The sequence below is a fragment of the Comamonas sp. CAH-2 genome (assembly GCF_009668305.1).
GTDB classification, from domain to species: Bacteria; Pseudomonadota; Gammaproteobacteria; order Burkholderiales; family Burkholderiaceae_C; genus Comamonas; species Comamonas aquatica.
Genome location: NZ_VSWF01000022.1, coordinates 1 through 55,323, shown reverse-complemented (window position 1 = coordinate 55,323; position 55,323 = coordinate 1). Strand labels below are relative to the sequence as shown.

Here is a 55,323-nt window from a genome sequence, read left to right as displayed (position 1 = left end):
GTCTATGGAAGCGATGCTTGGAAGATGTGTCAAGATATATTCCGGAAGGAATATTTGAAGATAAAGAGTATGAAATACTCAAATTGGAATTTTTTTCTTATAGATTACTTGACGAAAAAAATGATATTTTACATATTGATCGTTTAATAAGAAAAGCACGAATTTGCTTTGAGCAAAGAATAAATGATAACTTTGATGTTAAATGGGCTCAGAAAATAGAAGGTGAAGATGTTAAATTAAAGATTAGTGTAGCAAACAATTTCCTTTTAAAATACCGATCTAATCCGATTAGTGATCTTTCAGAGCTTGTACTCAGAATGGATGTTATTTTTATAGAAGAAGGTGATTGCTATAGATATTTTAAAAGAATTGTTGATAGCTATAGAACAAAAAAATCAAAAAACAAAGTTGGTCTAGCCAAGTTCAATATGACAATTAAGTCATCTAATGCTGAATGGTTGCAGAATGTATCTGATTTTTATGGAATAAGTAGGTCTGATGTGATAAACCTGATAATAAGTCACCGCAAGGAGTTGAAGTTGGAGTCGTTCTTTGAGGAAAGAAAAAAAATGATGTTCCCAGAGTGAAGTGCTTCTTGGATGTCGGATCCCGGATGATTGGTTGCTGAAAAAAGCATCTGCTGCTTGCGCCAGGTGACAGGCTACATGTTTGGCGTTGCAGCAAGCTGGTGGTATGTGTATCAAGGTGCTGCAATGGTGCAGGTGTGAACTCTGTGCGTAAATAGTCTTGCCGCACATCGAAGCATGGCCATATACCAACATAGTTGGTGCTGCGATAGAGGTCGAACGAGCTGGGGGAAAACAGTAGGGGTTCGAGATGGTCAAGCACTCAAATGCAACCTAGTGGCGAAGCTACTGCCGTCATAAAGCACAAGCTTGCAGCAGGCGTGGGTATGAGTACGCGCTGGGTTGCTGTATTGGTGCAGCTTATGCTTGTGCGCTTGGGCCGCCTTCGGTCGGTAGTCGTGGTATCGGCGTGCTTTGATGTTGGGAGACTGGTCTTGACTTCGATTTGTGCAATAGCACATGGCTTCCTGCTTCGAAGACTTTGAGTACGTTCTAAAGAAAAAAGGCTGCACCTGTGAGGGTGCAGCCTTTGTTTTAAGTGGTACCTTATGTGGTACAGAAATCAAAAACTATTGTAAGTTGCTGATTTCATTATGAAGGTGGCGGAGGCTGTGAGATTCGAACTCACGGAAGGATCACTCCTTCGGCAGTTTTCAAGACTGCTGGTTTAAACCACTCACCCAAACCTCCGCAAGCTGACTATTTTACACATGGATTGGTACCTGCCACGGTGATATGGGGCTCTATGGGCGAGCGTTTGCCGGGGTGTTGGCGGGATTAGAAGCTCCTGATTAGAGAGCGTTGTACGCCTGTTGGTGCTTGCGTTGCAGTGGATTTGTTCGAACACCTCAATGACTGCATGCGCCAGCAGCTACTCTAATGCGAGCGCGCATAAAAAAACGCCTTCGCAAGGAAGGCGTTGGCAGGGGTCCGGTGAGGGCTTAGTCGGCGGTGGCGCCGGAGGCCTTGACGGCGTCGCCCCACTTCTTGATGTCGGCGTCGACCAGGGCGGTGAACTCCGCGGTGCTCAGGCCATAGGCTTCTGCGCCCAGGTCGGAGATCTTCTTCTTCACGCTGTCCTGGGCCAGGATGTCACGCACATAGCCGTTCATGCGTTCGGCCAGTTCCTTGGGCAGGTTCTTGGAGCCGATCATGCCGTACCAGGGTTCCACGTCGAAGTTGGTGTAGCCCAGCTCGTGCAGGCTCTTGACACCGGGGAACTTGGGCGAGGCGTGCTTGCTGGTGATGGCCAGGGCCTTGAGCTTGCCGCCGTCGATCTGGGGCTTGAGGGGCACTGGGTTGTCGATGCCGTACTGCACTTCGTTGGCCATCAGCGCAATGATCAGCGGTGCCGAGCCCTTGTAGGGGATGTGGGGCGACTTGGCCTTGATCTGCATGTGGAACATTTCCGCAATCATGTGCTGGGGCGAGCCGGCGCCGGCGGAGCCGAAGTTCAGCTTGTCCTGCTTGATCTGGGCGACCAGCTCGTCCACGCTGTTGATGCCGGAGGTGGCACCGGTGACCAGCAGGAAGGGCGCCTTGGCGATCGGGGTGATGGGCGTCAGGTCGGTGCGGGGGTTGTAGGGCACGCTCTTGTACAGCGAGGGCGAGATCACCACGGGGCTGCTGGAGCCGACCAGGAAGGTGCCGCCATCGGGCTTGGCGCGGCTGACGTAGGCCGTGGCGATGTTGCCGTTGGCACCGGGCTTGCTTTCCACGATGACGCTGGCTTGAATGCGCTTTTCCAATTCGAGGGCCACGATGCGGGCCAGCATGTCGCTGGTGCCGCCGGGTGCGTAGGGCTGCACCAGGGTGATGGTCTTGACGGGCCATGCGTCTTTGGCGTGGGCCACGGCAGGCAGCCCTGCGGCAACGGTCATTGCGGCGGTCGCAGCCAAAACGGTTCTTCTGAACATATCCACTCCTTGTAAGCCGGGCGCGTAAGGTTGGCGCCCCATCGTGATCACGGGGATGACCCAAAACAGTGCATTTGCACGTTTGTGAATCAGATTTAACCCGTACATGCTAACCCGCAGTCTTGTAGAAGACAGGCCCGTCTTGTGGCTAATTGCAAATATCGGATGTGGATATTACGTAGAAATCCTTGGATTTTTCAGACGACGGTTTTCTGTTTTGCAATGTAAAAAATGTTGCGTTGCAGCATGATTTATAAGGATTTTTTCCACCACGCCGATCTGGTCGGCGGGTCACAGGGCGGTATCAACCGGTGGTTCGGGCGATGAAGAACACCTTTTTCACGCGCTCGTCCACCTCCCAGTGGCCGGCAAAACCTTCGGGCAGCACGAAGCTGTCCCCGGCCGCGAAGCTGTGGCGGGTGCCGTCCGGATCGACCACGCGGCAACTGCCTTCGACGATGTGGCAGAACTCGACGTAGCCCGCGCAATGGGAGCGGAAGGCGCCGGCCGTGGCCTCCCAGACGCCGCTGCTGAGCTGGCCGTGCTGCGCGCTGAAGCTCTCCAGCGTCAGATAGTTGGTGTCGCCATGGATGGGGCGGCTGGGCCGGCCGGGCGTGGCCTGGCGCAGGTCGCGGGTTTCGATGCGGACAAGGGTGGCTGGGGTGGTCATGGTGGCGTGCTATTGAAAAAAGGAGCGTGTGGCGCAGGCAGCGAAAAAGCTTGGTGCGGATTCGTGCTGAAAACCCAGCGTTGGCGAGCGCGGCATGCTCTGATTTTGAAGGCATGCAAAAAGGCCTGCGTTGCCGCAGGCCCTGTCATACACGATCACTGCCGGGCGAGCCGCTCAGCGTTTGGGCAGCACGTCCAATTCTGCCGCGCTGGGCAGAAAGCTGCCGTTCCACACGGCCTGGACGGGGATGGGGCGCTTGGTGGCGTAGGCCTTGGCGACCTGTTCGGCCATCAGCTGCAGGCGTGCGGGGTTGAGCTGGCCAAAGCCTTCCTTGCGCGCGCCTTCGCTGTCGATGGCGGTTTCGATGGTCAGCTTCAGGCGCTTGACTTCCTGCGGCACGTTGACCAGGCCGTCCTTGGCCTTCATGGAGGCGATGGCCGCCTCGGGGTGGGCGATGCCTTCCTTGGCCCCCTTGGCGAAGGCCTTGAGGAAGGCGCGCACGGCCTCGGGCTTTTCGGCAATCAGCTTGGGGCTGGCGATGATGACGTTGCCGTACAGCTGCACGCCGTGCGTGGCATAGGGCAGGACCACCACGTCCTCGCGCTTGACGCCGCGGGCCTCCAGGTTCAGCAGGCTGGTGAAGGTGTAGCCGGTCACGGCGTCCAGGTCGCCGCGCACCAGCATGGTCTCGCGCAGCGGCGGGTCCATGGTGGTCCATTGCACCTCGCCCACGCCGTTGGCCTGCGCAAAGATGGGGAAGGTGCGGCGGCCGGCATCAAAGATGGGCGCGCCCAGCTTCTTGCCGGTCAGATCGGCGGCCTTGGTGATGCCGGATTTCTTCAGCGCCATGACCGAGGCCGGCGTGGTGTTGTAGATCACCATGATGGCCACGGGCTTGATGGGTGCGTCCGGGTTGTTGGCGTGGAATTCCATCAGCGCGGCCAGGTCGGCAAAGCCCAGATCGTGCGTGCCCGAGGCCACGCGCTGGATGGCGCCGGCGCCGCTGGCGGCTTCCACATTCACATCCAGACCTACGTCCTTGAAGTAGCCCTTTTGCTCCGGGTGCACGAACAGGGCGGCCGGGCCTTCGAAACGCCAGTCGAGCTGGAACTTCAAGGGTGTGGCCTGTGCGTGGGCGCTGGTCAGGGCCGAGGTGGCCAGCAAGGCGGCGGCAGCGGTCTGCAGGAATTGGCGTTTGCGCATGGTTCAACACAATCAGAGGGTGGAAGGAGCACGGGTTGAGCAAGATCAATGCCCGGATTGCATACACAATTGGCATGCAAGTTGCGGCGGTCCGGGGCACAGGTCGCCGCATGGCGACAGAAACGGAAAGCTCCATGACCGAAATCGATTTCTCCACCCTGGGTACGTACGAGCGCTACAAGCTCATGGCCAGCCTGATCGTGCCGCGGCCGATTGCCCTGGTGACCACGCTGGCCGAGGACGGCACGGTGAATGCCGCGCCGTTCAGCATGTTCAACATGGTGGGCGAGGACCCGCCGGTGGTCATGCTCAGCGTGAACAAGCTGCAGGACGGCCAGCTCAAGGACACGGCGGCGCACATCCTGCGCACCAAAGAGTTCGTGGTGCACCTGGCCGATGAACCGATTGCGGCCGCCATGCACCGCTGTGGGGACCGCCTGCCCGTGACCGAGAGCGAGCTGGCCTACACCGGCCTGCACACCACGCCGTCCCAGATGGTGCAGGTGCCGCGCATTGCCGAGGCGCCCGTGGCCTTCGAGTGCGTGCTGCACGAGCTGATGGAAACCGACAGCCGCTACGTCTTCATCGGCCGTGTGCAGTGGCTGGCGGTGCGTGACGGCCTGGTGGACACGGCGACGTGGCGCGTGAAGCTGCAGGACTACTTTCCCGTGGGCCGCTTTGGCGCCAGCTTCTACGTCACCTGCCGCGAGCGTTTTGCCATCGAGGCCCACGAAGGCAAGGCCGCGCTGCAGGGCGGCAGTGCCAGCACGGCCATTGATGAAATGTGAGCGGCGGGCGCTGGCTGTGCGTGGATTGCATGTGATTTCTGCTGGAAACCATCGCCAGGTGAGCGCAAGCCGCTACACATACTGAAGCGTTGATGCACAAAGCCCCGGGCCGTGCGGTCCGGGGCTTTGTGCATAGGGCATGCGCGGCGGTGGTGCGGCGGCGCGCCAACGACCACCGCCGGGGTCGGCGCTGTTCCGGCCTGGCGTGGCGGCAGGGCTTGGCTCACCGCCGCCTTGATCGCCTCAGGCCAGCCAGGGCTGCAGCCAGCCCAGGCCGTCGCGGGTGGCGTGCGGTGCCGCGCCCCGGGCGGGCTTGTATTCGCAACCGATCCAGCCGTCATAACCCAGCGTGTCCAGCAACTGGAACAGGTAGGGGTAATTGACCTCGCCCACATCGGGTTCGTGGCGCTCGGGCACGCCGGCGATCTGGAAGTGGCCGACGTTGCCGGTGGGCAGGTACTGGCGGATCTTCATGGCCAGGTCGCCTTCGACGATCTGGCAGTGGTACAGGTCCATCTGCACCTTGACGTTGGTGGCGCCAATCTCGGCCACCAGCGCGTGGGCCTGGTCCTGGCGGCTGAGGAAGAAGCCCGGCATGTCGCGGCCGTTGATGGGCTCCAGCAGGATCTGGATGCCATGGACAGCGGCCTGCTCGGCGGCGTAGCGCACATTCGCCACGTAGGTGGCGCGCACGGTGGCGGGGTCGACATCCTGGGGCACCAGGCCGGCCATCACGTGGATGCGCGGGCACTGCAGGGCCTGGGCGTAGGTGATGGCGCGGGCGATGCCCTCGCGGAACTCGGCCTCGCGGCCGGGCAGGCAGGCGATGCCGCGCTCGCCCGCGTCCCAGTCACCGGGCGGGGCGTTGAACAGCACCTGCTGCAGGCCGTGCTGGCGCAGCAGGGCGGCCAGTTGCTCGGGCGTGTAGGCGTAGGGGAAGAGGTATTCCACGGCCTTGAAGCCATCGCGCGCGGCGGCGGCAAAGCGGTCGAGGAAGTCCACGTCGTTGTAGAGCATGGACAGGTTGGCAGCAAAACGGGGCATGGTTGCTCTCGGGGTTCAGCCTGCGGGCGCCAGGGCCTGCAGACCAGGAATGGATGGGTTCACCACGACGCGCCAAAGGTCTGGCGCAGCTCGTCGATCTGCGCCTCGCTCAGCGGGGCGGGGGGCTGGTGGCGGCACAGCTGGAAGAGCTGGGCGGTTTCTTCCAGCTCTTCCAGCGTGGCCATGGCGGCGGCCGGGCTGTCGTGCCAGACGTTGGGGCCCAGGCGCGCCAGCATCACGGCGCGGATGGGGCGTCCGGCTGCGGCATAGCGCTCGATCGCCTCGACCACGGCCTGCGCCGCCTCGGGGGCCCCAGGGCGGTGGTAGGGAATGTGCGGCACGCGCCCGACCTTCATCACGAAGTAGGGGGTGAGGGCGGGCAGCAGCTCGGCCTGCGGCGTGGCCGCACCGGCCTGCAGCGAACAGGCCACCAGGTGCGTGCTGTGCGTGTGGATCACACAGCCGGCGGGTGCCGCCGTGGTGGCGCTGGCCTCGTAGATGCGGCGGTGCAGCAAGATGGTCTTGCTGGCCCGGTCGCCGCTGAGCTGCTGGCCCTGCAGGTCCAGCTTGGCCAGGCGTTCGGGCTGCAGTGCGCCCAGGCAGGCATCGGTGGGCGTGATCAGGTAGCCATCGGCCAGGCGCACGCTGATGTTGCCAGCCGTGGCGTGCACATAGCCGCGCTCGAACAGCGAGCGCCCCACGCGGCAGATTTCCGCGCGGGCGTGGGCTTCGGTCAGAAAGTCGGTGGGCATGGGGGCTTTCGGGGCCAGGCCAGGGCCGTGAAGGCCTTGGTGAAGAAGTCCGGGGTTCCGAAGTTGCCCGACTTGAGCGTGATATGCAAGCCCTGGCGGGCGGCGGGCGAGGCCGCGTGGCACCATGGCACGCCGGGGTCGATCTGGCCGCCGATGCGCATCTGCTCGATCTCCAGCGCCTGCACGCATGCGCCCGAGGTCTCACCGCCGGCCACGACCAACTGGCGCACGCCCAGTTCCACCAGACCGCGGGCAATGCCGGCAATGGTCTGCTCGACCATGGCGCCGGCCTGCTCCACGCCCAACTGGCTCTGGATGGCCTTGACGGCCGCGGGCTCGGCGGTGGAGTAGATCAGCACCGGGCCGTGGGCGATCTTGCCCTGGGCCCAGGCCAGGGCTTCGGCGCGCACGTCCTGGCCGGCGGCGATGCGCAGCGGGTCGATGGCCAGGGCCGGACGGCCGGACTGGATGAAGTGCAGCACCTGCTGGTTGGTGGCCACCGAGCAGCTGCCCGAGACCACCGCCTGCAGGCCGCTGGCGGCGGGCAGGGCTGCTGCCTGGTCGGTGGGCTGCAGGCCAAAGTTGGCGGGCAGCGCAATCGCCACGCCCGAGCCGGCAGTGACCAGGGCCATGTCGGACAGGGCGGGGCCCATGCGCAGCAGGTCGGCGTTGGACACCGCATCCACGATGGCGATGCGCACGCCTTCGGCCTTCAGCGTCGCGATGCGGGCGCGGATGGCGGCTTCCCCCTGGGCGACCACGTTGTGGTCGATCAGGCCCACCTTGCGCTGGCACTGTGCCTGCAGCACGCGCACCAGGTTGGGGTCGGTCATGGGGGTCAGCGGGTGGTTCTGCATGCCGCTTTCGTTGAGCAGCACATCGCCCGCGAACAGGTAGCCCTTGAACACCGTGCGCTTGTTGTCCGGGAAGGCCGGGGTGGCGATGGTGAAGTCGCAGCCCAGGGCGTCCATCAGTGCCTCGGTCACGGGGCCGATGTTGCCGGCGGGCGTGCTGTCGAAGGTGGAGCAGTACTTGAAATAGATCTGCTGCGCACCCTGGGCCTGCAGCCAGCGCAGGGCGTCCAGCGACTGGGCAATGGCTTCACTGGCCGGGATGGTACGCGACTTCAGGGCCACGACCACGGCGTCGGCCTCGGTATCCAGCGGGGCCTGGGGCACGCCGATGGTCTGCACCACGCGCATGCCGGCGCGCACCAGGTTGTTGGCCAGGTCGGTGGCGCCGGTGAAATCGTCGGCAATGCAGCCGATCTTCAGGCGGGCGGGGCTGCTCATGGCTGGCCTTCGTCGTTGGCTGCCTTGGGCAGGGTGATGCCGGGGAAAATCTTGATCACGGCGCTGTCGTCTTCCTTGGCAAAGCCGGCGGTGGAGGCCTGCATGAACATCTGGTGCGCGGTGGCTGCCAGCGGCAGCGGGAATTTGGTGGCGCGGGCGGTGTCCAGCACCAGGCCCAGGTCCTTGACGAAGATGTCCACGGCCGACAGGGGGGTGTAGTCGCCGGCCAGCACGTGGGCCATGCGGTTTTCGAACATCCAGCTGTTGCCGGCGCTGTGGGTGATCACGTCGTAGATGGCGGCGGCGTCCACGCCTTCACGCAGGCCCAGGGCCATGGCTTCGGCGGCCGCGGCAATGTGCACGCCGGCCAGCAACTGGTTGATGATCTTGACCTTGCTGCCCGCGCCGGCCTTGTCACCCAGGCGGTAGACCTTGCCGGCCATGGCGTCCAGCACGTCGCCGGCGGCCGCGTAGGCGGCGGGCGTGGCCGAGGTCATCATGGTCATCTGGCCCGAGGCGGCCTTGGCCGCGCCGCCGGAGATGGGGCCGTCCACGTACAGGATGCCGCTTTGGGCCAGGCGTGCTTCCAGGGCGATGGACCAGTTGGGGTCGACCGTGGAGCACATGATGAAGGTGTTGCCTGCGCGCATGGCGGCAGCAGCGCCGTGCTCGCCGAACAGCACGGATTCGGTCTGCGCGGCGTTGACCACCACGGACACCACGACATCCACCTGGGCGGCCAGATCGGCCGGCGAAGTGCAGGCCACGCCGCCATCCTTGGCGAAGTCATCGGCCGCGCCGGGGCGCACGTCACAGACATGCACGCTGTAGCCGTTGTTGCGCAGGGTTTTGGCAATGCCCAGGCCCATGGCGCCCAGGCCGATGACGCCGACTTTTTTCTGAGTCATTTGAGAAGTTCCAATCGAAAGAGGATGTTGCGGAAGCAAACGCAAACGCCGGGCAGGCCCGGCGTGGAAGAAGACAAGAGCTGGATCAGGACGCCAGGACCCAGATCAACCAGGTCAGCAGGAAGCCGGCCAGCCCCAGGATGGTGGTCAGCACCGTCCAGCTGCGCAGCCCGTCGGCCACGCTCAGTCCCAGGTAACGGGTGACGATCCAGAAGCCCGAATCGTTCACGTGCGACAGGCCCAGACCACCGAAGCCGATGGCCACCGTGAGGATGGCGACCTGCAGGGCGCTGTAGCCACCGCCGTTGATGCTTTCGGCCAGCAGGCCGCAGGTGGTCAGGATGGCCACGGTGGCCGAGCCTTGGGCGGCACGCAGCGCCAGGGAGATCACAAAGCCCAGCAGGATCAGGGGCAGGCCGGTGCCGGCCAGCGCCTGGGAGAGGGCGGTGCCGATGCCGCTGACGGTCAGCACCTTGGCAAACACGCCGCCGGCGCCGGTCACCAGGATCACGGTCGCAGCCGCAGGCAGAGCCGATTCCATCACCTCATTGGTGCGGGTGCGGGTCCAGCCCAGGGGGCGCACCAGCAGCACAAAGGCCAGGCCGATGGCGACCATCAGGGCGAACACCGGGGCACCGGTGAACGACATCAGGTTGCGCAGGCTGTCGCCCTTGGGCAGCAAGGTGGCGCCGGTGGTGCCCAGCATGATCAGTGCCAGGGGGGCGAGGATCAGCGTCAGCACGGCGGCCACGCTGGGCAGCTTGCTGGACGTGGAGGGGGTCGAGGCGTCGGTGCCGAACTTGTGGAACTGGGCTTCGGCATCGGGCTGCATCGCGTAGTCGCGGCGGTTGAGCTTGCCGCCCACGTACTGGGCCAGGAAGGCCAGGGGAATGCAGGTGGCCAGGCCGATCAGCGTGATCCAGCCCACATCGGCCGACAGCACGGCCGCGCCGCCGACGATGCCGGGGTGCGGGGGCACCACCACGTGGGTGGCCAGCATGATGCCGGCCACGGGCAGGCCGTACTTGACGGGGTTGACGCCCGCGGCCTTGCAGAAGCCGTAAATGATGGGGATCAGGATGATGAAGCCCACGTCGAAGAACACGGGGATGGACAGCACCAGGGCTGCGGCCGTCAGGGCGGCCGGCACGCGGCGCGGGCCCAGGATCTGGGTGAAGCGCTGTGCCAGGGTGTTGGCGCCGCCAGACACCTCGATCATGCGGCCCAGCATGGCGCCCAGCGCCACCAGGATGGCCACTGAGCCCAGGGTGCCGCCCATGCCGGCGATCAGGGTGGGAATGATTTCGGCCACGGGGATGTTGGTGGCCAGGGCCACCAGCAGGCTGACCAGCATCAGCGCTACGAAGGCGTGGACTTGCAGGCGGATGATCAGGACGAGCAGCAGCGCGATGCTGCCCCCGGCAATGCTCAGGAGGGCAAGGGTGGACATGGAAATGTGTCTCGAAGTTTGTAATCAGGGAGGCGCGCAGCACCGCTGCTTTGCCTGCTTATATTGTCATCATACAAATTTTTCGCACCAAGAAACCCCGGGAAAGTGCGTATGCCTGACGACCACGCGTGGGGTGTTGCGCCGGCGCGCCGTTTTACAGCGCGTCCGGCAGCAGCACCTGGGCCAAGCGGCGGCCATCCTGCGCCCAGAAGGCAGGATCGGCCTGGCGGATGCGGGAAATGGCGTTGTTCATGTGCGCGGTGGCGGCGGCGCGGGCCGCGGCGGGGTCGCCGGCCTCGATGGCCTGCACGATGCCGGCGTGCTCCTGCGTCACGGCGGTGGAAAAATCGGTGCGCCGCGCTTCATTGGCCCGGGTCACGCGCGTGGCGCCGGCCAGGATCTGGGACAGGTAGTCCAGGGTGTTGAGCAAAAACGGGTTGCGCGCGGCCTGGGCGATGGCGCGGTGGAAGGCCACGTCCTCGCTGACCCCGTCGCGGCCCTGCTGCACCGCATCGGCCAGGGCCTGCACGGCCGCGTGGATGCGGCGGAGGTCCTCGGGGTTGCGGCGCGCGGCGGCCAACTCGGCCACCTCGGCCTCCAGGGCGCGGCGCACTTCGACGATCTGGATCACCGCCTCCTGCGAGGCGGCCTGGGTCTTGTCCAGGTCCAGTGGCTCGATGCGGGCCGCCTGCACGTAGACGCCGCTGCCCTGCTTGGATTCCACCAGGCCACTGGATTTCAGGCGCGAGATCGCCTCGCGTACCACGGTGCGGCTGACGCCAAACTGCGCGACCATGGCCACTTCGGTGGGCAGGCGGTCGCCCGGGCGCAACTGGCCCTGCCGAATGCTGGATTCGAGGGATTGGGCCACTTGATCGGCAAGCGACGTACCGGCCTTGACGGGCTCAAAGGACACTGGCATGCGGTGGGGGGGGGGTATCGGGGCGGTCAGGGCCGCCTGCAGGGAGAAGTTGCAGTTACTGTACCCCAAGGGGCGCGTGCTTTGGCAGGGTGGCGGTGATGGCACAGCGGCGCGCTTCGGTTCAGCGCGGGCGGGTCGCATGGGGCGGAGCGAATGGATTGTGCTTCAATAAAAAGAGCGTTTTGCGCTCATTGGAAAAGGATTTTGCAATGATGAAGCAATCAATTCATTGCTGCACAAGCGCAAGCTGCTTTCAAAAATGAAGCGGTCATGAAAAAAGCCCTTAGCCACAGGGCCAAGGGCTGGTGCCGGGGGCCGGGCGATCAGGCCTTGCGGGCAATCGCCTGGGCGGCGGCCAGTGCGGTCATGTTGACCACGCGGCGCACGGTGGACGAAGGTGTCAGCACATGGGCCGAGGCGGCGGCGCCCATCAGGATGGGGCCGATGGTGGTGCCGTGGCCGGAGGTGGTCTTGAGCACGTTGAACAGGATGTTCGCGGCGTCCAGGTTGGGGCAGATCAGCACATTGGCTTCACCGGACAGGCTGCTGTCCAGCAGCGTGCGCTCGCGCACCTTGGCGTCCAGCGCGGCGTCGCCGTGCATTTCGCCGTCGCATTCGATGCCGGGGTTGGCGGCGGCAAACAGGTTGCGTGCCGCGCGCATCTTCAGCGCCGACTTGCGGCTGGAGGAGCCGTAGTTGGAGTGCGACAGGAAGGCCACCTTGGGGGGGATGCCAAAACGGGCCACTTCGTCGGCCGCCATCTGAGCGATCTGGGCCAGCTCTTCGGCTGTGGGGTCTTCGTTGATGTAGGTGTCCGCGATGAACAGGGTGCGGTCTTCCAGCATCACGGCGTTCACGGTGGCCAGGCGGTCGGCGCCGGCCTTGTGGCCCAGCACGGTCTCGATGTGGTCCAGGTGGCGGTCGAAACGGCCAACCAGGCCCGACAGCATCGCGTCGGCATCGCCCAGCTTGACCATCAGCGCGGCGATCAGGGTGTTGGAGCGGCGCACGGCCGACTTGGCGGTCTCGGGTGTCACGCCGTCACGGCCCATCAGCTGGTGGTAGGCCTCCCAGTACTGGCGGAAGCGGGGGTCGTCCTCGGGGTTGCAGATTTCCACGTCCACCCCGGGCTGCAGGCGCAGGCCGGCCTTGGCAATGCGCGCTTCGATCACGGCGGGGCGGCCGATCAGGATGGGCTTGGCCAGGCCTTCTTCCACGGCCACTTGCACGGCACGCAGCACGCGCTCGTCTTCACCTTCGGCATAGGCCACGCGCTGCAGCTTGGCCTTGGCGGCGGCAAACACGGGGCGCATGAACATGCTGGTCTGGTAGACGAAGCGGGTCAGGCTTTCGCGGTAGGCGGCAATGTCCTCGATGGGGCGGGTGGCCACGCCGGATTCGGCGGCGGCCTGGGCCACGGCGGGGGCAATGCGCAGGATCAGGCGCGTGTCGAAGGGCGTGGGGATCAGGTAGTCGGGGCCGAACTTCAGTTCCTTGCCCTGGTAGGCGGCGGCCACTTCGTCGCTCACGTCCTGCTTGGCCAGGGCGGCGATTTCGCGCACGCAGGCCAGCTTCATGCTTTCCGTGATCTTGGTGGCGCCGCAGTCCAGCGCGCCACGGAAGATGTAGGGGAAGCACAGCACGTTGTTCACCTGGTTCGGATAGTCCGAACGGCCGGTGGCGATGATGCAGTCGGGGCGCACCGCCTTGGCCAGCTCGGGGCGGATTTCCGGCTCAGGGTTGGCCAGTGCCAGGATGATGGGCTTGTCGGCCATGGTCTTGACCATCTCCGCGGTCAGCACGCCAGGGGCCGAGCACCCCAGGAACACGTCGGCACCGTTGACCGCGTCGGCCAGGGTGCGGGCGTCGGTCTTCTGGGCGTACTGGGCCTTGGAGGCGTCCAGGCCACCGGGGCGGCCTTCGTAGATCACGCCCTTGGAGTCGCACATGAAGACGTTCTCGCGCTTCACGCCCAGGCCCACCATCACGTTCACGCAGGCAATCGCCGCGGCGCCGGCGCCGGAGACGGCGACCTTGACCTGGTCGATCTGCTTGTTCACCAGTTCCAGGCCGTTGAGCAGCGCGGCGCTGGAGATGATGGCGGTGCCGTGCTGGTCGTCATGGAACACGGGAATGTTCATGCGCTTGGAGAGTTCCTGCTCGATGTAGAAGCACTCGGGCGCCTTGATGTCTTCGAGGTTGATGCCGCCCAGCGTGGGTTCCAGCGAGGCAATGATCTCGATCAGCTTGTCGGGATCGCGTTCGGCCAGTTCGATGTCGAACACATCCACGCCGGCGAACTTCTTGAACAGGCAGCCTTTGCCTTCCATCACGGGCTTGCCGGCCAGAGGGCCGATGTCGCCCAGGCCCAGCACGGCCGTGCCGTTGGTGATCACGCCGACCAGGTTGCCGCGGGCGGTGTAGTCAAAAGCCTTGGAGGGATCGGCCTGGATGTCCAGGCAGGGGTAGGCCACGCCTGGCGAGTAGGCCAGCGACAGGTCGCGCTGGTTGGACAGTGGCTTGGTGGGGGTCACCGAAATCTTGCCCTTGTTGGGGCTTGCGTGGTACTCACGCGCAGCATCGCGCAGGGCTTGTTCAGCGGTGGACAGGGTTTGCGTCATACAAAAATATCTCGTGAATCTGGCAGATCAAGCCTGAAGGCTTGCTGACCTAGAGCTTACCCTAGGTCGGGTCTTTCCAATAGATGAACGGTTTGTGCGCTGCAATAAGCGTAGCTCAAGGCGCAAACCCCCTGCGGCGTGGGCAGGGGGCTTCGTGGGGCCCGGGGATGTCCGGGCTACGGGCGAAGGCAGACTGGGTCAGTGCGCGTCGGCCTGGCGTGCGGCATTGATAACAGCTTGGGTATCGCCACGAGCTCCGTTGAAGAAGACATTCAGGAGCACGGCGGCGATCGAGGCCAGAAGGATACCGGATTCGATCAGTGGGTGGATGGCATGGGGCATCCACTGGCGGAAATTGGGCGCCACCAGCGGAATCATGCCGACGCCGATCGAGACCGCCACGATCATGGCGTTGTTGCGGTTGCGGATGAAGTCCACCGTCGACAGGATGCGGATGCCGGTGGCGGCGACCATGCCAAACATCACCAAGCCGGCACCGCCCAGCACCACGGTGGGCAGGGACTCTATCAGCATGGCCATCTTGGGCAGCAGGCCCAGCAGGATCAGGATGGCCCCGCCTGCCACGCAGACCCAGCGGCTCTTGACCCCGGTGACCGCGACCAGGCCCACGTTCTGCGAGAAGCTGGTGTAGGGGAAGGTGTTGAAGATGCCGCCGATCAGCGTGCCCAGGCCGTCCGTGCGCAGGCCGCGCGTCAGCTCATCCTGGTTGATGGGCTTGCCGGTCATGTCGGACAAGGCCAGGAACATGCCGGTGGACTCGATCATCACCACCACCATCACCAGGGTCATGGTCAGGATCAGCACCGGATCGAACACCGGGGCGGCGATCTCGAAGGGCAGCACCAGGTTGAACCACTGGGCATTTGCCACCTTGTGGAAGTCCATCAGGCCCATGGCGGCGGTGATCGCGCCACCCACCACAATCCCCAGCAGCACCGAGATGTTGGCCAGAAAGCCTTTGCCGAAGCGGGCCACGAACAGGATGGTCAGCAGCACGATGGCCGAGATCCCAATGCCGGTCAGGTCGGCGTACTTGGGGTTGGGGATGGTGGGCACCACGGCAAAGCCTTTGGGCACCGGTGGCAGCGAGGTGCCCGGTGCGCCGGCCATGGCCTGTGCCTCGGTCAGCCATTTCAGGTGTTCGGGGTTAGGCACGGATGGGGCGGTCGGCCCCACGGGGTTGCCGAAAATCCAGTTGATGCCCACGCGCATCAGGCTGATGCCGATCACAGTGATGATGGTGCCAGTGACCACGGGCGGAAAGAAACGCAGCAGGCGGCTGACCACCGGCGCGATCAGGATGGAGACCACCCCAGCGCCGATCACCGAGCCGAAGATCAGGCCGGCCCCGGCATGGCCGCCGGTGCTTTGTGCCATGGACACCATGGGGCCTACGGCGGCAAAGGTCACGCCCATCATCACCGGCAGCTTGATGCCGAACCACTGCGTGCAGCCCATGGCCTGGATCAGCGTGACCAGACCGCAGACGAAGAGGTCGGCTGAAATCAGCATGGCCACCTGTTCGGGTGGCAGGTTCAGCGCCCGGCCGACGATGAGCGGCACGGCGACTGCGCCGGCGTACATCACCAGCACATGCTGCAGGCCCAGCGCCGTCACACGGCCTAGAGGGAGCTTTTCATCGACAGGATGCACAGTGGTCTGCATGGGGTCTTCCTTGGAGTCCTTGTAGGGTGGTGTGGTTGTGCTGCATGGCTTGCATGCAGTCATCCATACAAAAAGTGTATACAAAATAGGATGGATTAGGACCTCTAGAAATCCCGGGTGGAGGCCTGATTTCCTAGGGGTTTGCCCCTTGCTGGTGCATGCCCGTGCGCCGTGTCCGGTTTGTGTTTTGAAACACAAAAGGGCTTTTCGACATGTGAAAGCGGGCATGCCCCATGCTGGGGCTCTTTCCTAGAAACAAGCAAGATGCACGCCCGCTGGGCACAGGCATGAAAAAGCCCGGTCGCAACCGGGCTGGAGGGGCGGGGCGTGAAGCGCCGGGGATCAGGCCAGCAGGTCGACCAGGCTGCGCGCCACCACCTTGGTGGCGCGGCGCAGGTCTTCCAGCTCCAGGCGTTCGTCGGCCCGCTTGGCGTGGCTTTCCAGCACGCTGCGGGGGCCGGCGCCGTAGATCACGCCGGGGATGCCGCGCTCCACGTACAGGCGCACGTCGGTGTACAGCGGCGTGCCCACGGCGGGGGGCTTGGTGCCGAACACGGCTTCGCCGTGGGTCTGGATGGCCTCCACCAAGGGCTGGTTGCCGGCCAGCGGGGTCATGGCGTTGGCCAGCAACAGGCGCTTGATGTCCACGCGCACGGCGTCCTCACCGGTGTAGCCCCGCTGGGTGTTGAAGTCGGCGGTGGCGCGGGCAATCACGGCGCGGATGCTGGCTTCCACCTCGGCCGGGTGCTCCTCGGGGATCATGCGGCGGTCCAGCTTGAGCACCACCTTGCCGGGAATCACATTGGTGTTGGTGCCGCCTTCGATGCGGCCGATGTTCAGGTAGGGGTGCTTGATGCCGGGGACCTGTGAAGTCACCTGCTGGTAGCGGGTGTTCTCGGCATACAGCGCGTTCATGATGGCGACGGCGCCCTGCAGCGCGTCCACCCCCGTGTGGGGCACGGCAGCGTGGGCCATCTTGCCGTGCACGGTCACTTCCATCTGCAGGCAGCCGTTGTGGGCGGTCACCACTTCGTAGCTGAAACCCGCGGCCACCATCAGATCGGGCCGGGTCAGGCCTTGCTCGAGCAGCCAGCCGGGGCCGAGCAGGCCGCCAAACTCCTCGTCGTAGGTGAAGTGCAACTCCACCGCGCCCCGGGCGGGCTTGGCCACGGCCTCCAGCGCGCGCACGGCGAAGGTGAAGGTGGAAAAATCGCTCTTGCTCACCGCCGTGGCGCGGCCGTACATCTTGCCGTCCTCAATCTGGGCGCCATACGGGTCCTTGGTCCAGCCTTCACCGGGCGGCACCACGTCGCCGTGGGCGTTCAGGGCAATCGTCTTGCCGCCCGAGCCATAGGGGCGGCGCACGATCAGGTTGGTGATGGACTCCATGCCGTAGTCCTTCACGGCCTGGGCCGGCACCACGTGCTTTTCGGCCTCAAAGCCGAAGGCCTGGATCAGCTCGGCCGTGCGTTCGGCATGCGGGGCATTGTTGCCGGGCGGCGTGTCGGTGGGCACCTGCACCAGGGATTGCAGGAACTGCACCTGCTCGTCAAAGTGCTGGTCGATCCAGGCGTCCAGTGCGGCGTACGTGGCTTGGCGGTCTTGCTTCATGGGGTGTCTCGTGTCGGTGGGTGTTATTGCACGGCCAGTTGCTGCAGCACGTGGCTGAAGGCTTCCACGGCCAGCTGCATGTCGTCGCTGGTGGTGGATTCGCGCGGGTTGTGGCTGATGCCACCATTCAGGCCGCGCGTGAACAGCATGGCCTGGGGCATGATTTCGTGCAGTTTCATCGCGTCGTGGCCGGCGCCGCTGGGCATGCGGAACACGGGCACGCCCAGTGCGGCCACGGCCTTCTCCCAGCGCAGTTGCCAGTCGGGGGCGCTGGGGGCGGCGGCCGCCTGCATCGCCAGCTCGGTCTTGTACTGCAGGCCGCGGCGTCGGGCGATCTCTTCCAGTTTGGCCAGCACATCCTGGACCATGGCGTCGCGCTGGGCGTCGGTGGGGGCCCGCAGGTCCATGCTGAACAGGCAGCGGCCAGGAATCACGTTGATCGAGCCATTGGGCACCTGCAGCATGCCGATGGTGGCCACGCTGTCGCCGTCCTGCCGCGCGCGCTGCTCCAGGTACAGGCCCAGCTCGGCCACGCCCAGGGCGGCGTCGTGGCGGCGGTCCATGGGGGTGGTGCCGGCATGGCTGGCGGTGCCATACATCTCGCACACATAGCGCACGCCGCCGTTGATGGAGGTGACCACGCCCAGGGGCAGGTCCAGTTCGTTGAGCACCGGGCCCTGCTCGATGTGCACTTCGATGAAGCCCAGGTACTGCGCGGCATCGCGCCGGATCTTGGGGATGTCGTCGATGCACAGGCCGGCGTGTTGCATGGCCTCGCGCATGGTGATGCCGTCGGCATCCTTTTGCTCCAGCCACTCGGGCTTGAAGTCGCCGATCAGCGCGCCCGAGCCCAGGAAGGTGGCCTTGTAGCGCTGGCCTTCCTCCTCGGCAAAGCCCACCACCTCAATACCGAAGGGCAGGCGCTTGCCGGCACGGTGCAATTCGCGCACGCAGGCCATGGGCACGAAGATGCCCAGGCGGCCGTCGTACTTGCCGCCGTTGCGCACGGTGTCGTAGTGGCTGCCGGTCAGCAGGTACTTGGCGCCAGCCTGGGCCGGGTGGTAGCGGCCGACCACGTTGCCCACGGCGTCGATCTCGACCTCGTCAAAGCCGCAGTCGCGCATCCAGTGGCTGATGCGCTGGGCGCAGGCGCGGTGGGCGTCGGTCAGGTAGGTGACGGTGAGCTGGCCCTTCTCGGCATAGCCCGGTTCGCTGTGCTGGGCCAGCTTTTCCTGCCAGTCCCAGACATCGTTGCCCAGCGTGGGGGTGTAGCCGAACTTGTCGTTGAGGCGAATCTCTGCAATCCGATGGATGTTGCGCAGAGCTTCGGCCCGCTCGTAGTTCGGGTGGTTGAAGCTGCGGCGCGCAAAGGTGTCGATGATTTCGGCCTTGCTCAGCCCAGTGCCACGCGGGCCGCGCACGGCCAGGATGAAGGGAAAGCCGAAGCGCGCGTTGTAGTCGGCGTTGAGCTGCTGGATGCGCGCGAATTCCTCGGGCGTGCAGGCCGTCAGGCCGGCGGTGTTCTGTTCGTTGGTGGATTCAGCGGTCAGCGACTGGGCCACCATGGCCTTGCCGGCCAGCTCCGGGTGGGCGCGGATCAGGCCCAGTTTCGCCTCGGGCGAGGCCTGGGCCAGCACCTGGACCATGGCGTGCTTGAGGTGGGCCAGCGACTTGAACGGGCGCTGTGCCAGCGCGGCTTCGGCAATCCAGGGCGAATGCTCGTACAGGCCGTCCAGCAGTTGCACGGCGCTGGCGGTGTCAGCGGTGTTGAGTTGTTCCAGGGTCAGGGCCATGGTGCTTCCTGTCAAAAAATAGAGCTGCTGACGCAGGATGGATAAGGGCTGGATGCCAATTTGGCAATCAAGCTGCGTTCACAGCGCAGGCGCCGGGAAGCGCTGGGCCCAGTGGCGCGCCAGATCGATGCGGCGGCACACCCAGACGTGGCTGTGGCGCTGGATGTGGTCCAGAAAGCGCTGCAGTGCGGTGATGCGGCCGGGGCGGCCCAGCAGGCGGCAGTGCATGCCGATGCTCATCATCTTGGGCGCGTTCTCGCCGGCGGGGTCGCCCTCGGCGTACAGCGTGTCGAAGGTGTCTTTCATGTACTGGAAGAACGGATCGGCGTGCGAATAGCCCTGGGGCAGGGCAAAGCGCATGTCGTTCACGTCCAGCGTGTAGGGCACGATGAGCTGATGGTGGTGGCTGCCATCGGTCTTTTCCAGGCGCATCCAGAACGGCAGGTCGTCGCCGTAGTAGTCGCTGTCGTAGGCGAAGCGGCCATCGTCGGCCACCAGGCGATGGCTGTTGGGGCTGTCGCGGCCGGTGTACCAGCCCAGGCCGTGGTCACCCTCGTGGCCGTACAGGTCTTCGAAAATCTCCATGCACTGCGCCATGTGGGCGCGCTCGATCTCCTCGGGCACGTTCTGGTAGTGGATCCACTTCAGGCCGTGGCAGGCCACCTCGTGGCCCAGATCGGCAAAGGCCTGGGCCAGCTCGCGGTGCTTTTGCAGGGCCGTGGCCACGCCGAACACGGTCAGCGGCAGGCCGCGCTTTTCAAACTCGCGCAGGATGCGCCACACGCCGGCGCGGCTGCCGTACTCGTAGATGCCGTCCATGCTCATGTGGCGCGCCGGGTAGGCAGCCGGGTTGAACATTTCGGACAGGAACTGCTCGCTGGCCGGATCGCCGTGCAGCACATGGTTCTCGCCGCCTTCCTCGTAGTTCAGCACGAACTGCACGGCCACGCGTGCCTGGCCGGGCCATTGCGGCTGGGGCAGTTGGCGGCCGTAGCCGATCAGGTCGCGGGGGTAGGGGGCGGTGGCGTTGTAGGTCATACGGGCAGGCGCAAAAAACAGGGGGACAAGGACAGGGGTCAGGCGGCGATGCCGGACAGCGCCATGGACAGGTCGCTGGAGGGCATGTCGCGGTCGAAGGTCAGGCCTTCTTCCACGTGCTGCAGGTGTTCCTGCATCAGGCGTACGGCCAGGGCCTCGTCCTTGGCGGCCAGGGCCGTGACGATGGCTTCGTGCTCTTCGTGCGAGTGTTCGGCGGCGCTGGCGCTCTGGTACATCAGCGTGATCAGGGCGCAGCGCGACAGCAGCTCACCCAGAATCTGCGCCAGCACGTGGTTGCCCATCTGCTCGGCCATGACCACGTGAAAGTCGCCCAGCAGCTCGGTACGCTGACCCACGTCGTTGCGGTCCATGGCCTTCTTCTCGGCCGTGATGTGGGCCTTGAGCGCCTTGATCTGCGCGGGCTTGACCTGGCGCACAAAGGCGCGCGTCATCTCGGTTTCCAGCATGCGGCGCACGGCAAACACCTGCTGGGCTTCCTCGACCGAGGGGGTGGCCACGAACGCACCGCGGGCCGGCGCCAGGGTGACCAGCCGGTTTTGCGACAGCTGGAACAAAGCTTGCCTGACCAGGGTGCGCGACACCCCGAAATGGTCGGCGAGCTTTTGCTCGGCCAGCTTGGTGCCGGGCAGCAGTTTGTGCTCGACGATGGCCCGCGTCAGGGCGTCGGCGATGGCGCTGGTGGAGGATGTTTCCATAGGGATCATCATAGATGCGTTTGAGCAAAAATTGTATACACTTTTGGTAAACAAGCGGCTGCACGGCGGCTGCGTCACATTGAGGAGTTACCCCCATGGGCTTGAGTACCCACGTTCTGGACACCATGCACGGCGGCCCCGCGGCCGGCATGCAGGTACAGCTGTTTGCGCTCGAGGGCGACAAGGTCACGCTGCTGAAAAGCCTGACCCTGAACCACGACGGTCGCACCGATGCTCCACTTTTTGACAACCACAGCCTCAAAGTGGGGACCTACCGCTTGTCCTTTGATGTGGCAGGCTACTTCAAAGCAAAAGGTGTGCAACTTCCCGAGCCCAATTTCCTGAATGTGGTGCACCTGGATTTCGGCGTGGCGCACGCCGACCAGCACTACCACGTGCCGCTGCTGGTCAGTCCCTGGAGCTACTCCACCTACCGCGGCTCCTGAGCGGGCGGCTGGCACCATCAAAAAAAGAGCGCTGGGCGCTCTTTTTTTGATGGCTGGCGCTGGTTAGCCGCCCGGAAGCTGTCCCTCGGTCAGCGTGTCCAGCTGAAAGCGCCCGGAGCGGTCCCACAGCCACGTGTCGGTGTAGATGAGATTGCCAGCCCCGGTGGGCGGAAATGGTGCGGCAGCGCGCACCATGCGCTCAATCTCCCTGACCACTTCTGGTGCATGGCTGGGCAGGCGCATCCAGCTGAGGCGACGGATCTGGCCATTGCCGCTCACATGGATTTCCAGCACGGCCACGGCGTACAGCATCGCGGGCAGCTGTCCGCGGTAAATGCGCGCGGCATAGCGTTGGTACAGGTGGCGTGCGGCCTTTTGCTCGTAGGCCGTGGAGGCGCGCTGCTCGGTGCGTGCGCCTGGCAAGGGCATGGGGATGCCGCAGGCGGTCAGCGCAGCGGCGGCGACGCAGCCCAGGCCTCCCAGCAGCCAGTGGCGGCGTGAGCGTGGCTGCGGCGCAAGGGGCGGGGTGGTCATCATGTGGCCAGCATAGGTCGCAGGGCCGCCGCTGTGGTGTCGCCGGCGACGTGGGTGGCTGTAGGCCGGGGCGCTGCGAAGGCTTTTCAGAGCGCATCCGTCGATCTGCGCTGGATGGATCGGGCCTAGCCTCCGTCGCGCTGGCCTTCGGTCAGGGTGTCCAGCTGGAACATGCCAGTGCGGTCCCACAGCCAGGTGTCGGTCCACACCAGGCGGTCCTGCACGCGCTCGGGCGCCGGGTAAGGGGCGGCGGCGCGCACCGTGCGCTCGATTTCCCGGATGACTTCGGGGGCATGGCGCGGTGCGCGCATCCAGTTCAGGCTGCGCACATTGCCCTTGCGGTCCAGGTTCACCTCCAGCACGCCCACGGCATACAGCATCGGTGGCAGTGGGCCCTTGTAGATGCGCGGGGCATTCTGGGCATACAGGTGGCGGGCCGCGTCCTGGCGGTAGGCGCGGGCCGAGGTGGCGCTGGAGCTGCGGCTGGTGCCGGCACCCGCGCTGCCGGGTGGCGGGGACGAGGGCGCCACGCCGCAGGCTGCCAGGATGGCGGTCATGGCGGCGGCCATGCCGCCCCACAGCCAGTGGCGTTTAGGATGCTCGGAACCGGGTCGGTGCTTGTCAGTCATGGTGCAAGCTTATCGCCATCCCGGGGATGGGACGAAGTGGCAAGACTTGTGCTTGCGATTGTGACGTGCATGAAACAAACAAGGTGGATCTCGTGAATGCTTTGGAACGCCTGCGGGGCGCCGTGCGCCAGGCCCCGGTGTGCCTGGTCGAAGTGGTGGCCACGCAAGGCTCGGCCCCACGCGGCCCGGGTGCGTGGATGGCGGTGCAAGCCGAAGGGCTGATCGGCACCATCGGCGGGGGGCACCTGGAATGGGAGGCCACGCGCCTGGCGCGCGCATGGCTGGCCCAGGGCTTGCCCGGGCCGGTGCGCAGCCTGCGCCTGGCCCTCGGGCCTTCGCTGGGCCAGTGCTGTGGCGGGGCGGTCGATCTGCGCCTGACAGCCGTGGGCGCCGCCGATGGCGCCGTGCTGGACCGCCTGCAGGTACCGCACCAGCCGGTGGCGCTGTTTGGCGCCGGCCATGTGGGCCACGCCCTGGTTCGGGTGCTGCAGCCGCTGCCGTTTGCCGTGCACTGGGTGGACAGCCGGGACGGCATGTTCCCGGCATCGCCGCTGCCGCAGGTGCGCTTCGAGCACTCCGAGCCCGTGCACGCGGCCGTGCGCGACCTGCCCGCGCAGGCCTTGGTGCTGGTGATGAGCTTCAGCCACACCGAGGATCTGGACATCGTCGCTGCCTGCCTGCGGCGCCAGCGCGAGCGGGGTGACCTGCCGTTTGTGGGCCTGATTGGCAGTGCCACCAAGTGGGCGGTGTTCCAGCGCCGGCTGGCGCAGCGAGGCTTCAGCGCGGCCGAGATCGCCCACATCACCTGCCCAATCGGCCTGCCCGGCATTCCGGGCAAGGAGCCCGAAGTGATCGCCATCGCCGTGGCGGCACAGTTATTGCAGCTGCGGGCCCAGCAGCTTGCAGCCGCCTGACGGGGCCGTGCTGGGTCCTTGGTAGTTGCCCGGGGGCAGGCTGAATTTGCAGTTTTTGGCGACAAAAATTGCATACACTTTGACGAAAGACAGGTCGCAGCGGTGCCCACGATGTTGTTACAACCCAGGTGCGCGGCCCATTCTTCTGCTCAGAGCGCCCGCAGTGGTGAGCAGGTTGATCTTCCAGGGCAGCCCTTGTGCTGCCGGAGTTGAGTGCTATGGAAAGCTATATCCTCGACTGGGCCAACCTGCTGTTGCGGTGGCTGCATGTCATTACCGCCATCGCCTGGGTGGGCTCGTCGTTCTACTTCGTGTTCCTCGACAGCAGCCTGACCCCGCCGGTCGATGAAGACCTGAAAAAGCAGGGCGTCAGCGGTGAGCTGTGGGCCTTGCACGGCGGTGGCTTCTACCACCCTGTCAAGTTTGCAGGCGCACCGCCCAAGTTGCCCGACCACCTGCACTGGTTCTACTGGGAAAGCTACACCACCTGGCTGTCCGGCTTTGCGCTGCTGACGGTGTCCTACCTGTGGAATGCCAAGATCTACCTGGTTGATCCCGCCAACCCGCTGATGTCCAGCCAGATGGCCATCGTCGCGGCCCTGGCCTTCCTGGTGGTGTTCTGGTTCCTGTACGACGGCATCTGCCGCGTCTTCGGGCAAAAGGACGGCGGCGATGCCACCGTCGGCGCGCTGGTGCTGGTGCTGGTCTGCGTGGCCGCCTACCTGGCCTGCCACATCTTCCCCGGCCAGGCCGCCTTCCTGCTGATCGGTGCCATGCTGGCCACATCCATGAGCGCCAACGTGTTCTTCTGGATCATCCCTGGCCAAAAGAAGATGGTGGCTTCCATCAAAGCCGGTGAACCCGTTGACCCCATCCACGGCAAGCGCGGCAAGCAGCGCAGCGTGCACAACACCTATTTCACCCTGCCGGTGCTGTTTGCCATGCTGTCCAACCACTATGGCTGGCTGCACAGCCACCCGCAGAACTGGCTGGTGCTGATCCTGATGATGTTTGCCGGCGCTGCCATCCGCCAGTTCTTCGTCATGCGCCACGGCTACAAGCTGAGCCGCAACCCCCACCCCTGGAAGTACGCCGCCGTGGGCGTGGTGGTGCTGCTGGGCGTCATCGCCTGGCTGCGCCCGGCCCCACCCGCGGCGGTGGCCGCCAACCCGGCCGTGATTGCCCCCGTGGGCCAGTCCGTGGTGCAGGGAGAGACCGCCAAACCAGTGGTCGAATCGGCCTCTAGCGCAAGTACAGCAATCGCGGGTAGCTATGAAAAAATGCACGCCATCATGCAGCAGCACTGCGTGGTCTGCCACAGCTCCGCCACGATCGCGCAAAAGAATGTCAAGTTCGACACCCCCGCCGATGTGAAGAGCCATGCCCAGCAGATCTATGCCCAGGTGGTGCAGCTGCGCAAGATGCCCTTCGGCAATCCCGGCGCCCTGAGCGCAGAGGAGCGCGACAGCTTCAAGCAGTGGTTCGAGTCCGGAGCGCCCGTGCCCACCCCCTGAGGTCGTACGCCGGCCGTGCCCATCCCTGCAGGCCCGCAGCCGTGGTTGCGGGCCTTTTTTGCGGGCGCTGCAACCGCTGGCCGGCACGCCGGTCGGGGCCCGTCTGGCGTGGCATTCATTATTGATGTGGCTCAACACCGTCCGGACAGCGCTGCGGCACAGTCCGTGACCATGTTCCACATTCCATCGTTCGATCCATTGGCCCAGGCTGAGGTGGTTTCCGCCGGTCAGCTGCTGCGCCAACGTGGCTCACGTCCCGACTCGGTCCTGTACCTGGACAGCGGTTGCGTGGTGCTGGGTGTGCTCGAAGACGGGCAGATGCGCCACCAGCTCGGCGTGGTGGAAGGCCCGGCGTGGCTGGACGCCGCCTTCGCCCTGACGGGCAGCAGCTGTGGTGTGGATATGGTCACCGACTCGCGGGTGCGCCTGCGCCGCATCTCGCTGGGCGCATTCCAGCACAGCCTGCAGTCCCTGCCGGACACGGTGGCCACCCTGGTGCGCGACATGGCCCAGGGCTACTGCCAGCAGACGGAAATCGCCGTTAGCCGCCTGGCACAGGATGCCGAGGCCCGCTGCGCCCAGTGGCTGCTGCGCCATGCCCAGCATGCCGACAACGGCACCATGTGCGTCACGCTGAACCAGCGCAAGCGCACGATTGCCGCGCAGCTGGGGATCGCACCCGAAACCTTCTCGCGCGTGCTGCGCCACCTGCGCGAACACGGCCTGATCGCCGGCACGGGCAATGTGCTGAACCTGCCCCAGCCCAGCGCACTGCAAAGCGTGGCCGGCATCTGAGCCCACGCGACAGCGCAGCAGGGTGACACAACCAGGAGGCCGCAGGGCCTCCTTGGCGTTTGTAGGGCACAGACTTCAAGGGTTCCACCGGAACAACGCACCGTCCAGTCCTGCCTATAGTGGGGCGTGATCAATTCCAGCAAACCCGCTCCTGCCCCCGTGGCTGACGCAGTGACCGACTGGCGCGGACTGCGTCTGCTGGTGCTGGTGCTGGCGGCCCTGGTGCTCACGGTCGCGGCGTTTGGCGCCTGGTGCCTGGTGCAGGTGGTCGATACTCGCACCCAGGAGCGCCTGGTGGCCCAGCAGAACACCGAGGCCGACCTGTGGGCGCGCATGCTGACGGCGCGCATGGAAGCCCAGCAGCGTCTGCTGGTGTCGATCGCCCAGGGCATGCACACCAGCCTGCTGGACAAGCCGGCCGTGCTGGATGCGCTGATGCAGCAGGAGGGTTCCACGCTGCGGTTGTTCGACAGCCTGCACGTGGCCCTGCCCAGCGGCTCCATCACCCACCATGGCCTGGGTGGCGCGGTGGTCGAGATCGACACCAACGGGGTGGAGGCGCTGCGCCGCACGATTGCCGAGGGCAAGCCGAATGTAGTGCAGATCCAGACGCCGGAAGACGCCAGCCACCTGCGTGTCCTGCTGACCGTGCCCATGCGCCGGGCCGATGGTGCGGTGGCCGGTGCCCTGGCGGCGGTCTCCAAGCTGCCCCTGGCCGCCCTGATCCCCGAACCGCTGGGCGCCGTGCCCGGCCTGCAGTACGTGCTGCTGGATCCGGACGGCGTGGTGCTGGCGCATTCCGATGTCACGCAGCGCTGGAAGAATGCGCGCGAACTGTGGGAGGCCCACTGGGCAGAGTGGCAGTCGCTGTCCAAGCCTTCGGCCGCCAGTGCACAGACCGTGGCCTGGGGGGCGCGGCTGGTGACGCGGGTGGGCCTGCCCCTGCCTCAGTGGCAGGCCGTGATCCTGCGGGACATGTCGGGCGACATGCTGGGCAACCAGGGCCTGCCCGTGCAGACCTGGCTGATGCTGGGCCTGGGGCTGGCCGTCCTGACGGCCCTGGCCGTCTGGGCGCTGTGGGGTTGGCTGGCCCCCTGGCCGCGCCATGTGGGCGCTGCGGTGGCCCCCGGCACGGCCGAGGGGCTGGTGGCCCACCGCCACGGCGAACCCGGCGGCGTGGTGGCCGAGGCCGACACCCCGCCCGTGGCCGGCACGCTGGCCATGCTGGACAACGTGCCGGTGGCCATGCTGCTGGAGCAGGACGGGCGGGTCCAGGTGGCGACGCCGCAGGTGGGCGTGATCCTGGGCTATTTCCCCTCGGAAGGGTCGGTGCTGGCGCTGGACCACCTGTTTGAGAACCCGCAGGCGCTGGCGGCGGTGCGCCATGCGCTGGTCGACCTGGGCGGCTTCGAGGGGCTGGTGCAATTGCGCAAGAAGGACGGCGACTGGGTGTGGGTGGAGGTGCTGGCCTGGACTCCCGATCGCGCCCCGGACAGCACGGTCTGGCGCCTGCGCCTGCCCTGGCGCCAGGGGCGCAGCGTGCCCTCCTGGCCGGTCGAGGCCCATGCCTGGCGCGACGGGCTCACCGGCCTGCCAAACCGCGAGGCCTTCATGTGGAGCCTGCAGTCCTGGGTGACGGACAGCCTGCAGCCGCCCAAAGCCCTGGCCGACAGCGCGGTGGCGCGCGTGCCCACCCAGGGCTGTCTGCTGTTTGTCGATGTGGACCACCTGGGCATGATGAACGAGGTCACCTCGCGCGACATGGGCAACAAGATGCTGCGCCACATCGGCCGTCTGCTGCACAGCCACGTCCAGCCGCTGGGCGATGTCGCGCGGCTGGGCGGGGATGAGTTTGCCGTGCTGCTGCCGGGCCTGAGCCTGGCCCATGCCCAGGGTGTGGCCCAGGCCCTGTGCGATGCCGTGTGGCGCTGGCAGCCCAGCTGGGGGGGCGAGCGCCACTGGATCAGCGTCAGCGTCGGGGTGGTGGCCGTGGATGCCTTGCGCCATGCCCCGCAGGAGGCGGTGCGCGGGGCCGACATGGCCTGCTACGAGGCCAAGCGCCGCGGTCGTTGCCAGGTGGCCGTGGGGCAGGTCAGCACGCTGCAGGCCGTCAGCCGGCCTGCGGCCTGAGGGCCGCGCCCCCTGGCGCATGGCTGGCCGGGGGCACAAGGTTCAACGTTCAGCGCTGCAGGGCCTGCAGCACATGCTCGGCCGTGGCCGGGGCCTGCAGCTGGACCACGCCCCGCTTGCCCTGGCGTTCGCGCGCGCTGGCGATGGCGTGGCGCAGGGCCTCGTAGACGCTGATGGCCAGCATGAACGGCGGCTCGCCCACAGCCTTGCTGCCGCCGACGTTGTCCTCGCGGTTCGGCTCCTGGTAGAGCTGGACCTGGAAGTGCTCTGGAATGTCGCCCGTGGCCGGGATTTTGTAGGTGCTGGGGGCGTGCGTGGTCAGTACGCCCTGGTCGTTCCAGACCAGCTGTTCCGTGGTCAGCCAGCCCATGCCCTGCACAAAGCCGCCTTCGACTTGGCCGATGTCGATGGCCGGGTTGATGCTGCGGCCGGCGTCGTACAGCACGTCGATGGCCAGCACCTTGGATTCGCCGGTCAGCGTGTCGATGGCCACCTCGGAGCAGGCCAGGCCATAGGCGAAGTAATAGAAGGGGCGTCCGGTCAGCGTGGTCTTGTCGTAGTGGATCTTGGGCGTGCGGTAGAAGCCATCGCTCCACAGCTGGATGCGGTTGGCATAGGCCTCCTTGACCACGGCCCGGAAGTCGCGCGTGCCCTGGGGAGTGTGGATCTGGCCGCCCGCAAAGCTGACGGCACCGGCCCCGCAGCCGTCCAGCCCGGCGACGAAGGCCGCCAGGTTGCCGCGCACCTTGCGTGCCGCGTACTGGGCGGCGCGGCCGTTCAGGTCGGTGCCGCTGCTGGCCGCAGTGGCGCTGGCGTTGGGCACCTTGCTGGTGTCGCTGGCGGTGACCTGCACCGCCGACAGGGGCACGCCCAGTTCGTCGGCCACCACCTGGGCCACCTTGGTGTTCAGGCCCTGGCCCATCTCGGTGCCGCCGTGGTTCACCTGCACGCTGCCGTCGGTGTAGACATGCACCAGCGCCCCGGCCTGGTTGAACAGCGTGGCCGTGAAGCTGATGCCGAATTTGACCGGCGTGATGGCGAGGCCGCGCTGCAGCACCGGATTCTGTGCATTCCAGGCAGAAATGGCCTCCAGCCTTTGCTGGTAGCGCGCATCCTGCTCTAGTTTTTTGGTCATCGGGTGCAGGATGTTGTCCTCCACCGTCATCTGGTAGTGGGTGACGGCGCGCGGCGAGCTGGCGTCGGCGTCGTAGTAGTTGCGCTGGCGCACGGCCAGCGGGTCCAGGCCCAGGGTGCGGGCGATGTCACCCAGGATGGTCTCGATGACGATCACGCCCTGCGGTCCGCCAAAGCCGCGGAAGGCCGTGTGGCTCTGGGTGTGCAGCTTGCAGCGGTAGGAACTGATACTCACGTCCGACAGGAAATAGGCGTTGTCGGCGTGGAAGATGGCGCGGTCGGCCACGGGGCCGGACAGGTCGGCGCTGAAACCGCAGTTGGCGGCCATTTGCAGCTTCAGGCCGGTGATCAGGCCCGTATCGTCAAAGCCCACGTCCCAGTGGTAGGCGAACGGGTGGCGCTTGCCGGTGATCATGAAGTCGTCGTCGCGGTCCAGGCGCAGCTTGATCGGGCAACCGAACTTGCGCGCCGCCAGGGCCGACCACACGGCCAGGTGCCCGGCCTGGGTTTCCTTGCCGCCAAAGCCCCCGCCCATGCGGCGGCACTGCACGGTGACGGCGTGGTTGCCGATGCCCAGGGCGTGGGCCACCCACTCCTGCACCTCGCCCGGGTGCTGGGTGCTGGAGTAGACCCACCACTGGTTTTGTTCCATGGGCAGCACGTAGGCGATCTGGCCTTCCAGGTAGAAGTGCTCCTGGCCGCCCACTTCCAACGTGCCCTGCAGGCGGTGGGGGGCACGCGCCAGGCCAGCGGCTGCGTCGCCGCGCGTCACATGCACGGGCGGCAGCACATAGTGCTCGGCCTCCAGCGCCTGCTGCACCGTCAGGATGGCGGGCAGGGGGCTGATGTCCGGCTGGACCTGGCGCGCCGCGCGGCGCGCTGCCATCACGCTGTCGGCCACGACCAGGCCGATCACCTGGCCGACGTACAGCACCTGGTCCAGGGCAAAAATCGGTTCGTCATGGCCGAAGGCGGCCAGGATGGGGTCGCCGGGAATGTCGGCCGCCAGCACCACGCCGCGCACACCGGGCATGGCCAGGGCCGCTCGCGTGTCCACGCCGTGCAGCGTGCCATGGGCCACCCGGGACAGGATGGGGGCGGCATACAGGGTGCCGCGCACCTCGGGCATGTCGTCCAGGTAGGGCGCCTGGCCCAGCACCTGGGCGCGGGCGCTTTCGTGCAGGTGGGACTGGCCGACCGCGCCCTGCGCGGCCGTGTTCAACAGGGTGTCCGGGGCGTTCATGCGCTCACCTCCACGCGAATGTCTTCCAAAGAGGCGCCGGCCTGGCCCTGGCTTTCCAACCAGAAGCGCTGCAGCAGGCTGCCCAGCAGGTGCTTGCGGTAGCTGCCGCTGGCCCGCATGTCCGAGATGGGGCTGAACTCCGCCTGCAGCACGGACGCGGCGGTCTGCACGGTGGCGGCAGTCCAGGGCTGGCCGGTCAGGGCGGCCTCGGTCTGCACGGCGCGCGCGGGCACGGCCGCCACGCCGCCGGCGCCGATGCGGGCGCTGGTCACCGTGCCGTGGTCGACGGTCACCTGCAGCACCAGGCAGACGGCGGAGATGTCATCGTCCTGGCGCTTGCTGACCTTGTAGGCGCGCAGGTGCCGGGTTGCGCTGCCGGCCGGCGGCAGCGGCACGTCGATGCGCACCAGCAGCTCGTCCGGGGCCATGACGTTCTGGCGATAGCCGGTGTACAGGGCTTCCAGGGGCAGGCTGCGGCCCCCGCGCACGCTGGCCAGCACCACCTGGGCACCCAGCGCGATCAGCAGCGGCATGGAGTCGCCGATGGGCGAGCCGTTGGCCACGTTGCCGCCCAGCGTGCCGCTGTTGCGCACGGGCAGGCCGGCAAAGCGCGCGGCAAAGCGGTGCAGCTGCGGCCACTGCGCCTGCAGGGCGGCGAAGGCCTCTTCCAGCGTGGCGGCGGCGCCGATGCGCAGCCAGCCCTCGGTCTGGGTGATGGCCCGCAGCTCGGCGGCGGCGGTCACGTCCAGCACCCGGCTGAAGCGGCGGTGCTGCTTGGTGACCCACAGGCCGACGTCGGTGCAGCCGGCGACGATCTGGGCGTCGGGGTGGTCTGCACGAAGTTGTAGCAGCTCGCGCAGGCTGCTTGGGCGTTGGTAGCTGTTTTCTGCCTCAATCGCAGCATCCTTGAGCGCCAGCAGCTCCAGTTTTTGCAGAACGGCCGGGGCGTCGACCGTGGCCGGGGGCAGTTGCGCCATGTCGCGGGCGGCCTCCAGGATCGGGCGGTAGCCGGTGCAGCGGCACAGGTTGCCGGACAGGGCCTCCTGCGCACCCTGGCGGTCCAGCGCCGCGCCGCGGGCGTGGTTCTGGTACATGCCGAACAGGCTCATCACAAAGCCCGGGGTGCAAAAGCCGCATTGCGTGCCGTGGCATTGGGCCAGGGCCTGTTGCACGGGGTGCAACTGCTGGCCGGCCGGCAGCTGGATGTCCGGGTCCTGGGTCAGGTCCTCCACGGTCCACAGCGCCATGCCGTCGACCGAATGCGCCAGGCGGATGCAGCTGTTGATGGCCTTGTAGTGCAGCCGGGGCTGGCCGTCGGCGTCCAGCATGCGCTCGCCCAGCACCACGGTGCAGGCGCCGCAGTCGCCTTCACCGCAGCCTTCCTTGGTGCCGGTGCAGTGCAGGTCTTCGCGCAGCACTTCCAGCAAGGTGCGGTCCGGCGGGATGTCATGCAGCGTGACGGGCTGGCCGCGACGCAGGAAATGGAGAGGACGTGGAGACATAGTCTTGCAATTTGACGGTGTTTTTGTTCATTAAGCCATCCGGGTCTTGCCGCGACATATAGACTTCCGTATGTAGTCCATGCGATTGCAGCCATAGTGCGCCCGGCCAGGGCCGGTGTACACCGCGGGCCCGATGTGTATACAAAAGTTCCAAGCAATTTCCGTGCAACGAGCTTTGGGCGGCCTGTACACCCTTGCAATTGCTAAACTGCACCACCAATTTTCTGGACCTTTTGCCGCAACATGAATTTTTCTGACTTCTTGCGACGCGCCAAAAGTTCCCTCAAGTTCTGGTCTGCACCTGCACAACCTGAACCTGCCCCCACAGAATTTCACATCGACGAAGTTGCCGAGCGGGTCGCCAAGCTCAAGGTCCCCGAGCCCAAAGAGCCGACGCAGTTCCACTCCTTGGTCAAACTGGCCCCCATTCCTGTGCCCCGCGAGGTGCGCTGGGAGAGCCAGGCGATCTATCTGGGGGCATGGGCAGGCACGGCGGCATTGGCTTGGGGGGGCTTTCAGGTGCCCACCGACTGGCTGCTGTGGTATGGCGCCGCGGCCGTGCTGGCGTTTGCCGTGCTGTTCCGCCTGGAAGGCCCGCGCACCCGTGCCGAGCGCCTGCAGCGCGAGGCCGAGGTGCAGCGCTGCCACGAGGTCTATTTGCAGGCCGAGGCGCACCTGAAGGCCGTGCTCAACGAAGGCTTCAACGAACGCATGGAAGAGTTCACGACCGTGCGCGCCGCCTACGATGAAGCCTGCCGGGTGCTGCGCACCGCCGACACCCCGAAGAACAGCAAGCTGATCGCCGCCCTGGCCAATCCGCTGCGGACCGAGAAGACCGCCGAGGAGGAACTGATGGAGCAGATGTCGCAGATGGAACGCACCATGCTCCAGCTGGTGGATGAGATGGAGGATTACTCCGACACCCACAAGGTGGCCATCGACGCAGCCATCATGGCCCGCCACAACGCCCGGCTGGCGTACTGGCAGGCCAAGCTGGACGAAGCAGCCCTGACCGGCGAGGCCGTGCAGCAGCATTGAACACCACCGAATAATCCCTGCCCCCTGGGTGCCACCGCCTTGGCATACTGGGTCGCTTTCGCGGCCCATCGTTCTTTCATGCGAGAAACCACGCCCTTTGAAAAGATTGACCTGCACCTGATCCGCGTGCTGCATACGGTGATTGCCGAACGCAGCGTATCGCGGGCGGCAGTGCGTCTGGGCATGCACCAGCCGGCGGTGTCCACGGCGCTCAAGCGCCTGCGGGACCTGTCGGGCGATCCCATCCTGGTGCGTTCGGGCGGGGGCATGCAGCCCACCGATGCCGCGCTGCGCATGCTGGAGCCTGCGGCCGCCATCCTGCAGTCGGCGGAGCACCTGTTCACGGATGCGCGGGCCTTCGATCCGCGCAGCTCGGCGCGGACCTTCCGCATCGCCGCCAGCGACTACCTGGACCCGCAGTTCCTGCCCAAGCTGGTGGCCCACCTGAAAAAGCAGGCGCCGCTGTGCGCCGTGGAACTTCAGGCGCTGAGCCAGGGCGTGGACTACAGCGGCCAGCTGGCCCAGGGCGAGGTGGATGTGGTGATCGGCAACTGGCCCCAGCCACCGACCGAGCTGCGCATGGCCCAGCTGTTCTCCGATGAACCCGTGTGCCTGGTCAGCCAGTCGCACCCGGCCGTGCGCCGCGGCTGGACGGCCGAGGAGTGGCTGGACGCCGAACACATCGCTCCGATGCCGACCCACCCCGGGGCCAAGGGCGTGATCGACGAAGCCCTCAACGCCCAGGGGCTGCACCGCAACATCGCGGTGCGCTGCGCCCATTTCGGCCTGATGCCGCAGATGGTGGCATCGAGCTTGCTTGTGCTGACCACCGGGCGCCAGTTCTGCGAGCGCTATGCCGCGCAGCTGCCGCTGGCCATCCTGCCGGTGCCGGTGCCTTTGCCGCAGATGCGCTACTACCAGCTGTGGCACGACCGCACGCACCACTCGAGTGCCGGCACCTGGCTGCGTGAAGCCGTGAAGAATACCGCTCTTTTGCTATGAGATAAATAGCTATCAGCCAACGCCAAATCTGCGGTTACGCAGTATTTGTTATTAGGATTTTTTTGAACTGAGACAATCTCGCGCATGACATCCCCTCAATCCATCCCCACGCCCGGTGACGCGCCACCGCGACTGCAGCTGGTGGGCATCACCAAACGATATCCGGCCGTGGTGGCCAACGATGGGGTATCGCTGACGGTGCAGCCCGGCGAAGTGCACGCGGTGCTGGGTGAAAACGGCGCTGGCAAGTCCACGCTGATGAAAATCATCTACGGCACCGTCAAGCCCGATGAAGGCCAGGTGCTGTTCGATGGCCAGCCGGTGTACATCCGCAATCCGCAGGAAGCGCGCCAACTAGGCATTGCCATGGTGTTCCAGCACTTCAGCCTGTTCGACACGCTGACCGTGGCCGAGAACGTGTGGCTGGGCCTGGACAAGTCCATGTCTTTGGCCGAGGTGACGCGCCGCATCCAGTCCAAGGGTGCCGAGTACGGCATGGACATCGACCCCTCGCGGCCCGTGCACACCCTGTCGGTGGGCGAGATGCAGCGCGTGGAAATCATCCGTGCCCTGCTGACCGACCCGCGCGTGCTGATCCTGGACGAGCCCACCTCGGTGCTCACGCCCCAGGCGGTGGAAAAGCTGTTTGTGGTGCTGAAAAAACTGGCATCCGAAGGCTGCTCCATCCTCTACATCAGCCACAAGCTGCACGAGATCCGCGAGCTGTGCACGGCCTGCACCGTGCTGCGTGGCGGCAAGGTCACGGGCTACTGCAACCCGCAGGAGGAAAGCAACGCCTCGCTGTCGCGCCTGATGATCGGAGCCGAACCCGCCTCCCTGCAGCACCGTGCGGTGCAGGCCGGCGCCGCCGTGCTGCGCGTCCAGGGCCTGAGCCTGGCCAAGCAGGACCAGTTTGGGGTCGACCTGATCGACATGCATTTCGAGGTGCGCGCCGGCGAGGTGGTCGGCATTGCAGGGGTCTCGGGCAACGGCCAGCAGGAACTGCTGTACGCCCTGTCCGGCGAGGACACGCGCGCCGAGGCCGGCATGGTCCAGGTGGCCGGCCAGGCGGCGGGGCGCATGAACCCACGCCAGCGCCGTGCGCTGGGCCTGCACTTCGTGCCCGAAGAACGCCTGGGGCGCGGCGCCGTGCCGGCCATGGGGCTGGCGCACAACATGCTGCTGACGCGCGATGACGCGGTGGGGCAGGGCGGCTGGCTGAGCATTGCCAAGCTGGAAGCGCATGCGGCCGACATCATCCGCCGCTTCGGCGTCAAGGCCGGCGGCCCGAACGCCCTGGCCAAGTCGCTGTCGGGCGGCAACCTGCAGAAGTTCATCGTCGGTCGTGAGATCGACGCCAAGCCCAAGCTGCTCATCGTCTCGCAGCCGACCTGGGGCGTGGACGTGGGCGCGGCGGCACAAATCCGCGGTGAAATCCTGGCCCTGCGCGATGCGGGCTGCGCCGTGCTGGTGCTCAGCGAGGAGTTAGACGAATTGTTTGAAATCAGCGATCGCCTGCACGTGGTGGCCAAGGGGCAGCTCAGCCCGTCGCTGGACCGTGCGGAGGCCACCTTGCAGTTGGTGGGAGAGTGGATGAGTGGTTTGTGGAATGCCGACGTGCAGCAGCACCTGGCGCAGGTGGAGGCGCAGTCGCGCAATGGAGGGGCCCAGCATGTTTAAGCTCGAACCCCGTCCCCAGGTGTCCAGGTTCTGGACCTATGGCGCGCCGATCCTGGCCTTGCTGATCACGGTGGCCGTCGGCGTGTGCCTGTTCGCGGCCCTGGGCAAGGACCCGGTCAAGGGCCTGCAGGCCTTTTTCTGGGAGCCCATCAAGACCAGCTACGCCCTGGGCGAGTTGGTGATGAAGGCCACCCCCCTGCTGCTGATCGCGCTGGGCCTGGCCGTGTGCTTCCGCTCCAACATCTGGAACATCGGCGCCGAAGGCCAGTTCGTGATCGGTGCAGTCACGGCGGGCGGCGTGGCGCTGCTGGCCGACAAGACCACAGGCCCCTGGATCGTGCCGGCGATTTTGCTGGCCGGTGTGCTGGGCGGCATGGTGTGGGCAGGCATTGTGGCCTTGCTGCGTGACCGCTTCAACGCCAACGAGATCCTGGTCAGCCTGATGCTGGTGTACGTCGGGACCCTGGTGCTGGGCTATCTGGTCTATGGTCCCTGGAAGGACCCCATGGGCTACAACTTCCCGCAGTCCAAGGCCTTCGAGCGCGTCACCCAGATTCCCAAACTGATTGAGGGCACGCGCGTGCACATCGGCACGCTGCTGGCGCTGGCAGGGGCTGCGGGCCTGTGGGTGTTCCTGTTCCGCACCAAGGCCGGCTTTGCCCAGCAGGTGGGGGGCATGGCCCCGGCCGCGGCACGCTATGCCGGCTTTTCCTCGCGCCGCGCGCTGTGGACGGCGCTGCTGATCTCCGGGGGCGCCGCCGGTCTGGCGGGTGCGCTGGAGGTGGCGGGTCCGATCGGCCAGCTCACGCCCTATGTGCCGGCCGGCTACGGTTTCGCGGCCATTATTGTTGCCTTCGTGGGGCGCTTGCACCCCGTCGGCATGATTTTCTCTGCCATTTTGATGAGCATGTTCTACATCGGTGGTGAGCTGGCGCAGTCGCGCCTGGGCTTGCCCAAATCTCTGACGGGTGTCTTCCAGGGGCTGCTGCTGTTTGCCCTGCTGGCCTGCGACACCCTGATCGCGTACCGCGTGCGCTGGGTCGGTGCCAAGTCGGGCGCAGTGAAGGGAGCCCAGTGATGGATGCCTACGCATTGCTGTTTGCTTCCACCCTCAGCGCGGGCACCGTGCTGGCGCTGGCGGCCCTGGGCCTGCTGATCAACGAGAAGGCTGGGGTGATCAACCTGGGCGCCGAAGGCATGATGCTGTGCGCGGCACTGGCGGGCTTTGCCGCCGTGGTGCACACCGGCAGCACGCTGGTCGGCTTTCTGGCCGGCATGGGGGCCGGGGCCCTGCTGGCGGCCATCTTTGGCGTGCTGGTGATCTGGCTGAACACCAACCAGTCGGCCACCGGGCTGGCCCTGAGCCTGTTTGGTGGCGGTTTCTCTGCATTTGCAGGCCTGAACTATGTGCAGGCCAAGATGCCCGAGACCCCCAAGTTCGCCATCCCCTACCTGGCCGACCTGCCCGTGGTGGGGCCCGCGCTGTTCCGCCACCACCCCCTGGTGTACGGCGCCATCGTGATCGCGGCGCTGCTGGTCTACTTCCTGTACCGCACGCGTGCCGGCCTGGTGCTGCGCTCGGTCGGCGAGTCGCCCGAATCGGCCCACGCCCTGGGCTACAACGTGCGCATGATCCGCCTGGGGGCGGTGATGGCGGGTGGCGCGCTGTGCGGTCTGGCGGGGGCCTATGTGTCGACCGTCTACACCCCGTTGTGGGTCGAAGGCATGGTGGCCGGCCGCGGCTGGATTGCACTGGCGCTGACCACGTTTGCCACGTGGAGGCCCGGTCGCATTTTGCTGGGCGCCTACCTGTTTGGCGGCGTGACCATGCTGCAGTTCCACCTGCAGGCCACCGGCGTGCACATTGCCAGCCAGCTGCTGAGCATGCTGCCGTACATCGCCACCATCGTGGTGCTGGTCCTGATTTCACGCAATCCGGCATGGATTCGTGCGAACATGCCGGCTTCGTTGGGCAAGCCTTTTTACCCCGGCTCTTAAACAGGGCCTTACATCAACGACGCTGGTGTCTGCTGCCCTGGGCAGTGGACACGCAAAGCGCGCAGCGGGCTGTTTCAGCCCGCTTTCTACATCAACGTCGAGGAAACACTCCATGTCCAAACTGCACAAACGCACTGTGCTGAAGATGGTGGCACTGTCTGCTGTCTCCGTGGCCACCCTGGCCGCCTGTGGCAAGAAGGAAGAAGCTGCACCAGCTCCTGCCGCCGCACCGGCCGCCCCAGCGCCGGCCAACGCCGAGCCCCTGAAGGTTGGCTTCGTGTATGTGAGCCCGATTGGCGACGGCGGCTGGACATTCCAGCACGACCTGGGCCGCAAGGCCATCCAGGAGAAGTTTGGCGACAAGATCGTCACCAGCTTCGTGGAAAGCGTGGCCGAAGGTCCGGACGCCGAGCGTGTGATGCGCGACATGGCCGCCCAGGGCAACAAGCTGGTGTTCGCCACCAGCTTCGGCTACCAGGAGTTTGTGCAGAAGCTGGCCCCCGAGCTGCCCGGCGTGAACTTCCAGCACGCCACGGGCTACAAGCAGGCGGCCAACAGCGCCACCTACGATGCCAAGACCTTCGAAGGTGCCTACATGGCCGGCATCGTGGCCGGTGGCATGACCAAGACCAAGACCATCGGTGTGGTCGCGTCGGTGCCAATTCCTGAAGTGGTGCGCAACATCAACTCCTTTGTGCTGGGTGCGCAAAGCGTCGATCCCTCGATCAAGGCCAAGGTGGTGTGGGTGAACTCCTGGTTCAGCCCACCCCAGGAAGCCGAAGCGGCCACCAGCCTGATCAACGGCGGCGTGGACGTGATGTACCAGAACACCAACTCGCCCGCCGTGCTGAAGACGGCGGAAGAGCGCGGTGTCTACGCCTTCGGCAAGGATGGCGACATGAGCGCCTACGCGCCCAAGGCCCACCTGGGCTCGGCCGTGATCAACTGGGCGCCTTACTACACCAAGGTGGTGCAGGACGCGCTGGACGGCAAGGTGGAGAACGGCCAGAACTTCTGGTGGGGTGTGAAGGAAGGTGCGATGGATCTGGTCAAGATCTCGGACGACGTGCCCCAGAACATCAAGGACAAGGTGGCTGAAGTGCGCCAGGGTCTGAAGGACGGCACGTTCCAGATCTGGAAGGGCCCGCTGAAGGACAACACCGGCAAGGAACTGCTGGCCGATGGCCAAGTGGCCGACATGCCCTTCATCACCAGCATCAAGTTCTACGTGAATGGCGTGGAAGGTACCGTACCCGGTACCGGCAAGTAAAGCTGCCCACTGCACGGCCATCTGCGCCGTGCAGTAGATACCCAGGCCTCCGTTTGTCGGAGGCTTTTTTGTGGGCGACAGGCGGTGGCATGCATCTTGCGGTGCGCTCTGAATGCAACGCTTGCCGTCTGCGTGCCGGATCGCTGGATGGATTTCGACACACCGGCATTAGGATGTGATGGGCTTTTGAAAAAGTGCACTGGTTTTGTGCAACCATCACGCCCTCAGCAAACGGAGGCATGCCTGCGGGCAAGCCACCGTGCGCTGCAGACGCTGCTGCAGTGGTTTGCTACTCCCCTACATAAGGACGATTCATGACTGACCTGAACAAACGTTCCCTGTTCAAACTGGCCGCCGTGTCGGCGCTGACCGTGACAGCCCTGGCGGCGTGCGGCAAGAAAGAAGAAGCCGCTCCCGCACCTGCGGCAGCCCCTGCGGCCGAAGCGCCTGCCAAGGCCGAGCCCTTGAAGATCGCTTTCGCCTACGTGGGTCCCGTGGGGGATGGTGGCTGGAGCTTCGCGCACGACACCGCCCGCAAGAAGATGCAGGACGCGTTGGGTGACAAGGTTCAGACCAGCTATGTGGAGAGCGTGCCCGAAGGCCCCGACGCCGAGCGCGTGCTGCGCGACCTGGCCAGCCAGGGCAACAAGCTGATCTTCGGCACCACCTTCGGCTACATGGATTCGCTGCAGAAGATCGCCCCCGACTTCAAGGACGTCAAGTTCGAACACGCCACCGGCTACAAGACCGCCGAGAACGTGCGCACCTACGACAGCCGCACCTACGAAGGTGCCTACATGGCCGGCGTGATCGCCGGTGGCATGACCAAGTCCAACACCCTGGGCGTGGTGGCATCGGTGCCGATCCCTGAAGTGATCCGCAACATCAACTCCTTCACCCTGGGCGCGCAGTCGGTCAACCCCAAGATCACCACCAAGGTGGTCTGGGTCAACGAATGGTTCAGCCCACCCAAGGAAACCGAAGCCGCCACCAGCCTGATCAATGGCGGTGCCGACATCCTGTTCCAGAACACCGATTCGCCCGCCGTGCTGAAGACTGCAGAGGAAAAGGGCAAGCGCGCCTTCGGCTGGGATTCGGACATGACCGCCTACGGCCCCAAGGCCCACCTGGGTTCGGCCATCATCGACTGGTCGCCGTACTACATCAAGGCCACCAACGATGCACTCAATGGCACCTGGACCACGGGCAGCAGCTGGTGGGGCGTGAAGGAAGGTGCGATCGACCTGGTCTCCGTGGCCGCCGACGTGCCCGCCGAACTCAAGGGCAAGGTGGACGAAGTCAAGGCCGGCCTGAAGGCAGGCACCTTCCAGATCTGGAAGGGCCCGATCGCCGGCAATGACGGCAAGGAAATCCTGGCCACTGGCGCTGTGGCCGACGACGCTTTCCTGTCCGGCATCAACTTCTACGTCAAGGGCGTGGAAGGCAAGGTGCCCGGTCAGTAAGGACTGGCATTCGGGCCTGGATCGGGCTCGGATATTGCAAAGGCTGCCCACGGGCAGCCTTTTTCTTTGGAAAGATGCCGTCCATGACGATGAATGTGACCCCGATGATGGAAAAAAACCAATGGCACCCTGTGGCGCTGTCCCAGGCCGTGACCGATGCGCCGGTGCCCGTGCGCCTGCTGGATGAAGACCTGGTGCTGTGGCGCGATGCCCAAGGCGCAGCCCAGGCGTTTGTGGACCGCTGCCCGCACCGCGGCGCGCGCTTGTCGCTGGGCCGTGTCCAGGGCGGCCAGCTGGAGTGCCCCTACCACGGCTGGCAGTTTGCCAGCAGCGGCCAGTGCGTCAAGGTGCCGGCCGTGCCGGCCTTCACCCCGCCCCCACAGCACTGCGTGAAATCCTTTGGCGTGCAGGAAGCCCATGGCCTGATCTGGGTGCAACTGGAGGCGGCCGAGGTGCCGCTGCCGGTGTTCGAGGCCGAGGGCGACGCGCGCCTGCGCAAGGTGAACTGCGGGCCCTACGACGTGCAGGCCAGCGCGCCGCGCATCATCGAGAACTTCCTGGACATGTCGCACTTCGGCTTTGTGCACGAGGGCTGGCTGGGCAGCCGCGATGCGACCGAGATGGCGCCGTACCAGGTCGAGAACACTGCCTGCGGCGTGAAGGCCACCAACTGCAAGGCCGTGCAGCCGATGTCCAACCTGCACTCCACCAAGCCGGCCGAGGTGCACTACACCTACGAAGTCACCGCGCCCTTTACCGCGCTGCTGACCAAGATTCCCGAAGCCGGCAGCAGCAAGGACGGCTGGCGCGAGGCGATCGGCCTCTTCATCTGCCCTGTGAGCCCCACCACCAGCCGTGTGTGGTTCCGCCTGGCCGTGGCAGACTTCGAATCCAGCGATGAACAGCTGCAGGCCTTCCAGCACACCATCTTCACGCAGGACCAGCCGGTGCTGGAGTCGCAGCAGCCCAAGGCGCTGCCCCTGGACCCGCGCGCGGAGCTGCATTCGGCGGCCGACCGCATGTCGTCCGCCTACCGTCGCTACCTCAAGGCCAGCGGCGTGACCTTTGGAGTTTGCTGACCATGAGCTATGCCATTCCCGACGCTGTCCAGCACATGGCTGCGGTCCACGTGCCCGCGCTGCTGCGCACCATGCCCAAGGCCGAGCTGCACATGCACATCGAAGGCTCGCTGGAGCCCGAGCTGATCTTCACCCTGGCCCAGCGCAACCAGGTGGCGCTGCCGTACGCCAGCGTGGAAGCGCTGCGCGCGGCCTATGCCTTCACCGATCTGCAGAGCTTTCTGGACATCTACTACGCCGGGGCCAGCGTGCTGCTGCAGGAAGTCGATTTCTACGACATGGCCATTGCCTACCTGGCGCGCGCCGCTGCCGACCACGTGGTGCGTACCGAGATCTTCTTCGACCCCCAGACCCACACCGAGCGCGGCGTGCCCATGGCCTCCGTGATCCACGGCCTGTCGCGCGCCTGCAAGGACGCCGAGGCGCGCTGGGGCATCAGCGCGGTGCTGATCCTGAGCTTCCTGCGCCACCTCAGCGAGGAAGCCGCCTTCGAGACGCTGGAGGCCGCCCTGCCGTACCGCGAGCACTTCATCGGCATCGGCCTGGACAGCTCGGAGCGCGGCAACCCGCCCGAGAAATTCGAACGCGTGTTTGCCCGCTGCAAGGCACTGGGCCTGCACCTGGTCGCCCACGCGGGCGAGGAGGGGCCCCCCGCCTACGTCTGGGGCGCGCTGAACGCCCTGCAGGTGGAGCGCATCGACCACGGCGTGCAGTCCGAGCAGGACCCGGAACTGATGCGCCACCTGGCCGCCACGCGCATGCCGCTGACGGTGTGCCCGCTGTCCAACCAGAAGCTGTGCGTCTTCCCCGACCTGCGCGACCACAACCTGCCGCGCCTGCTGGCGGCGGGGCTGAACGTGACCGTCAACTCGGACGATCCGGCCTACTTTGGCGGCTATGTGAACGACAACTACCTGCAGCTGTTTGCCGCCACCGGCATGGGTGCGGTGCAGGCCTACCAGCTGGCCCGCAACAGCCTGGAAGCGACGTTCGCCAGCCCGGCCCAGCAGGCTGCCTGGGTGCAGCAGCTGGACGACTGCGTGGTGCAGCTGGCCCAGGCGTCCTGAGGCGACGCGGCATCGGGCTTGGTCTGCCGTGGCGGCACAGGATCCGCGGTGCGCAGGCCATGCTGAAAACATAGCGCACAGCGCTTTAAGAACAAGGGGTTGAGGTGCATAAGCACCTCAACCCCTTGATTCATCTACGCAGCCTGCTATGGCTTATGTAATGGCCTGCAGGGCGGCCTGCAGCTGCGCGGCATAGGTCTGCAGCGCCTGGGCGCCCGGTTCCTTGCGCGGCCAGGCCAGGGCCACGCCATCGCCTGTGTGGCGCGGCAGCACATGCAGGTGGAAGTGGAACACCGTCTGCCCGCCGGCGGCACCGTTGGCCTGGAACAGGGTGATGCCATCGGGGGCGAACGCCGCCTCGGCCGCGGCAGCCACGCGCTGCGCGGTCTGCATCACGGCGGCGGCTTCCTCGGGGGTCAGGTCCAGCACCGTCACCGCATGGCGCTTGCTGGCGACCAGCACATGGCCGGGGTTGACCTGGCCGATGTCCATGAAGGCCACGGTCAGCGCGTCCTCATAGACCTTGGCGGCGGGGATGTCGCCGGCTACGATCTTGCAGAAGATGCACTGTCCGGGGGGCGAGGTGTCCACAAACATGGGCATGGCAAGGGGCTCCTGAAAATAGGGGAAAGGGTTCTTGCCGCCATCGTAGCCAGCTCACCCCGGGTGCCGCCAGTGTGGTTAGCCCCCGGCACGCAGGGGCGGGCAATCGGCGCTAGAATCCGCTCCCTTCGCGCACCGCCTTGCTCCAGTGGCGCGTGAATTCATTGCTTCTGGAGCCATGTAGAGGAACACCATGTACAAAAACCTCGCAGCCACGCTCGTGGCCGCCTGCGTTATCGCCCCGTCTCTGGCGCAAACCGCCGCCACCCCTGCCACCCCCAGCACCGCGCCCCTGAAGGCCGCCTTTGTCTACGTCACGCCCGTGCTGGATGCCGGCTGGACGCGCCAGCACGAAAACGGTCGCCTGGAAATGCAAAAGGCCCTGGCCGGCAAGGTGCAGTCCACCGCCGTGGAGAACGTACCCGAAGGCCCGGACGCCGAGCGCGTGATCCGCGACCTGGCGGCCAACGGCCACCAGCTGATCTTTACCACCAGCTTTGGCTACATGGACCCGACGCTGCGGGTCGCCAAGGAATTCCCCCAGGTCAAGTTCGAGAACGTGACCGGCTACAAGCTGGCGGACAACGTGGCCACGGGCAACGCGCGTAACTACGAAGGGCGCTATTTGTCCGGCATCGCCGCCGGCCGCATGAGCAAGACCGGCGTGGCCGGCTTTGTGGCGGGCTTCCCCATCCCCGAAGTGCTGCAGGGCATCAACGCCTTCACGCTGGGCATGCGCAGCGTCAACCCCAAGGCCCAGGTCAAGGTGGTGTGGCTGAACGCCTGGTTCGACCCACCGCGCGAGCGCGATGCCGCCATGACGCTGATGGACCAGGGCGCCGATGTGCTGTCCTTCCAGGTGGCGACCACGGCCGTGATGGCTGCTGCGCAGGAGCGCGGCAAGATGGCGATCGCCTTCCACTCCGACATGCGCAAGGACGGGCCGGACGCCCAGTTGCTGGCCGTCACCCACCAGTGGGGCGGCTACTACACCCAGCGCGCCAAGGCCGCACTGGAGGGCCGCTGGAAAAGCGCCGACACCTGGGGCGGTGTGAAGGAGGGCATGGTGCGCGTCGAGGCCTTCGGCCCCAAGCTGCCCGCTGCCGTGCGCGACGAGGTGCTGGCACGCCAGCAGCAGATGGCCCAGGGCAAGCTGCAGCCGTTTGCCGCACTCCAGGCCGACGTGAAGGACAACCAGGGCCAGGTCCGCATTCCCAAGGGCGTGCAACTGAGCGACACCCAGCTGCGCCAGATGGACTGGCTGGTGGACGGCGTGCAGGGCAGCGTGCGCTGAACGCGGCGGGCCTGCCATACTGGGGCGTGCTGCGGCAGTGGGTGGCAAATCCCTATGCCGCGGGCCCCAGGTTTGCTTGAAAATAAGGAGCATCTGGCGCGCTTTCCATATAGGGTTTGGCATGTTTCATGCATGAATTCCTGGGAAGCCCCGCGCTGACCGCCCCTGAACCCGTTTGTTGCCCCGCTCCGTGCCCATGCCCACCCAGATCTACCGCAGTGCCTTGCTCCGCTTTGCCGACGACGGCAGCCCCCTGTATGACAGCGACGGCCTGCTGGCCGTGGCACCGGATGCGCATGGGCAGCAGCGGGTGCTGGCAGCCGGCAGCTGGCAGGCGCTGCAGGCGCAGTTCGTGGGGCTGCCGGGGGCGCAGGTGGTCCACCTGCCCGGCAAGCTGCTGGCCCCGGGCTTTGTGGACATGCACATCCATTACCCGCAGACCGATGTGATCGGTGCGCCGGCCGATGGCCTGCTGCCCTGGCTGGAGCACTACACCTTCCCGCACGAGGCGCGCTTCCACGACCGGGCCTATGCCGACGGCGTGGCGCAATTTTTCCTGGATGAGCTGCTGCGCAACGGCGTGACCACGGCGCTGACCTTTGCCACCTCGCACCCCGCATCGGTGGATGCCATCCTGACGGCCGCGCAGCAGCGCGGCATGCGCATGATCGCCGGCAAGGTGCTGCAGGACCGCCACAGCCCCGATGGCGTGCGCGACGACACCGAGCAGGGCCTGATCGACACCGACACCTTGATCCAGCGCTGGCACGGCGTGGACCGCCTGGGCTACGCCATCACGCCGCGCTTTGCGCCCACCAGCAGCGAGGCCCAGCTGCGCGGCGCGGGCGCGCTGGCCGCCCAATACCCGGACGTGTGGGTGCATTCGCACGTCTCTGAAAACCTGGATGAAATCCGCTGGGTGCGCGAGCTGTACCCGCAGGCGCGCAGCTACCTGGACGTCTACCACGGCTTCGGCCTGATGCGCGAGCGCGCCGTCTACGCGCACTGTATCTGGCTGGATGCCGCCGACCGCGCCCTGCTGTGCGAGACCGGCACGGCCGCCGCCATCAGCCCCACCAGCAACCTGTTCCTGTCCAGCGGCTACTTCGATTACCTGCAGGCCGATGCCGCCGGTTTCAGGTACGGGCTGGCCAGCGACGTGGGCGGGGGCATGAGCTTTTCGCCCTTCCGCACCATGCAGGCCGCCTATGTGGTGGGGCGCGAGCAGCACAGCAAGCAGGGCCTGAGCCTCAAGCCCGGCCAGCTGTGGTGGCAGCACACCGCCGGCGCGGCGCGTGCCCTGGGGCTGGAGGGGGTGATCGGCAACCTGCAGCCCGGTTGCGAGGCCGACTTCGTGGTCATCAATCCGGCCTGCACGCCCTTGCTGGCGCGCAAGACGCAGCAGGCGCAGTCGCTGGACGAACTGCTTTTTGCCATGATCGTGCTCGGGGATGACCGGCTGATTGAGCAAACCATTGTTTCTCAAGCAAAATAGGGCCCTTGCGCTGGTTGTATAGCCGCATGGCGCTATCAAAAAACAAGCGAACAGGATTTTCCCAATGAGCATCAAGAGCGACAAATGGATCCGCCAGATGGCGGAGCAGCACGGCATGATCGAGCCCTTCGAGCCCGGCCAGGTGCGCCAGGTCGACGGCAAGAAGGTCATCAGCTACGGCACGTCCAGCTACGGGTACGACATCCGCTGCGCCCGTGAATTCAAGGTCTTCACCAACATCCACAGCACCGTGGTGGACCCCAAGAACTTCGACGAGAAGAGCTTTGTCGACATGGAAGGCGACTACTGCATCATTCCGCCCAACAGCTTTGCGCTGGCCCGCACGGTGGAGTATTTCCGCATCCCCCGCGACGTGCTGACCGTGTGCCTGGGCAAGAGCACCTACGCGCGCTGCGGCATCATCGTCAACGTGACACCCTTCGAGCCCGAGTGGGAAGGCTATGTGACGCTGGAGTTCTCCAACACCACGCCGCTGCCGGCCAAGATCTACGCCGGTGAAGGCTGCGCCCAGGTGCTGTTTTTCCAGGGCGACGAGCAGTGCGAGATGAGCTACAAGGACCGCAACGGCAAGTACCAGGGCCAGCACGGCGTGACCCTGCCGCGCACCTGAGCCGGCTGCACACGGTCTGCCCCCGCCCAGCCGACCTCCGGTCGGCTTTTTTGCGCCTGCGCTAGTCCTGGCGGCAGGCGCGGTTGCGGCCGGTGCGCTTGGCCTGGTACAGGGCATCGTCGGCGCGGCGCAGCATGTCGGTCAGGCCGTCGGCATCGCCCGCCTGCAGGCTGCTGACCCCGGCACTGGCGGTGATGTGCCCGACCTGCGGAATCGGCGTTTCCTCGATGGTCTGCAGCAGGCTGTGGCCCGTGCGCAGCGCATCCTCGCCATCGGTGTCGGGCAACAGCACCACAAACTCCTCGCCCCCGAAGCGCGCCACGATGTCCGCCTGGCGCAGGCGTTTGCGCAGCAGGTGGGCCAGGCTGGTCAGCACCAGATCGCCGGCATCGTGGCCGAACTGGTCGTTGATGTGCTTGAAGAAGTCGATGTCCAGGGTCAGCACGCTCAGCGGGCGGCCGCTGCGGATGGCCAGTGCCAGCGCCACCTGGACCTGGGTCTCGAAGCCCCGGCGGTTGAGCAGGCCCGTCAGCGGGTCGGTGCTGGCCTGGCATTCCAGCTCGGCATTCGCCTGCTGCAGCTCCAGGGTGCGGATGCGCACCTGCTCCTGCATTTCCTCGTTGGCCCGCAGCAGCTTGTGCGTCATCTCGGACAGGGCCTGGGACAGCTGGAACACTTCGCGGTTGCTGTGCAGCAGGGGAAGGCTGTCGATGTCGTGGGTCGTCTGCACGTGGGTGGCGGCCTGGGCCAGCTGTTTCAGGTCGTTGCTGACATGGCGGGCCAGGCGCCAGGCAATCCAGGCAGCGAACAATCCTGCGACCAGGCCCAGGCCCAGTGCCATCCACAGCACGCGGTTGGCGTCGGCATACGCGGTTTCCATCGGCTGGCGTGCCACGATCCACCAGCCCAGGTCGTTCTCATCACTGGGGGGCTGCAGGCGCAAGGCCGCCGTCAGATAGGGTTGGGGGCGGTCGTTCCAGGTGACCAGCTGGGGCTGGGGGGCCGCGCCGGCCATTGCTTTCGGGTAGGTCTGTCCCAGCGCCAGGTAGGGGGCGATTGCTCCGCCGGGGGCGTAGATGAGGGCGCCCGCACGGTCAAAGATGAAGATGGACTGCTGGCTGTCTTTGGCAGGGCCCTGCAGCAAGCGGTCCATCGCGATCTGCACCCAGTCCCAGTTGGCGTGGATGCCGATCACCCCCAGGCGCTTGCCGCTGTCGGACTGGTAGATCGGCGCGACGAAGTCCACCACCCGCAGGGGCTCCCCGGTCGCGCTGCGGGGCAGCAGGTTCTGCAGCAGCACGGCCGGGTGGACGTCGCTGATGTAGGGGCCCCGCAAGGCTTCCTGAAACCAGGGGCGCTCGCTGACATTGGTGCCCTGCAGCAGGCCCCCCGTGGCGTTCTGCACCTGACCATCGATGTCGGTGACACCAATCCACACGTTGTAGGGGTTCAGGTGCTGCATGCGCTGCAGCAATTGGGAGATGGAGTGGGAATCCAGACCTTGTTCCCACAGCTCGGGGGAACTGGCCAGCACCTGGGCCCTGCGGATTTGCTGCTGCAAATCCTGCTGCAGCAGGTTGCCCGCGTTGTGGGCCACGATGCCCAGCGCGGTGCCCGCCTGGTTCTGCAGCCGTGTCTTGAGGACCTCGCCCGCGATGAAGCACACGACCATGGCCAGGGCCGCAGAGAAACTGCCGAAGACCAAGGCAATCTGGGTGCGCAGGCTGCGGATCGGTGGGGGGGGCTCGACCATTGTCTGTGGCGGAACAAGCGGGAGAGTAGGGATGGCTCGGTTATACCGGTCCCGCTCCAGAAAATAAATGCAAACAGCGGCGAACTGTGCGCGAAAGCGGGATTACCCGGAGGCAGTCTGGCGGGAACCGCCTACATGCCATAGGGGGAATCGCAGCCTGGCCGTCCGCGCGGTGCTTTCCTGGCATAGCCTGCGAGCCGGGTCCACAGGCCGCTGCAGACCATGCTGGCCGTGGCCCAGATGGCATGGCGGCCGTGGCAAGGTTCGGGATTGACAGAGGGTGTGCCGGTCCGCACGGGCCTGCCCCACCGGGGAAGCCATGCCGGGTATGCTGCGCACGGGATGGCCCGCAGACGATGAGAGGAACAACCGATGAAATGGGAAGGCAATCGCCAGTCCGACAATGTGGAAGATCGCCGCGGCGACGGTGCACCGATGCTGGGAGGGCGCAGCATTGGCATCGGCACCATCGTGGTGGCCTTGATCGGCGGCTGGGTGCTGGGCATCAATCCTCTGACCTTGCTGGGCGTGCTGAGTGGCGGGGGCAGCGTGGTGCAGGCACCGGCGCCAGCCCAGGCGCCACCGGCCCATGACACCATGGCCCAGTTCGTGTCCACGGTGCTGGCCGACACGGAAGACGTCTGGGGTCCGATTTTTCAGCAAGGCGGCGGTGCCTACCGTGAGCCGCGGCTGGTGCTGTTCCGCGGTGCCGTGCCCACCGCTTGCGGCACCGGGCAGGCGGCCATGGGGCCTTTTTACTGCCCTGGTGACCAGAAGGTCTACATCGACCTGTCTTTTTACGACCAGCTCAAGAACCAATTGGGCGCGCCGGGCGATTTTGCCCAGGCCTATGTGATTGCCCATGAGGTGGGCCACCATGTGCAGCATCTGCTGGGCATCAGCGGGCAGGTGGAGCAGATGCGCGGCCGTGTCAGCCAGGTGGCCTACAACCGCCTGTCGGTGAAGTTGGAGCTGCAGGCCGATTGCCTGGCCGGGGTCTGGGCCCACCATGCCGACCAGCAGCGCCAGATTCTGGAGCAGGGGGACATCGAGGAGGCCATGAACGCGGCGGCCAAGATCGGTGATGATGCGCTGCAGCGTGCGCAGACCGGGCAGGTGGTGCCTGACAGCTTCACCCATGGCACCAGTGCGCAACGCCAGCGCTGGTTCCGCACCGGTTTGCAGTCGGGCTCCGTGCAGGCCTGTGATACCTTCTCCGCCGCCAGCCTGTAGTCCTCACGTTCGGCGGCTGCCGCGCCAGTGTGGGAGGGGACGGCCCATCCAGCTGTGAGCTACCGCCATGGAGCCGGCCTGCGTGCACTGGGCGCAACGGCTCCAATCCTGTGATCCTTGAGGTTGAAAACTGACGGAATCCGCGAGATCACGCTGGATTTAATGACCTCACAAGGTGGTTTCTGTACTCGGTGCGACAATAGCAGGCTCAATGACAAGCTCTTTTTCCTCTTTACTCTTGGCGGAGCCTCTGGCACGCGCCGTGGCCGAAATGGGCTACGAGTCCATGACCCCCATCCAGGCCCAGGCAATTCCGGTGGTTTTGACCGGCAAGGATGTGATGGGAGCAGCGCAAACCGGCACCGGCAAGACCGCTGCCTTTTCGCTGCCGCTGCTGCAGCGCTTGATGCGGCACGAGAACAGCTCGGCCTCGCCAGCGCGCCATCCCGTGCGTGCCCTGGTGCTGTTGCCTACGCGCGAACTGGCTGACCAGGTGGCGCAGCAGATTGCGCTGTATGCCAAGCACACCAAGCTGCGCAGCACCGTGGTGTTTGGTGGCATGGACATGAAGCCCCAGACCTTGGAGCTGAAAAAAGGCGTCGAGGTGCTGGTGGCCACGCCGGGGCGTCTGCTGGACCACATCGAAGCCAAGAACGTGGTGCTCAACCAGGTCGAATACGTGGTGCTGGATGAAGCCGACCGCATGCTGGACATCGGTTTCCTGCCTGACCTGCAACGCATCCTGAGCCACCTGCCCAAGGCACGTACTACCCTGTTGTTCAGCGCGACCTTCTCACCAGAGATCAAGCGCCTGGCCGGCAGCTACCTGCAAGATCCCGTGACCATCGAAGTGGCGCGTCCCAATGAGACGGCGTCCACGGTGGAGCAGCGTTTTTACAGCGCCAATGACGACGACAAGCGCCGTGCGATTTGCACCGTGCTCAAGGACCGCGGAATTCGCCAGGCGTTCATCTTCTCCAACAGCAAGCTGGGTTGTGCGCGCCTGACGCGTGCCCTGGAGCGCGATGGCTATCGCGCTGCGGCCCTGCATGGCGACAAGAGCCAGGACGAGCGTCTGAAGGCCCTGGAAGCTTTCAAGCAAGGGGAAGTCGATCTGCTGGTCTGTACCGATGTGGCGGCACGTGGCCTGGACATCAAGGATGTGCCGGCCGTGTTCAATTACGACGTGCCGTTCAACGCCGAAGATTACGTGCACCGGATTGGCCGCACGGGACGTGCCGGGGCTTCTGGCCTGGCCGTGACCATGGTCAGCAGTTCAGACACCCGGCTGGTGGCCGACATCGAGAAGCTGATCAAGAAGAAGATCAACGTCGAAGCGATTGAATTGCCGGATGCGCGCCGTTACCGCGAGCGCGATCCACGCCGGGATGTGGCTGGCCGCGAAGAGGTGCAGCGCAGCGCCTCCATGCCCAGCACACGCCCGATGCGCGGTGCCCGCCCTGTGCGCAGTGCACCGGCCGATCCTTTCTTTGACAAGCCCTACGAGGCCAGCGACGCCCACACGCCATCCTGGGATGCCGCAGGCAGCACAGGCCCCAAGGCGGTGACCCCTGGCCTGAAGACCAAGCGCAAGGTGGCTGCCCTGTTCAAGCCTGCAGGCAGCTACTGACGCTCCGTTGGCAGCAGAATGAAAAAGCCACGCTTTTTAGCGTGGCTTTTTTGTGGGTGAACGCGTGCCCGTGGCTCACCCAGGTTGCTGCGCTTGATCGCAGTGCACCTGGTGCAGTTGGCGCTCGGTGAAATCATGGCCGATTTCCATGGCGCTGAGACAGCCACCCCAGACGCAGCCGGTATCCAGTGCCATCAGGTTGGGGCGGTTGATCAATCCCAGGGTCGACCAATGGCCGAATGCGACCGTGACATCGCGTGTCCGGCGGTCCGGGCATTCAAACCATGGCACCAGGCCGACCGGTGCCGCCTCGGCCGATTCCGAACTCTCAAAATCCATGGCACCACCGGGCGTGCAAAACCGGATACGGGTCAAGGCATTCACAATCACGCGCAGGCGGTCATGGCCTGTCAGGGTGGCATGCCATTGATTCGGCGTATTGCCATACATGTGCTGCAGAAACTCTGGCAATCCCTCGCTGCGAATATGGTCGTGGACTTCCTGCGCCAGGGCTATCACGTCTTTCAGGCTCCATTGCGGTAAAACCCCGGCGTGGACCATTAACAGCTGCTGCCCCTGGGGATTTTCCAGGCACCGGGCCAAAGGTTGTTGCGCCACCCACTCCAGTAAATCCTGGCGGTCGGGGGCATCCAGAATGCTTTGCAAAGTATCGCGCCGCCCGGGTTTGCGCACCCCATGGGCACTGGCCAGCAAATGCAGGTCATGATTGCCCAGCAGGGGTTTCACCGCATCGCCATATTCCATGCAGCGGCGCAGAACGTCGGCGGAAGCCGGGCCCCGGTTGATCAGGTCGCCCAGCAGGTACAGGGTGTCGCGGCTCGGGGAAAAATCGATGTGTTGCAGCAGGCGCACCAAGGCGCTGTCGCAGCCCTGGATATCGCCAATCAAGTAAGTAGACACTTTTCGATCCGAAAAAATATTGAATGCCATCGGCCATTCAGTGACAGATGGTATCGATCTTATGGCGCTAGAGACTCACCGGGGGTGACCATGCCGTGAATCCAATCGTGAATGTGGTAAATACGTAGTTGTGAATGCGCTTCAGTTGCTGTTGCATGCTGCAGAAATGCATTGAATCATTTTCCGGGTATCTATAATCATTTTCATCAACGAAAGGATGCATGCAAATGACCTCTTACCAAGACCTGCTGAAGCAACGTGACGAACTGGAAAAACAAATCCAGGATGCCCGCAAGCGCGAGCTGATGGACGCTGTGGCCAAAGTGCGGTCGCTGGTGGCTGAATATGGGTTGACGGCCGAAGATGTTTTCCCGCCTGCGCGTGCTGCACGCAGCGGTGGTGCTGGCAGCAAGGTGCCACCCAAATATCGCCATCCTGAAACCGGGGAAACCTGGACTGGCCGTGGCAAGCCTCCAAAATGGATTCAAGACCAGGACCGCAGCCAATTTGAAATTTGATTCAAGCCCGCATCAGCGGGCTTTATTGATTTTAAATATCCCATAGATTTTTTATTTGATGCGGTTGGGGTATTTTCAAATCCGTGACCTGCGGACGCCACTAAATCCGGGGTGTGGTGCCTGCGCCGCGTTCCGCATGAATTGTGGGACCGGTTTGCTGGACGTCAGAGATTGCCGCGCCGGCTCGCCCGCTGCGCACGGTTTCGGCGCCACAATTTAGCGCATGAGAAAACAAGTATTGATTGCTGGTGGCGGCATCGCAGGGATGGCTGCCGCCCTGGGCGCATCGCACGCGGGTTGGGACGCCCGCTTGTTTGAGCGGGCGCAGGAATTCTCCGAGGTGGGGGCCGGCGTGCAGCTGGGGCCCAACGTGGTGCGCCGCCTGCAGGCCTGGGGGCTGCAGAAGGCCCTGCACGCCGTGGCGTCCGTGCCCCAGCAACTGGTGGCCCGCTGCGGCCGCAGCGGCAAGGTGCTGGCCGGCGCACCGCTGGGGCAGAGCATGGTGGACCGCTACGGTGCGGCCTATGTCACCATCCACCGCGCCGACCTGCACAGCCTGCTGTGGTATGCCGCCAGTGAGCGCGCGGATGTGTTCATCAATCCTGGCCAGGAAGTGGTGGAGGTCCTGGGCACCGAGCGCGTGACCACCATCCGCACCTCGCTGAACAAGGAGATCGAGGGGGACGCCCTGATGCTGGCCGACGGGGTGTGGAGCAAGCTGCGTGGCCCGCTGCTCGGCGATGCCAGCCGTCCCCGGGTGTCGGGCCATCTGGCGTACCGTGCGCTGCTGCCCATGGCCGATGTGCCCGCTGGCTGGCGCAGCAACGAAGTGACCGTGTGGCTGGGTCCGCACATGCATGCCGTGCACTACCCCGTGCGCCGCGGGGAGATGATGAACATCGTGGTCATCATCGAGGGCCCCGCCCCCGAGGACATGGAGCACTGGGACCACGCCGCCAATGCCCAGGCCCTGGAGCAGGCGCTGCAGGGCAGCTCCAGCATCCTGCAGGACCTGGTGCGCAGCGTGCCTGCGGCCGGCAAGGCGTGGCGCCTGTGGCCACTATCGGACCGTGCGCCCTTGCAGGGGCCCGAGGGCATGGCCCAGGGCCTGGTTGGGCTGATTGGCGATGCGGCCCACCCGATGCGCCCCTACCTGGCCCAGGGCGCGGGCATGGCCATCGAGGATGCGGCCGAGCTGCAACGCGCCCTGGCCATGGACGACCTGGATGTGGCGCTGCGGTTGCGCCGCTATGCGCTGAACCGTTGGGAGCGCAACGCCCGCGTGCAGGCGCGCTCCATCCGCAACGGCAACATCTTCCACGCCACCGGACCGGTGCGCTGGGGGCGTGACCTGTCCATGCGCCTGCTGGGCGCCCGCCTGATGGATGTGCCTTGGCTGTACCGGGGTGACGGCTCCAGCGCCAGCCTGTTGTAAATGGGCGGCGGCCCCAGGGCTGGGGCGGCTGCGGGGTTGGAACTTGGCATCGCTGGCCACGCTGCGTGGCCCGTGTGCAGGTTATCCCGGCGCACAGGGCGCAGGCCTGCGCCAGCCGTTAGCGGTGGTTCAGCGGAGGCTCAGCGGGGAGTGCCCTTGAGCAGCGGCGAGGCTGGCAGCAGGCGGTAGGCGGTGGAGGCACAGGCCAGCCACAGGGCAATCGTCAGGGCCACGGCGGTGTAGGCCTCCCAGCCCTGGCGCGTGGCCCAGGCGGCCACCACGCCGGTGAACCACTGCATCAGCGCCACGCCCAGGAACATGGACATGGTGAACAGCGACAGCGCCCGCCCGGTCATGTGGTTGGGGTAGGAGGCGCGCACGTCCGCGTACTGCAGCAGGCTGTAGCCCGACAGCAGGGCCATGGCGACCAGGGTCAGCACATTGGCCAGCGGGTGGTGCCACAGCGCCAGGGCCACGAACAGCGCGGCCATCAGCAGCGACAGCCAGCCCAGCCAGGTGCGGCGGCGCAGCGTGCCCGGGTCCAGGCGGCCAAACATGGCGGGCGTGAACAGCGAAATCAGCGACACACCGAACGCCACGTGGCCGCTGCTGACCAGGCTGAAACTGTGGCGGTCCATCAGCAGGGGCCCCAGCCACAGGCCGCGCAGCGACAGAAAGGCCGCGTAGCAGGACATGCCCAACACCAGCATGCCCCAGGTGTGGGGCAGGGTCAGCAGCTCGGCCAGGCGCACAAAGGCCTGGCCCCAGGATTCCTTGCCCGTGCTGGGCACCTGCGGCAGGCGCGGCTCGTGCACCATGGCGAAGATCAGCAGCCAGGACGCCACGCACAGCCCGCACAGCAGCCAGAAGCCACTGCGCCAGCCGCCCAGCTCCACCACCCAGGCCAGCGGGGTTCCGGTGAACAGCAGGCCCAGGCCGCCCACGCCCATGGACAGGCCCGAGAAGAAGGCAAACCGGTCGGCCGGAAAGTGGCGGGCGATGAAGATGGTGCAGGCCAGGAAGGCGGGCGAGCAGCCCACACCGATCAGCAACTGGCCTAGCATCAGCCAGCCGTAGCTGGGTGCGGCGGCCGACACGCCCGCCCCCAGCGCGGCCAGCGGGAAGGCGGTGAGCACGGTGCGGCGCAGGCCGTACAGGTCCATGCCGATGCCCATCAGCAGCTGGGCCACACCAAACGACAGGCCGAATAGCCCGGCGAACGCGCCCAGGGAGCTGGCGCTGATGCCGAAATCCTGCTGCAGCCCCTGCGCCAGGATGGCGGTGATGGTGCGAAACGCCTGGCTGAGCGCAAAACCGCTGAGCAAGGCCAGCAGCATGACCCAGAGCTGGCGGTGCGTGTGCGTCTGGGCGGTGG

At 65.6% G+C, this 55,323-nt stretch carries 46 protein-coding genes and 1 tRNA gene; 23 read left to right on the top strand and 24 right to left on the bottom strand.

Features of this window, described 5'->3' with window-relative positions; translation table 11 throughout:
- Nucleotides 1-587, top strand: a 587-nt coding sequence (locus FYM52_RS12750; RefSeq protein ID WP_238826204.1) for a hypothetical protein, incomplete at its 5' end; no start/stop codon positions are given.
- Nucleotides 588-1,187: 600 nt separating this feature from the next.
- On the opposite strand, the gene FYM52_RS12745 is transcribed toward FYM52_RS12750, so the two are convergent.
- From FYM52_RS12745 to FYM52_RS12730, 4 genes are all read right to left on the bottom strand, one after another.
- Nucleotides 1,188-1,277: transfer RNA gene (locus tag FYM52_RS12745), tRNA-Ser, on the bottom strand.
- 251 nt (nt 1,278-1,528) lie between these two features.
- Nucleotides 1,529-2,467 carry a tripartite tricarboxylate transporter substrate binding protein gene (locus tag FYM52_RS12740; RefSeq protein ID WP_231499193.1) on the bottom strand — a complete coding sequence of 313 codons (939 nt, stop codon included), beginning with the start codon at nt 2,465-2,467 and terminating at the stop codon, nt 1,529-1,531.
- A gap of 340 nt (nt 2,468-2,807) precedes the next feature.
- On the bottom strand, nt 2,808-3,173 hold the full coding sequence (locus FYM52_RS12735; protein ID WP_043384335.1) for a cupin domain-containing protein: 366 nt from the start codon (nt 3,171-3,173) through the stop codon (nt 2,808-2,810).
- Between the two features lie 174 nt (nt 3,174-3,347).
- Nucleotides 3,348-4,376 carry an ABC transporter substrate-binding protein gene (locus tag FYM52_RS12730; protein WP_154164363.1) on the bottom strand — a complete coding sequence of 343 codons (1,029 nt, stop codon included), beginning with the start codon at nt 4,374-4,376 and terminating at the stop codon, nt 3,348-3,350.
- Between the two features lie 134 nt (nt 4,377-4,510).
- Here FYM52_RS12730 and FYM52_RS12725 point away from each other — a divergent pair, with 134 nt between their 5' ends.
- Nucleotides 4,511-5,164 (top strand): flavin reductase family protein, encoded by a 654-nt coding sequence (locus FYM52_RS12725; RefSeq protein WP_154164362.1) that lies wholly within the window; start codon nt 4,511-4,513, stop codon nt 5,162-5,164.
- Nucleotides 5,165-5,407: 243 nt separating this feature from the next.
- Here FYM52_RS12725 and otnI read toward each other — a convergent pair whose 3' ends face one another.
- From otnI to FYM52_RS12665, 12 genes are all read right to left on the bottom strand, one after another.
- Complete coding sequence (gene otnI / locus FYM52_RS12720; RefSeq protein ID WP_154164361.1) at nt 5,408-6,208, bottom strand: 2-oxo-tetronate isomerase; 801 nt, start codon at nt 6,206-6,208, stop codon at nt 5,408-5,410.
- Between the two features lie 59 nt (nt 6,209-6,267).
- Nucleotides 6,268-6,945: an aldolase gene (locus FYM52_RS12715; protein ID WP_154164369.1), complete on the bottom strand. Its 678-nt coding sequence runs from the start codon at nt 6,943-6,945 to the stop codon at nt 6,268-6,270.
- On the bottom strand, nt 6,942-8,252 hold the full coding sequence (gene otnK, locus FYM52_RS12710; RefSeq protein ID WP_154164360.1) for a 3-oxo-tetronate kinase: 1,311 nt from the start codon (nt 8,250-8,252) through the stop codon (nt 6,942-6,944). The genes FYM52_RS12715 and otnK overlap by 4 nt, the downstream gene beginning before the upstream one ends.
- A complete protein-coding gene (gene ltnD / locus FYM52_RS12705) occupies nt 8,249-9,160 on the bottom strand; it encodes an L-threonate dehydrogenase (protein ID WP_154164359.1) in 912 nt (303 codons plus the stop codon). Before ltnD ends, otnK begins: the two co-directional genes overlap by 4 nt.
- An 85-nt stretch (nt 9,161-9,245) precedes the next feature.
- Nucleotides 9,246-10,610 (bottom strand): GntP family transporter, encoded by a 1,365-nt coding sequence (locus FYM52_RS12700; RefSeq protein ID WP_154164358.1) that lies wholly within the window; start codon nt 10,608-10,610, stop codon nt 9,246-9,248.
- Nucleotides 10,611-10,764: 154 nt separating this feature from the next.
- Entirely contained in the window at nt 10,765-11,532 is a 768-nt protein-coding gene (locus tag FYM52_RS12695) for a FadR/GntR family transcriptional regulator (RefSeq protein WP_154164357.1), read from the bottom strand.
- A 323-nt stretch (nt 11,533-11,855) separates the two neighbouring features.
- Nucleotides 11,856-14,153: an NADP-dependent malic enzyme gene (locus tag FYM52_RS12690; RefSeq protein ID WP_154164356.1), complete on the bottom strand. Its 2,298-nt coding sequence runs from the start codon at nt 14,151-14,153 to the stop codon at nt 11,856-11,858.
- Between the two features lie 198 nt (nt 14,154-14,351).
- A complete protein-coding gene (locus FYM52_RS12685) occupies nt 14,352-15,839 on the bottom strand; it encodes a nucleobase:cation symporter-2 family protein (protein ID WP_154164355.1) in 1,488 nt (495 codons plus the stop codon).
- A 342-nt stretch (nt 15,840-16,181) separates the two neighbouring features.
- The gene (locus FYM52_RS12680) at nt 16,182-17,450 is read right to left on the bottom strand and encodes a M20/M25/M40 family metallo-hydrolase (RefSeq protein ID WP_154164354.1); all 1,269 of its coding nucleotides are present in this window, start codon (nt 17,448-17,450) and stop codon (nt 16,182-16,184) included.
- 23 nt (nt 17,451-17,473) lie between these two features.
- Nucleotides 17,474-19,243, bottom strand: a complete 1,770-nt coding sequence (uraD, locus tag FYM52_RS12675) for a 2-oxo-4-hydroxy-4-carboxy-5-ureidoimidazoline decarboxylase (RefSeq protein WP_154164353.1) — start codon at nt 19,241-19,243, stop codon at nt 17,474-17,476.
- A gap of 78 nt (nt 19,244-19,321) precedes the next feature.
- Nucleotides 19,322-20,281 carry an allantoinase PuuE gene (gene puuE, locus FYM52_RS12670; RefSeq protein WP_042414136.1) on the bottom strand — a complete coding sequence of 320 codons (960 nt, stop codon included), beginning with the start codon at nt 20,279-20,281 and terminating at the stop codon, nt 19,322-19,324.
- Nucleotides 20,282-20,319: 38 nt separating this feature from the next.
- Nucleotides 20,320-20,997, bottom strand: a complete 678-nt coding sequence (locus FYM52_RS12665) for a GntR family transcriptional regulator (RefSeq protein WP_043384368.1) — start codon at nt 20,995-20,997, stop codon at nt 20,320-20,322.
- Nucleotides 20,998-21,092: 95 nt separating this feature from the next.
- Between FYM52_RS12665 and uraH the strand changes: the two genes are divergently transcribed.
- Complete coding sequence (gene uraH / locus FYM52_RS12660; protein ID WP_042414131.1) at nt 21,093-21,443, top strand: hydroxyisourate hydrolase; 351 nt, start codon at nt 21,093-21,095, stop codon at nt 21,441-21,443.
- Nucleotides 21,444-21,506: 63 nt separating this feature from the next.
- Here the strand turns inward: uraH and FYM52_RS12655 are convergent, their stop codons facing one another.
- A complete protein-coding gene (locus FYM52_RS12655; RefSeq protein ID WP_231907163.1) occupies nt 21,507-21,977 on the bottom strand; it encodes a hypothetical protein in 471 nt (156 codons plus the stop codon).
- Between the two features lie 125 nt (nt 21,978-22,102).
- Nucleotides 22,103-22,606, bottom strand: coding sequence for a hypothetical protein (locus tag FYM52_RS12650; RefSeq protein WP_154164352.1), 504 nt, complete (start codon nt 22,604-22,606; stop codon nt 22,103-22,105).
- Nucleotides 22,607-22,698: 92 nt separating this feature from the next.
- Here FYM52_RS12650 and xdhC point away from each other — a divergent pair, with 92 nt between their 5' ends.
- From xdhC to FYM52_RS19185, 4 genes are all read left to right on the top strand, one after another.
- Nucleotides 22,699-23,520, top strand: a complete 822-nt coding sequence (xdhC, locus tag FYM52_RS12645; protein WP_370513844.1) for a xanthine dehydrogenase accessory protein XdhC — start codon at nt 22,699-22,701, stop codon at nt 23,518-23,520.
- Nucleotides 23,521-23,738: 218 nt separating this feature from the next.
- Nucleotides 23,739-25,034 carry a urate hydroxylase PuuD gene (locus tag FYM52_RS12640; RefSeq protein WP_154164350.1) on the top strand — a complete coding sequence of 432 codons (1,296 nt, stop codon included), beginning with the start codon at nt 23,739-23,741 and terminating at the stop codon, nt 25,032-25,034.
- 171 nt (nt 25,035-25,205) lie between these two features.
- The gene (locus FYM52_RS12635) at nt 25,206-25,829 is read left to right on the top strand and encodes a Crp/Fnr family transcriptional regulator (protein WP_154164368.1); all 624 of its coding nucleotides are present in this window, start codon (nt 25,206-25,208) and stop codon (nt 25,827-25,829) included.
- A gap of 159 nt (nt 25,830-25,988) precedes the next feature.
- The gene (locus FYM52_RS19185; RefSeq protein WP_154164349.1) at nt 25,989-27,959 is read left to right on the top strand and encodes a sensor domain-containing diguanylate cyclase; all 1,971 of its coding nucleotides are present in this window, start codon (nt 25,989-25,991) and stop codon (nt 27,957-27,959) included.
- Between the two features lie 49 nt (nt 27,960-28,008).
- On the opposite strand, the gene xdhB is transcribed toward FYM52_RS19185, so the two are convergent.
- Both xdhB and xdhA read right to left on the bottom strand, forming a co-directional pair.
- The gene (xdhB, locus tag FYM52_RS12625) at nt 28,009-30,336 is read right to left on the bottom strand and encodes a xanthine dehydrogenase molybdopterin binding subunit (protein WP_154164348.1); all 2,328 of its coding nucleotides are present in this window, start codon (nt 30,334-30,336) and stop codon (nt 28,009-28,011) included.
- On the bottom strand, nt 30,333-31,838 hold the full coding sequence (gene xdhA / locus FYM52_RS12620; RefSeq protein WP_154164347.1) for a xanthine dehydrogenase small subunit: 1,506 nt from the start codon (nt 31,836-31,838) through the stop codon (nt 30,333-30,335). Before xdhA ends, xdhB begins: the two co-directional genes overlap by 4 nt.
- A gap of 243 nt (nt 31,839-32,081) precedes the next feature.
- On the opposite strand from xdhA, the gene FYM52_RS12615 reads away from it, so the two are divergent.
- The 9 genes from FYM52_RS12615 (at nt 32,082) to FYM52_RS12575 (ending at nt 42,435) form a co-directional block, all read left to right on the top strand.
- Entirely contained in the window at nt 32,082-32,876 is a 795-nt protein-coding gene (locus tag FYM52_RS12615; RefSeq protein WP_042414108.1) for a hypothetical protein, read from the top strand.
- Between the two features lie 78 nt (nt 32,877-32,954).
- Entirely contained in the window at nt 32,955-33,878 is a 924-nt protein-coding gene (locus FYM52_RS12610; RefSeq protein ID WP_154164346.1) for a LysR family transcriptional regulator, read from the top strand.
- Between the two features lie 84 nt (nt 33,879-33,962).
- The gene (locus FYM52_RS12605) at nt 33,963-35,558 is read left to right on the top strand and encodes an ABC transporter ATP-binding protein (RefSeq protein WP_154164345.1); all 1,596 of its coding nucleotides are present in this window, start codon (nt 33,963-33,965) and stop codon (nt 35,556-35,558) included.
- Nucleotides 35,551-36,636 carry an ABC transporter permease gene (locus FYM52_RS12600; protein WP_043384411.1) on the top strand — a complete coding sequence of 362 codons (1,086 nt, stop codon included), beginning with the start codon at nt 35,551-35,553 and terminating at the stop codon, nt 36,634-36,636. The genes FYM52_RS12605 and FYM52_RS12600 overlap by 8 nt, the downstream gene beginning before the upstream one ends.
- A complete protein-coding gene (locus tag FYM52_RS12595) occupies nt 36,636-37,556 on the top strand; it encodes an ABC transporter permease (protein ID WP_042414096.1) in 921 nt (306 codons plus the stop codon). Before FYM52_RS12600 ends, FYM52_RS12595 begins: the two co-directional genes overlap by 1 nt.
- 112 nt (nt 37,557-37,668) lie before the next feature.
- Nucleotides 37,669-38,826, top strand: coding sequence for a BMP family ABC transporter substrate-binding protein (locus FYM52_RS12590; RefSeq protein WP_154164344.1), 1,158 nt, complete (start codon nt 37,669-37,671; stop codon nt 38,824-38,826).
- 314 nt (nt 38,827-39,140) lie between these two features.
- On the top strand, nt 39,141-40,289 hold the full coding sequence (locus FYM52_RS12585; protein WP_154164343.1) for a BMP family ABC transporter substrate-binding protein: 1,149 nt from the start codon (nt 39,141-39,143) through the stop codon (nt 40,287-40,289).
- Between the two features lie 104 nt (nt 40,290-40,393).
- Nucleotides 40,394-41,368 (top strand): aromatic ring-hydroxylating dioxygenase subunit alpha, encoded by a 975-nt coding sequence (locus tag FYM52_RS12580; protein WP_154164367.1) that lies wholly within the window; start codon nt 40,394-40,396, stop codon nt 41,366-41,368.
- A 2-nt stretch (nt 41,369-41,370) separates the two neighbouring features.
- Nucleotides 41,371-42,435 (top strand): adenosine deaminase, encoded by a 1,065-nt coding sequence (locus FYM52_RS12575; RefSeq protein WP_238826202.1) that lies wholly within the window; start codon nt 41,371-41,373, stop codon nt 42,433-42,435.
- Between the two features lie 153 nt (nt 42,436-42,588).
- Here the strand turns inward: FYM52_RS12575 and FYM52_RS12570 are convergent, their stop codons facing one another.
- Nucleotides 42,589-43,038, bottom strand: a complete 450-nt coding sequence (locus tag FYM52_RS12570) for an HIT family protein (protein WP_154164342.1) — start codon at nt 43,036-43,038, stop codon at nt 42,589-42,591.
- 193 nt (nt 43,039-43,231) lie between these two features.
- Between FYM52_RS12570 and FYM52_RS12565 the strand changes: the two genes are divergently transcribed.
- From FYM52_RS12565 to dcd, 3 genes are all read left to right on the top strand, one after another.
- Entirely contained in the window at nt 43,232-44,332 is a 1,101-nt protein-coding gene (locus FYM52_RS12565; protein ID WP_154164341.1) for a BMP family ABC transporter substrate-binding protein, read from the top strand.
- 196 nt (nt 44,333-44,528) lie between these two features.
- Nucleotides 44,529-45,827 (top strand): guanine deaminase, encoded by a 1,299-nt coding sequence (gene guaD / locus FYM52_RS12560; protein ID WP_154164340.1) that lies wholly within the window; start codon nt 44,529-44,531, stop codon nt 45,825-45,827.
- Nucleotides 45,828-45,891: 64 nt separating this feature from the next.
- Nucleotides 45,892-46,458, top strand: a complete 567-nt coding sequence (gene dcd, locus FYM52_RS12555; protein ID WP_042414074.1) for a dCTP deaminase — start codon at nt 45,892-45,894, stop codon at nt 46,456-46,458.
- 61 nt (nt 46,459-46,519) lie between these two features.
- Here dcd and FYM52_RS12550 read toward each other — a convergent pair whose 3' ends face one another.
- The gene (locus FYM52_RS12550) at nt 46,520-48,211 is read right to left on the bottom strand and encodes a diguanylate cyclase (RefSeq protein ID WP_154164339.1); all 1,692 of its coding nucleotides are present in this window, start codon (nt 48,209-48,211) and stop codon (nt 46,520-46,522) included.
- A gap of 372 nt (nt 48,212-48,583) precedes the next feature.
- On the opposite strand from FYM52_RS12550, the gene FYM52_RS12545 reads away from it, so the two are divergent.
- Together FYM52_RS12545 and FYM52_RS12540 are read left to right on the top strand one after the other, a co-directional pair.
- Complete coding sequence (locus FYM52_RS12545) at nt 48,584-49,444, top strand: neutral zinc metallopeptidase (RefSeq protein ID WP_042414068.1); 861 nt, start codon at nt 48,584-48,586, stop codon at nt 49,442-49,444.
- A gap of 211 nt (nt 49,445-49,655) precedes the next feature.
- Nucleotides 49,656-51,074: a DEAD/DEAH box helicase gene (locus tag FYM52_RS12540; RefSeq protein WP_043384435.1), complete on the top strand. Its 1,419-nt coding sequence runs from the start codon at nt 49,656-49,658 to the stop codon at nt 51,072-51,074.
- Between the two features lie 75 nt (nt 51,075-51,149).
- Here FYM52_RS12540 and FYM52_RS12535 read toward each other — a convergent pair whose 3' ends face one another.
- Nucleotides 51,150-51,995, bottom strand: a complete 846-nt coding sequence (locus FYM52_RS12535) for a symmetrical bis(5'-nucleosyl)-tetraphosphatase (protein ID WP_162524717.1) — start codon at nt 51,993-51,995, stop codon at nt 51,150-51,152.
- Nucleotides 51,996-52,222: 227 nt separating this feature from the next.
- On the opposite strand from FYM52_RS12535, the gene FYM52_RS12530 reads away from it, so the two are divergent.
- The gene (locus tag FYM52_RS12530; protein ID WP_043384441.1) at nt 52,223-52,513 is read left to right on the top strand and encodes an H-NS histone family protein; all 291 of its coding nucleotides are present in this window, start codon (nt 52,223-52,225) and stop codon (nt 52,511-52,513) included.
- Nucleotides 52,514-52,736: 223 nt separating this feature from the next.
- Entirely contained in the window at nt 52,737-53,948 is a 1,212-nt protein-coding gene (locus FYM52_RS12525; RefSeq protein ID WP_154164337.1) for an FAD-dependent monooxygenase, read from the top strand.
- A gap of 140 nt (nt 53,949-54,088) precedes the next feature.
- Here FYM52_RS12525 and FYM52_RS12520 read toward each other — a convergent pair whose 3' ends face one another.
- Entirely contained in the window at nt 54,089-55,285 is a 1,197-nt protein-coding gene (locus tag FYM52_RS12520) for an MFS transporter (protein ID WP_154164365.1), read from the bottom strand.
- Nucleotides 55,286-55,323: the final 38 nt, after the last annotated feature.

Bases quoted from the DNA above. Each gene is read 5' to 3' on its own strand.
- FYM52_RS12665 (WP_043384368.1), bottom strand. From the start codon at position 20,997: ATGGAAACATCCTCCACCAGCGCCATCGCCGACGCCCTGACGCGGGCC.
- FYM52_RS12650 (WP_154164352.1), bottom strand. From the start codon at position 22,606: ATGACTGACAAGCACCGACCCGGTTCCGAGCATCCTAAACGCCACTGG.
- ltnD (WP_154164359.1), bottom strand. From the start codon at position 9,160: ATGACTCAGAAAAAAGTCGGCGTCATCGGCCTGGGCGCCATGGGCCTG.
- FYM52_RS12655 (WP_231907163.1), bottom strand. From the start codon at position 21,977: ATGACCACCCCGCCCCTTGCGCCGCAGCCACGCTCACGCCGCCACTGG.
- FYM52_RS12680 (WP_154164354.1), bottom strand. From the start codon at position 17,450: ATGAAGCAAGACCGCCAAGCCACGTACGCCGCACTGGACGCCTGGATC.
- FYM52_RS12570 (WP_154164342.1), bottom strand. From the start codon at position 43,038: ATGCCCATGTTTGTGGACACCTCGCCCCCCGGACAGTGCATCTTCTGC.
- FYM52_RS12520 (WP_154164365.1), bottom strand. From the start codon at position 55,285: ATGCTGCTGGCCTTGCTCAGCGGTTTTGCGCTCAGCCAGGCGTTTCGC.
- puuE (WP_042414136.1), bottom strand. From the start codon at position 20,281: ATGACCTACAACGCCACCGCCCCCTACCCCCGCGACCTGATCGGCTAC.
- FYM52_RS12700 (WP_154164358.1), bottom strand. From the start codon at position 10,610: ATGTCCACCCTTGCCCTCCTGAGCATTGCCGGGGGCAGCATCGCGCTG.
- FYM52_RS12725 (WP_154164362.1), top strand. From the start codon at position 4,511: ATGACCGAAATCGATTTCTCCACCCTGGGTACGTACGAGCGCTACAAG.
- FYM52_RS12575 (WP_238826202.1), top strand. From the start codon at position 41,371: ATGAGCTATGCCATTCCCGACGCTGTCCAGCACATGGCTGCGGTCCAC.
- FYM52_RS12585 (WP_154164343.1), top strand. From the start codon at position 39,141: ATGACTGACCTGAACAAACGTTCCCTGTTCAAACTGGCCGCCGTGTCG.
- FYM52_RS12635 (WP_154164368.1), top strand. From the start codon at position 25,206: ATGTTCCACATTCCATCGTTCGATCCATTGGCCCAGGCTGAGGTGGTT.
- FYM52_RS12610 (WP_154164346.1), top strand. From the start codon at position 32,955: ATGCGAGAAACCACGCCCTTTGAAAAGATTGACCTGCACCTGATCCGC.
- otnK (WP_154164360.1), bottom strand. From the start codon at position 8,252: ATGAGCAGCCCCGCCCGCCTGAAGATCGGCTGCATTGCCGACGATTTC.
- FYM52_RS12730 (WP_154164363.1), bottom strand. From the start codon at position 4,376: ATGCGCAAACGCCAATTCCTGCAGACCGCTGCCGCCGCCTTGCTGGCC.
- uraH (WP_042414131.1), top strand. From the start codon at position 21,093: ATGGGCTTGAGTACCCACGTTCTGGACACCATGCACGGCGGCCCCGCG.
- FYM52_RS12685 (WP_154164355.1), bottom strand. From the start codon at position 15,839: ATGCAGACCACTGTGCATCCTGTCGATGAAAAGCTCCCTCTAGGCCGT.
- FYM52_RS12550 (WP_154164339.1), bottom strand. From the start codon at position 48,211: ATGGTCGAGCCCCCCCCACCGATCCGCAGCCTGCGCACCCAGATTGCC.
- FYM52_RS12735 (WP_043384335.1), bottom strand. From the start codon at position 3,173: ATGACCACCCCAGCCACCCTTGTCCGCATCGAAACCCGCGACCTGCGC.
- xdhB (WP_154164348.1), bottom strand. From the start codon at position 30,336: ATGAACGCCCCGGACACCCTGTTGAACACGGCCGCGCAGGGCGCGGTC.
- uraD (WP_154164353.1), bottom strand. From the start codon at position 19,243: ATGGCCCTGACCCTGGAACAACTCAACACCGCTGACACCGCCAGCGCC.
- FYM52_RS12695 (WP_154164357.1), bottom strand. From the start codon at position 11,532: ATGCCAGTGTCCTTTGAGCCCGTCAAGGCCGGTACGTCGCTTGCCGAT.
- xdhA (WP_154164347.1), bottom strand. From the start codon at position 31,838: ATGTCTCCACGTCCTCTCCATTTCCTGCGTCGCGGCCAGCCCGTCACG.
- FYM52_RS12545 (WP_042414068.1), top strand. From the start codon at position 48,584: ATGAAATGGGAAGGCAATCGCCAGTCCGACAATGTGGAAGATCGCCGC.
- FYM52_RS12595 (WP_042414096.1), top strand. From the start codon at position 36,636: ATGGATGCCTACGCATTGCTGTTTGCTTCCACCCTCAGCGCGGGCACC.
- FYM52_RS12690 (WP_154164356.1), bottom strand. From the start codon at position 14,153: ATGACGCAAACCCTGTCCACCGCTGAACAAGCCCTGCGCGATGCTGCG.
- FYM52_RS12605 (WP_154164345.1), top strand. From the start codon at position 33,963: ATGACATCCCCTCAATCCATCCCCACGCCCGGTGACGCGCCACCGCGA.
- FYM52_RS12590 (WP_154164344.1), top strand. From the start codon at position 37,669: ATGTCCAAACTGCACAAACGCACTGTGCTGAAGATGGTGGCACTGTCT.
- FYM52_RS12640 (WP_154164350.1), top strand. From the start codon at position 23,739: ATGGAAAGCTATATCCTCGACTGGGCCAACCTGCTGTTGCGGTGGCTG.
- FYM52_RS12530 (WP_043384441.1), top strand. From the start codon at position 52,223: ATGACCTCTTACCAAGACCTGCTGAAGCAACGTGACGAACTGGAAAAA.
- dcd (WP_042414074.1), top strand. From the start codon at position 45,892: ATGAGCATCAAGAGCGACAAATGGATCCGCCAGATGGCGGAGCAGCAC.
- guaD (WP_154164340.1), top strand. From the start codon at position 44,529: ATGCCCACCCAGATCTACCGCAGTGCCTTGCTCCGCTTTGCCGACGAC.
- FYM52_RS12600 (WP_043384411.1), top strand. From the start codon at position 35,551: ATGTTTAAGCTCGAACCCCGTCCCCAGGTGTCCAGGTTCTGGACCTAT.
- FYM52_RS12540 (WP_043384435.1), top strand. From the start codon at position 49,656: ATGACAAGCTCTTTTTCCTCTTTACTCTTGGCGGAGCCTCTGGCACGC.
- otnI (WP_154164361.1), bottom strand. From the start codon at position 6,208: ATGCCCCGTTTTGCTGCCAACCTGTCCATGCTCTACAACGACGTGGAC.
- FYM52_RS12615 (WP_042414108.1), top strand. From the start codon at position 32,082: ATGAATTTTTCTGACTTCTTGCGACGCGCCAAAAGTTCCCTCAAGTTC.
- FYM52_RS12525 (WP_154164337.1), top strand. From the start codon at position 52,737: ATGAGAAAACAAGTATTGATTGCTGGTGGCGGCATCGCAGGGATGGCT.
- FYM52_RS12740 (WP_231499193.1), bottom strand. From the start codon at position 2,467: ATGACCGTTGCCGCAGGGCTGCCTGCCGTGGCCCACGCCAAAGACGCA.
- FYM52_RS12565 (WP_154164341.1), top strand. From the start codon at position 43,232: ATGTACAAAAACCTCGCAGCCACGCTCGTGGCCGCCTGCGTTATCGCC.
- FYM52_RS12580 (WP_154164367.1), top strand. From the start codon at position 40,394: ATGATGGAAAAAAACCAATGGCACCCTGTGGCGCTGTCCCAGGCCGTG.